The 55857-nt window shown below is 75.2% G+C and carries 53 protein-coding genes and 1 pseudogene (2 of these 54 only partly in view); 32 read left to right on the forward strand and 22 right to left on the reverse strand.

The window, feature by feature from the left end:
* A protein-coding gene (locus ACZ7KX_RS17095; protein ID WP_470327106.1) for a glycosyltransferase crosses the window boundary here: on the forward strand, nt 1-78 show its 3' portion. Its footprint begins 1161 nt before the window's first position; the window shows 78 of its 1239 coding nt (coding positions 1162-1239); its start codon lies beyond the left edge, outside the window; its stop codon occupies nt 76-78.
* Nucleotides 79-294: 216 nt separating this feature from the next.
* Nucleotides 295-1014, forward strand: a complete 720-nt coding sequence (locus ACZ7KX_RS17100; protein WP_470327107.1) for a DUF6461 domain-containing protein — start codon at nt 295-297, stop codon at nt 1012-1014.
* A 122-nt stretch (nt 1015-1136) separates the two neighbouring features.
* Here ACZ7KX_RS17100 and ACZ7KX_RS17105 read toward each other — a convergent pair whose 3' ends face one another.
* Nucleotides 1137-1961, reverse strand: coding sequence for a MazG-like family protein (locus ACZ7KX_RS17105; RefSeq protein ID WP_470327108.1), 825 nt, complete (start codon nt 1959-1961; stop codon nt 1137-1139).
* A gap of 403 nt (nt 1962-2364) precedes the next feature.
* Here ACZ7KX_RS17105 and ACZ7KX_RS17110 point away from each other — a divergent pair, with 403 nt between their 5' ends.
* From ACZ7KX_RS17110 to ftsH, 3 genes are all read left to right on the forward strand, one after another.
* Entirely contained in the window at nt 2365-3939 is a 1575-nt protein-coding gene (locus ACZ7KX_RS17110) for an alpha/beta hydrolase (protein ID WP_470327109.1), read from the forward strand.
* A gap of 188 nt (nt 3940-4127) precedes the next feature.
* Nucleotides 4128-4751, forward strand: coding sequence for a mycothiol-dependent nitroreductase Rv2466c family protein (locus ACZ7KX_RS17115; protein WP_350520340.1), 624 nt, complete (start codon nt 4128-4130; stop codon nt 4749-4751).
* Nucleotides 4752-4942: 191 nt separating this feature from the next.
* Nucleotides 4943-7051, forward strand: coding sequence for an ATP-dependent zinc metalloprotease FtsH (ftsH, locus tag ACZ7KX_RS17120; protein ID WP_470327110.1), 2109 nt, complete (start codon nt 4943-4945; stop codon nt 7049-7051).
* Here ftsH and ACZ7KX_RS17125 read toward each other — a convergent pair.
* Nucleotides 6997-7515: an Lrp/AsnC family transcriptional regulator gene (locus ACZ7KX_RS17125; RefSeq protein ID WP_470327111.1), complete on the reverse strand. Its 519-nt coding sequence runs from the start codon at nt 7513-7515 to the stop codon at nt 6997-6999. The genes ftsH and ACZ7KX_RS17125 overlap by 55 nt on opposite strands.
* Nucleotides 7516-7591: 76 nt before the next feature.
* On the opposite strand from ACZ7KX_RS17125, the gene ACZ7KX_RS17130 reads away from it, so the two are divergent.
* The 3 genes from ACZ7KX_RS17130 to ACZ7KX_RS17140 are packed head-to-tail and all read left to right on the forward strand — an operon-like array spanning nt 7592 to nt 10375.
* Nucleotides 7592-8542, forward strand: coding sequence for an SMP-30/gluconolactonase/LRE family protein (locus ACZ7KX_RS17130; protein ID WP_470327112.1), 951 nt, complete (start codon nt 7592-7594; stop codon nt 8540-8542).
* A gap of 13 nt (nt 8543-8555) precedes the next feature.
* Nucleotides 8556-9395, forward strand: coding sequence for an ammonia-dependent NAD(+) synthetase (nadE, locus tag ACZ7KX_RS17135; RefSeq protein ID WP_470327113.1), 840 nt, complete (start codon nt 8556-8558; stop codon nt 9393-9395).
* On the forward strand, nt 9392-10375 hold the full coding sequence (locus ACZ7KX_RS17140; protein WP_470327114.1) for an ADP-ribosylglycohydrolase family protein: 984 nt from the start codon (nt 9392-9394) through the stop codon (nt 10373-10375). The genes nadE and ACZ7KX_RS17140 overlap by 4 nt, the downstream gene beginning before the upstream one ends.
* Here the strand turns inward: ACZ7KX_RS17140 and ACZ7KX_RS17145 are convergent, their stop codons facing one another.
* The gene (locus ACZ7KX_RS17145) at nt 10376-10903 is read right to left on the reverse strand and encodes an STM3941 family protein (protein WP_470327115.1); all 528 of its coding nucleotides are present in this window, start codon (nt 10901-10903) and stop codon (nt 10376-10378) included.
* 96 nt (nt 10904-10999) lie between these two features.
* Nucleotides 11000-11245: a hypothetical protein gene (locus ACZ7KX_RS17150; RefSeq protein ID WP_470327116.1), complete on the reverse strand. Its 246-nt coding sequence runs from the start codon at nt 11243-11245 to the stop codon at nt 11000-11002.
* A 222-nt stretch (nt 11246-11467) separates the two neighbouring features.
* Between ACZ7KX_RS17150 and ACZ7KX_RS17155 the strand changes: the two genes are divergently transcribed.
* Nucleotides 11468-12235 (forward strand): SDR family NAD(P)-dependent oxidoreductase, encoded by a 768-nt coding sequence (locus ACZ7KX_RS17155; RefSeq protein WP_470327117.1) that lies wholly within the window; start codon nt 11468-11470, stop codon nt 12233-12235.
* Between the two features lie 171 nt (nt 12236-12406).
* Entirely contained in the window at nt 12407-13618 is a 1212-nt protein-coding gene (locus ACZ7KX_RS17160) for a glycosyltransferase (RefSeq protein WP_470327118.1), read from the forward strand.
* A 138-nt stretch (nt 13619-13756) separates the two neighbouring features.
* On the opposite strand, the gene ACZ7KX_RS17165 is transcribed toward ACZ7KX_RS17160, so the two are convergent.
* The 4 genes from ACZ7KX_RS17165 to ACZ7KX_RS17180 all read right to left on the reverse strand — a co-directional run bounded on the left by ACZ7KX_RS17165 (nt 13757) and on the right by ACZ7KX_RS17180 (nt 18160).
* On the reverse strand, nt 13757-14476 hold the full coding sequence (locus ACZ7KX_RS17165; protein ID WP_350520113.1) for a hypothetical protein: 720 nt from the start codon (nt 14474-14476) through the stop codon (nt 13757-13759).
* A gap of 236 nt (nt 14477-14712) precedes the next feature.
* A complete protein-coding gene (locus ACZ7KX_RS17170) occupies nt 14713-16389 on the reverse strand; it encodes a DUF885 domain-containing protein (RefSeq protein ID WP_470327119.1) in 1677 nt (558 codons plus the stop codon).
* A 233-nt stretch (nt 16390-16622) separates the two neighbouring features.
* The gene (locus ACZ7KX_RS17175; protein ID WP_470327120.1) at nt 16623-17537 is read right to left on the reverse strand and encodes an SDR family oxidoreductase; all 915 of its coding nucleotides are present in this window, start codon (nt 17535-17537) and stop codon (nt 16623-16625) included.
* A gap of 194 nt (nt 17538-17731) precedes the next feature.
* Nucleotides 17732-18160 carry a DUF5997 family protein gene (locus ACZ7KX_RS17180; protein ID WP_470327121.1) on the reverse strand — a complete coding sequence of 143 codons (429 nt, stop codon included), beginning with the start codon at nt 18158-18160 and terminating at the stop codon, nt 17732-17734.
* 58 nt (nt 18161-18218) lie between these two features.
* Here ACZ7KX_RS17180 and ACZ7KX_RS17185 point away from each other — a divergent pair, with 58 nt between their 5' ends.
* Together ACZ7KX_RS17185 and ACZ7KX_RS17190 are read left to right on the forward strand one after the other, a co-directional pair.
* On the forward strand, nt 18219-19052 hold the full coding sequence (locus tag ACZ7KX_RS17185; RefSeq protein WP_470327122.1) for a LysR family substrate-binding domain-containing protein: 834 nt from the start codon (nt 18219-18221) through the stop codon (nt 19050-19052).
* Nucleotides 19053-19110: 58 nt separating this feature from the next.
* The gene (locus ACZ7KX_RS17190) at nt 19111-19692 is read left to right on the forward strand and encodes a DUF421 domain-containing protein (protein ID WP_470327123.1); all 582 of its coding nucleotides are present in this window, start codon (nt 19111-19113) and stop codon (nt 19690-19692) included.
* A gap of 63 nt (nt 19693-19755) precedes the next feature.
* On the opposite strand, the gene ACZ7KX_RS17195 is transcribed toward ACZ7KX_RS17190, so the two are convergent.
* Entirely contained in the window at nt 19756-20484 is a 729-nt protein-coding gene (locus ACZ7KX_RS17195; RefSeq protein WP_470327124.1) for a rhomboid-like protein, read from the reverse strand.
* Nucleotides 20485-20667: 183 nt separating this feature from the next.
* A complete protein-coding gene (locus ACZ7KX_RS17200) occupies nt 20668-22011 on the reverse strand; it encodes a cytochrome P450 (RefSeq protein WP_470327125.1) in 1344 nt (447 codons plus the stop codon).
* Nucleotides 22012-22317: 306 nt separating this feature from the next.
* On the opposite strand from ACZ7KX_RS17200, the gene ACZ7KX_RS17205 reads away from it, so the two are divergent.
* The gene (locus ACZ7KX_RS17205; RefSeq protein WP_470327126.1) at nt 22318-23721 is read left to right on the forward strand and encodes an amidase; all 1404 of its coding nucleotides are present in this window, start codon (nt 22318-22320) and stop codon (nt 23719-23721) included.
* Nucleotides 23722-23770: 49 nt separating this feature from the next.
* Here ACZ7KX_RS17205 and ACZ7KX_RS17210 read toward each other — a convergent pair whose 3' ends face one another.
* On the reverse strand, nt 23771-25723 hold the full coding sequence (locus ACZ7KX_RS17210) for an FUSC family protein (RefSeq protein WP_470327127.1): 1953 nt from the start codon (nt 25721-25723) through the stop codon (nt 23771-23773).
* Between the two features lie 590 nt (nt 25724-26313).
* Between ACZ7KX_RS17210 and ACZ7KX_RS17215 the strand changes: the two genes are divergently transcribed.
* The 5 genes from ACZ7KX_RS17215 (at nt 26314) to ACZ7KX_RS17235 (ending at nt 31842) form a co-directional block, all read left to right on the forward strand.
* Nucleotides 26314-27396 (forward strand): phytanoyl-CoA dioxygenase family protein, encoded by a 1083-nt coding sequence (locus ACZ7KX_RS17215; protein WP_470327128.1) that lies wholly within the window; start codon nt 26314-26316, stop codon nt 27394-27396.
* Nucleotides 27378-28691, forward strand: coding sequence for a DUF6271 family protein (locus ACZ7KX_RS17220; protein WP_470327129.1), 1314 nt, complete (start codon nt 27378-27380; stop codon nt 28689-28691). The genes ACZ7KX_RS17215 and ACZ7KX_RS17220 overlap by 19 nt, the downstream gene beginning before the upstream one ends.
* Before the next feature lie 138 nt (nt 28692-28829).
* Nucleotides 28830-30023, forward strand: a complete 1194-nt coding sequence (locus tag ACZ7KX_RS17225; protein ID WP_470327266.1) for a type III PLP-dependent enzyme — start codon at nt 28830-28832, stop codon at nt 30021-30023.
* Complete coding sequence (locus ACZ7KX_RS17230; protein WP_470327130.1) at nt 30020-30637, forward strand: GNAT family N-acetyltransferase; 618 nt, start codon at nt 30020-30022, stop codon at nt 30635-30637. The genes ACZ7KX_RS17225 and ACZ7KX_RS17230 overlap by 4 nt, the downstream gene beginning before the upstream one ends.
* Nucleotides 30638-30642: 5 nt before the next feature.
* Nucleotides 30643-31842 carry an MFS transporter gene (locus ACZ7KX_RS17235; protein WP_470327131.1) on the forward strand — a complete coding sequence of 400 codons (1200 nt, stop codon included), beginning with the start codon at nt 30643-30645 and terminating at the stop codon, nt 31840-31842.
* Between the two features lie 114 nt (nt 31843-31956).
* Here ACZ7KX_RS17235 and ACZ7KX_RS17240 read toward each other — a convergent pair whose 3' ends face one another.
* A complete protein-coding gene (locus ACZ7KX_RS17240; protein ID WP_470327132.1) occupies nt 31957-32199 on the reverse strand; it encodes a hypothetical protein in 243 nt (80 codons plus the stop codon).
* Between the two features lie 186 nt (nt 32200-32385).
* Between ACZ7KX_RS17240 and ACZ7KX_RS17245 the strand changes: the two genes are divergently transcribed.
* A complete protein-coding gene (locus ACZ7KX_RS17245) occupies nt 32386-33126 on the forward strand; it encodes a PIG-L deacetylase family protein (RefSeq protein WP_470327133.1) in 741 nt (246 codons plus the stop codon).
* Here the strand turns inward: ACZ7KX_RS17245 and ACZ7KX_RS17250 are convergent.
* The 3 genes from ACZ7KX_RS17250 to ACZ7KX_RS17260 form a co-directional block, all read right to left on the reverse strand.
* Nucleotides 33123-33947: a DedA family protein gene (locus tag ACZ7KX_RS17250; RefSeq protein WP_470327134.1), complete on the reverse strand. Its 825-nt coding sequence runs from the start codon at nt 33945-33947 to the stop codon at nt 33123-33125. The two genes, ACZ7KX_RS17245 and ACZ7KX_RS17250, sit on opposite strands and share 4 nt — an antisense overlap.
* A 50-nt stretch (nt 33948-33997) precedes the next feature.
* Complete coding sequence (locus tag ACZ7KX_RS17255; protein ID WP_350525782.1) at nt 33998-34192, reverse strand: DUF1918 domain-containing protein; 195 nt, start codon at nt 34190-34192, stop codon at nt 33998-34000.
* 121 nt (nt 34193-34313) lie between these two features.
* Nucleotides 34314-35066: a TetR family transcriptional regulator gene (locus tag ACZ7KX_RS17260; protein ID WP_470327135.1), complete on the reverse strand. Its 753-nt coding sequence runs from the start codon at nt 35064-35066 to the stop codon at nt 34314-34316.
* Between the two features lie 387 nt (nt 35067-35453).
* On the opposite strand from ACZ7KX_RS17260, the gene ACZ7KX_RS17265 reads away from it, so the two are divergent.
* From ACZ7KX_RS17265 to ACZ7KX_RS17295, 7 genes are read left to right on the forward strand one after another with little or no spacing between them, the layout of a single operon-like run.
* The gene (locus ACZ7KX_RS17265) at nt 35454-36251 is read left to right on the forward strand and encodes a phytanoyl-CoA dioxygenase family protein (protein WP_470327136.1); all 798 of its coding nucleotides are present in this window, start codon (nt 35454-35456) and stop codon (nt 36249-36251) included.
* Nucleotides 36252-36262: 11 nt separating this feature from the next.
* Nucleotides 36263-36847 (forward strand): DUF6309 family protein, encoded by a 585-nt coding sequence (locus tag ACZ7KX_RS17270; protein ID WP_470327137.1) that lies wholly within the window; start codon nt 36263-36265, stop codon nt 36845-36847.
* The gene (locus ACZ7KX_RS17275) at nt 36844-41313 is read left to right on the forward strand and encodes an AMP-binding protein (RefSeq protein WP_470327138.1); all 4470 of its coding nucleotides are present in this window, start codon (nt 36844-36846) and stop codon (nt 41311-41313) included. The genes ACZ7KX_RS17270 and ACZ7KX_RS17275 overlap by 4 nt, the downstream gene beginning before the upstream one ends.
* A gap of 11 nt (nt 41314-41324) precedes the next feature.
* Nucleotides 41325-42605, forward strand: coding sequence for an aspartate aminotransferase family protein (locus ACZ7KX_RS17280; RefSeq protein WP_470327267.1), 1281 nt, complete (start codon nt 41325-41327; stop codon nt 42603-42605).
* The gene (locus ACZ7KX_RS17285) at nt 42593-43456 is read left to right on the forward strand and encodes a TauD/TfdA family dioxygenase (protein ID WP_470327139.1); all 864 of its coding nucleotides are present in this window, start codon (nt 42593-42595) and stop codon (nt 43454-43456) included. Before ACZ7KX_RS17280 ends, ACZ7KX_RS17285 begins: the two co-directional genes overlap by 13 nt.
* Nucleotides 43444-44211 carry an SDR family oxidoreductase gene (locus tag ACZ7KX_RS17290; RefSeq protein WP_470327140.1) on the forward strand — a complete coding sequence of 256 codons (768 nt, stop codon included), beginning with the start codon at nt 43444-43446 and terminating at the stop codon, nt 44209-44211. The genes ACZ7KX_RS17285 and ACZ7KX_RS17290 overlap by 13 nt, the downstream gene beginning before the upstream one ends.
* Nucleotides 44212-44214: 3 nt before the next feature.
* On the forward strand, nt 44215-44964 hold the full coding sequence (locus ACZ7KX_RS17295) for a class I SAM-dependent methyltransferase (RefSeq protein ID WP_470327141.1): 750 nt from the start codon (nt 44215-44217) through the stop codon (nt 44962-44964).
* Between the two features lie 107 nt (nt 44965-45071).
* On the opposite strand, the pseudogene ACZ7KX_RS17300 reads toward ACZ7KX_RS17295, so the two are convergent.
* A pseudogene (locus tag ACZ7KX_RS17300) lies at nt 45072-45269 on the reverse strand (CbtA family protein); the annotation flags it as partial.
* A 162-nt stretch (nt 45270-45431) separates the two neighbouring features.
* Nucleotides 45432-46130 (reverse strand): Tat pathway signal sequence domain protein, encoded by a 699-nt coding sequence (locus tag ACZ7KX_RS17305; RefSeq protein WP_470327142.1) that lies wholly within the window; start codon nt 46128-46130, stop codon nt 45432-45434.
* Nucleotides 46131-46352: 222 nt separating this feature from the next.
* On the opposite strand from ACZ7KX_RS17305, the gene ACZ7KX_RS17310 reads away from it, so the two are divergent.
* The 4 genes from ACZ7KX_RS17310 (at nt 46353) to ACZ7KX_RS17325 (ending at nt 50155) form a co-directional block, all read left to right on the forward strand.
* Complete coding sequence (locus tag ACZ7KX_RS17310) at nt 46353-47162, forward strand: methyltransferase domain-containing protein (RefSeq protein ID WP_396546003.1); 810 nt, start codon at nt 46353-46355, stop codon at nt 47160-47162.
* Between the two features lie 108 nt (nt 47163-47270).
* Nucleotides 47271-48017, forward strand: coding sequence for a maleylpyruvate isomerase family mycothiol-dependent enzyme (locus tag ACZ7KX_RS17315; RefSeq protein ID WP_470327143.1), 747 nt, complete (start codon nt 47271-47273; stop codon nt 48015-48017).
* A gap of 505 nt (nt 48018-48522) precedes the next feature.
* Nucleotides 48523-49218, forward strand: coding sequence for a P-loop nucleotide/nucleoside kinase family protein (locus ACZ7KX_RS17320; protein WP_470327144.1), 696 nt, complete (start codon nt 48523-48525; stop codon nt 49216-49218).
* Between the two features lie 43 nt (nt 49219-49261).
* Nucleotides 49262-50155, forward strand: coding sequence for an NAD-dependent protein deacetylase (locus tag ACZ7KX_RS17325; protein ID WP_470327145.1), 894 nt, complete (start codon nt 49262-49264; stop codon nt 50153-50155).
* Between the two features lie 97 nt (nt 50156-50252).
* Here the strand turns inward: ACZ7KX_RS17325 and ACZ7KX_RS17330 are convergent, their stop codons facing one another.
* The gene (locus ACZ7KX_RS17330; RefSeq protein ID WP_470327146.1) at nt 50253-50990 is read right to left on the reverse strand and encodes a hypothetical protein; all 738 of its coding nucleotides are present in this window, start codon (nt 50988-50990) and stop codon (nt 50253-50255) included.
* Between the two features lie 255 nt (nt 50991-51245).
* Between ACZ7KX_RS17330 and ACZ7KX_RS17335 the strand changes: the two genes are divergently transcribed.
* A complete protein-coding gene (locus ACZ7KX_RS17335) occupies nt 51246-52229 on the forward strand; it encodes an SMP-30/gluconolactonase/LRE family protein (RefSeq protein ID WP_470327147.1) in 984 nt (327 codons plus the stop codon).
* Nucleotides 52230-52309: 80 nt separating this feature from the next.
* Here the strand turns inward: ACZ7KX_RS17335 and ACZ7KX_RS17340 are convergent, their stop codons facing one another.
* Complete coding sequence (locus tag ACZ7KX_RS17340) at nt 52310-52516, reverse strand: hypothetical protein (protein WP_470327148.1); 207 nt, start codon at nt 52514-52516, stop codon at nt 52310-52312.
* Nucleotides 52517-52715: 199 nt separating this feature from the next.
* Here ACZ7KX_RS17340 and ACZ7KX_RS17345 point away from each other — a divergent pair, with 199 nt between their 5' ends.
* Nucleotides 52716-53561, forward strand: a complete 846-nt coding sequence (locus tag ACZ7KX_RS17345) for a hypothetical protein (RefSeq protein WP_470327149.1) — start codon at nt 52716-52718, stop codon at nt 53559-53561.
* A gap of 194 nt (nt 53562-53755) precedes the next feature.
* Here ACZ7KX_RS17345 and ACZ7KX_RS17350 read toward each other — a convergent pair whose 3' ends face one another.
* From ACZ7KX_RS17350 to ACZ7KX_RS17360, 3 genes are all read right to left on the reverse strand, one after another.
* A complete protein-coding gene (locus tag ACZ7KX_RS17350) occupies nt 53756-53953 on the reverse strand; it encodes a hypothetical protein (RefSeq protein WP_350525802.1) in 198 nt (65 codons plus the stop codon).
* Entirely contained in the window at nt 53950-54408 is a 459-nt protein-coding gene (locus tag ACZ7KX_RS17355) for a hypothetical protein (protein ID WP_470327150.1), read from the reverse strand. Before ACZ7KX_RS17355 ends, ACZ7KX_RS17350 begins: the two co-directional genes overlap by 4 nt.
* A 135-nt stretch (nt 54409-54543) precedes the next feature.
* Nucleotides 54544-55857, reverse strand: the 3' portion of a protein-coding gene (locus ACZ7KX_RS17360; RefSeq protein ID WP_470327151.1) for a sensor histidine kinase. The gene runs 183 nt beyond the window's last position; 1314 of the gene's 1497 nt are visible here — the last part of the coding sequence; its start codon lies off the right edge, out of view; its stop codon occupies nt 54544-54546.

Genomic DNA, 55857 nt, shown 5'->3' on the forward strand with positions numbered 1-55857 from the left:
GCCGACGGGGCGACGGTGGCCGCGAAGCTGCTGTTCGAGGCCGCGGCCGCCCAGGAGGAGCCGTACGGCGCCGGGTGAACCGGACGGCGCCCGCGTCGGGACGAACCGGCTTGCCGGACCGGTGAGTTCCGCGATCGGACCACTGCCCCGACGTCCGGTCGGCGTCGGGTGCCGGCCCACGCCGGGCCCTGATCCGGCACCGTTCCGGCGACCGGGCTCCGGCCGTCGGCGGTGTCGGTTAGGGTGCCCACCGGCGCGCCCGGTCACCGCAGGCCGGCGCGAGGGGAGGGCGGCATGACCGACGGAACGCGCGAGGGAGCCGGGAGGGACGGCGACGGCATCCAGTGGCTCGCGGACGTCGCTCGGCTGGACGTCGGTCGGCCGGGCACCGGACTGCCGGGAGCGGGCGTGCCCGATGCGGACGGCGAGGTCGGCGGTGTCGTGTTCGCCCGCGGGATCCCGCCGGAGGAACTCGCCCGCCGGATGGGCGCCGACCCGACCGCCGGGACCGTGCCGATCAGCGGCGCCGAGATCCGGGCCCTGGACATCGACGTCTACCGCCCGGGCGACGACGGCGACGGCGTGGTCCGCGTCGGCGAGTGCGGCGGCTGGTCGTTCGCGATCGAGTACGGCGACTCCACCGGCGGCGAGCTGCTCACCGAGATAGCGCGCGACGGCGTCGAGGTCGTCCACTTCCGCCCGATGCCGGAACAGCCGCCCGCGCTGCTCGACTACGCCCGGGACGGCGCCGTGCTGTGCGGCTTCGGCCTCGGCGAGGAGCGCTGGCGCTGGGGCCAGGAGCCCGACCTGCTGGTGCCGGACCTGGTCGCCGCGAGCGTCCTGGAGGCGGACGGCGTCACCCCCTGCAGCCCCGAGGGCGAAGGCCCGGCCGCCCGTCGCGCCCTCGCCGCCGTCGAGCGGCGCTTCGGTCTGAGCCTGCCCCGGACCGCCTTCGACGGGCTGCGCCTGCGTGCGTACGCCGTCCGCGGCACGCCTGGGATGGAACCGGGGTGAGCCGCGGGTGCGAGCCGCGCGAGCACCGGGGGTGACGGCTGTGATCGGGGCCACGGCGAACGCGACGCCGGCAGCGCTCAGCGCGGCGATCGCGAACACCGGGAACAGGATGGACATCGCGGTCATGGCCGCCTCCTCTCCGGGCCCCGACGGCGGGCCCCGACGACCGTCATCGTTGCGCGCTTCCGGCCCTCCGCACATGTGCCGATCGGGAGGTTCCTGGGCCGGGATTCCCGGTGTGCCCCTGCCGATCGGCAGGGGCAGTAGGACCGGGAAAGGCGGGGAGAGCGGGTGGGGCCAGGCGGGCCGGTCGGCGGGGCCGGGCCGCCTGAGGCCCCGGGACAGGGCGTGAGCCGGGGCCGACGCCGCGGCCGGTGACCCTCGCCTGGACCCGGGGGCACAGCCGGGAACACCTCGTCCGCACCCGGCGGCCGGGAACACCTCGTCCGCACCGGGCAGTCGGTACCCGACCCGGCTGCCCCCTCCTGCCCGGTCGGCGGCTCGCCCGGCTGCCGCGGGCGCCAGGCGGCGAGGTGGGCGGTGACGACGGTGGCCGGGTCGGGGGCGGTGTCGCGGAGGGCGACCACCGCCGCAGTGATCACGTCGCGGAGTTCGCCCTGCAGGTCGGCCAGGGTGTCGCTGACGCCCTTGCGGCGATTGGCGCCGAGGACGCCGAGCAGGGCCTCGGCGACCTCCCCGGCCTCCTCTTGGACCTTGACCAACTGGAGCGTCAGCAGCGGCTGACCGATGCCGGCCCGGTGTTCGGAGAGGTGGCGGTGGACGGCGTCGATCACGGCCCAGTCCCCGGCGCGGGAGGCGGGCCGGGGGTCGGTGTCCCACTCGTCTCGCAGGCGGGGCTGGACCTCCCGGCGGGTGTCGGTGACGAAGACGTCCACGCCGTCGGAGTCGGTGCGGCCGTCCTCGTCCGGTGCGGTGGTCTCGCTCAACTCGCCCTCCGTGGCACGGTTCCGTCGCCCGGTGCGGCCGGACGGCGGTAAGGGCGCCACCGGGTGGGGCGGTTGAACCCTCACCCGGGCGGCCGGTGGCAGGACGGGCGGCGCGCGCCCCCCGTCCGGAGGCTTCGGGCGGGTTGTGCCGGGTCGCGGCGCCTAGGGTCTGTGGTGCGTGGACCGGGGGCCGCGCGCCGGGCGTGCGCCGCACCGCCGTACGCAACCCAGCCGTCCCGCCGCAGACCGTCCCGCCGCCCGCCGCAGACCGTCCCGCCGCCCGTCGCAAACCGTCCCGCCGTAAGCCGCCCGGCCGTGAACCGCACCGCCGTGAACCGCCGAGCCGTACGCCGCCCCGCCGCGCGCCGGGGTGACAGGCCGACCCGAGAGGTGGACCCACCCCATGCACACCGCCGTCCGCGGCGCCGGAGCGCTCGGCCTGACCGCGCTGCTGCTCGCCGCCGCCACCGGATGCCAGGGCGAGGGGTCGTCCGCCGCCGAGCCCGTGCCCACCTCCCCGGCCACCGGCGCCTCGGCGACCGCCACCGGGCTCGCCGCCCAGCGACTGGACTGGCACGCCTGCGCCGCCCCGAGCGCCGCCCAGGGCGGCGGCACCGCACCCGCCGCGGACTGGCAGTGCGCCACCCTCAAGGCCCCGCTCGACCACGGCCGGACGGACGGACCGACGATCGACCTCGCGCTGATCCGCAGCAAGGCCAAGGACGAGCAGCACCGGATCGGCTCGCTGCTCTTCAACTTCGGCGGCCCCGGCGCCTCCGGCGTGGCGACCCTGCCCGCCCTCGCCCCGAGCTACGCCTCCCTCAACAGCCGCTACGACCTGGTGAGTTTCGACCCGCGCGGGGTCGGCGCCAGCGCCGGGGTGACCTGCCTGGACGACCGGGCGCTGGACGCCTCCGCGACCGTCGACAGCACCCCCGGCCACCCGGCCGCCGTGAAGGCCCTCGACGACAGCAACGCCCGGTTCGTCGCCGCCTGCGAGCACAACTCGGGCGCGGTGCTGCCGTACGTGGACACCGAGAGCGCCGCCCGGGACATGGACCTGATGCGGCAGGTGCTGGGCGACCGGCAGCTCTCCTACTTCGGCATCAGCTACGGCACCCAGCTCGGCGGCGTGTACGCGCACCTGTTCCCGCAGCAGGTCGGTCGGATGGTGCTGGACTCCGTGGTCGACCCGACCAAGGACCCGCAGCAGTCCGCGCTCGGCCAGGCCCAGGGCTTCCAACTCGCCCTCGACGACTTCATGAAGGCCTGCGCGGCCCGGCTCGGCGCCTGCCCGACCGGCGCGGGCGGTGCCGAGGGGACGGCGAAGGTCACCGCGTTGGTGCAGCGGCTGGAGCGGTCGCCGCTCCCCACCGCGGACGGGCGGCAGCTGACCGAGACCCTGGGCGTCACCGGCATCGCCGGCGCCCTGTACAGCCAGGAGACCTGGCCGGTGCTGGCGGCCGGACTCACCGAGGCGATGGAGCAGGGCACCGGCACCACGCTGCTCCAGCTCGCCGACGGCCTGAACGGGCGTGACGCGCAGGGGCACTACAGCAACCTGAACGCCGCGAACCGGGCGGTCGGCTGCGTGGACTCGCGGCAGCGCTACTCCGACCAGGACGTCCAGCAGCAGCTGCCGCAGTTCCAGGCCGCGTCCCCGGTGTTCGGCGCGTTCGCCGCCTGGGGCCTGACCGGCTGCACCGGTTGGCCGGTGCCCGGCAAGGGCGACCACCCGGAGGTCGCCGCCGCGGGCGCGGCCCCGATCCTGGTGGTCGGCACCACCGGCGACCCGGCCACCCCGGTCGAGGGCGCCCACGCGATGGCGCAGCAGCTCGGCCCGGGCGTCGGCGTCACCGTCACCCTGCACGGCGAGGGCCACGGCGGCTACAACACCGGCAACCCCTGCCTGAAGCAGACCGTGGACGCCTACCTGCTGGACGGTACGGTGCCGGCGGACGGGACGACCTGCAGCTGAGAACGGGTGGTCGGAAGAAGTGGCCCAATGGAATCGGTGGTGATTGGCTCTGTTGAGTGGTCCACTTCGCCGTTAGGCTCGTCGACGTGACGAACAACGCGACCCACGTGACCGACGCTTCCAACGCTTCCGGCGTTTCCGACCCCTCCCTTGCTTCCGGTGTTTCCGAGGTTTCCGAGGTTTCCGAACTGACCGACGGCCGGCCGGGGACCACCAAGGTCGACTTCTACTTCGACCCCGTCTGCCCCTTCGCCTGGATCACTTCCCGGTGGATCCTGGAGGTCGACCGCCACCGCGAGCTCGACCTCACCTTCCGGGTGATGAGCCTGTCCGTCCTCAACGAGGGCCGCACCGACCTTCCCGAGCGCTACCAGCGGCTGATGACCACCGGCTGGGGCCCCGTGCGGGTCTGCATCGCGGCCGCCGAGAAGCACGGCCAGCACGTGCTGCGCGACCTCTACACCGAGCTCGGCACCCGCCTGCACGACCAGGACCGGCCCGCCGACGACGCCGTCATCCGGGAGGCCCTGGTCGCGGCCGGGCTGCCCGAGGAGCTGGCGGACGCGGCGAACAGCACCCAGTACGACATCGCCCTGCGCAAGAGCCACCACGAGGGCATGGACCCGGTCGGCGAGGAGGTCGGCACGCCGACCATCCACGTGGACGGCGTCGCCTTCTTCGGGCCGGTGCTGACCGCGATACCCCGCGGGGAGGACGCCGTGCGGGTCTTCGAGGGCGTCCGGCTGCTGTCCGGCTACCCGAAGTTCTTCGAGCTCAAGCGGACCCGGACGGGCTCGCTCGACTTCTCCTGACCCCCGCCGGGGCCGCAGCCGACCCCGCCGGGGCCGCGGCCGGCTCGGCCGGGGACCGTGGACCCGGTGCCCGACGGGGGTGGGCGCCGGGTCCGGGGTTTCGGGACAGTCCCTCTTCGGGCTCCCGTCCTGGCGCGGAGCGTCCCACCATGGAGACGGAGGCCCCGTGGCCCGAGAGGCGGTGAGCGTGGATGATCGTACGAATCCGGCTGCGCGTCGGCCGGAACCCCGCGACACCGCCGGACTCCGATCCCCGACCCGAACCGGGGCCCGGTCCGACGGGCAAGCGAGGCCCCGGCCAGGGCCCCGGCTGGAATCCCGGCCCGGGGCGGAACCCAGGCCCGGGCCCCGGGGGTGGCCCGCCCAAGCCGCCGCCGCCCTCGTGGCGCCGCTGGCTGCTGCCCGTCGCCGTCCTGGTGACGCTGCTCCTCCTGGTGCTGTTCTCCAAGCCCGGCACGCCCGGCAACCGCTACGCCTACACCGACTTCGTCAACCGTGTCGACACAGGCCAGGTGCAGACGGTGAACGTCAGCGACACCGGAGCGGTGAGCGGCACGCTCAAGGACGGCACCCGCTTCACCAGCCAGATCCCGACCGCCCTGGACACCTCCCACCTCAGCCAGGCGCTCGGCGACCAGCACGTCACCGTCACCGGCACCCGTTCCGGCGGCAGCTCGATCTGGTCCACGCTCTTGCTGTTCCTGCCGCTGCTGCTCTTCGGCGGGCTCTTCCTCTGGTCGGGTCGGATGGCCGCCCGGTCGCTGGGCGGCGGGCTGAGCGCCATCGGCCGCTCCCGGGCGAAGATCATCGAAGCCGAGCGGCCGGCCACCGGGTTCGCCGACGTCGCCGGGTACGAGGGGGTGAAGCAGGAGGTCAGCGAGGTGGTCGACTTCCTGCGCAGCCCGGAGCGGTACGCCGCCGCCGGGGCCAAGGGGCCGCGCGGGGTGATCATGGTGGGGCCGCCGGGCACCGGTAAGACCCTCCTGGCCCGGGCCGTCGCGGGGGAGGCCGAGGTGCCGTTCCTGTCCGTGACCGGCTCCGGGTTCGTCGAGATGTTCGTCGGCGTCGGCGCCTCCCGGGTCCGCGACCTCTTCGAGGAGGCCCGCAAGCGCGCGCCGTCGATCGTCTTCATCGACGAGATCGACGCCGTCGGCGCCCGCCGGGCGGGCGGCACCCGGATCGGCGGCAACGACGAGCGGGAGCAGACCCTGAACCAGCTGCTCGCCGAGATGGACGGCTTCGACCAGAGCACCGGCATCGTCGTGATCGCCGCCACCAACCGGCCCGACGCCCTCGACCCGGCGCTGCTGCGCCCGGGCCGCTTCGACCGGCAGGTCACCGTGCCGCTGCCCAACCAGGCCGAGCGGGCGGCCATCCTCACCGTGCACACCCGGGGCAAGACCCTCGCCCCGGACGCCGACCTGGACCGGATCGCCCGCGGCACCCCCGGCTTCTCCGGCGCCGACCTCGCCAACCTGGTCAACGAGGCCGCCATCAACGCCGTCCGCGCCGACCGCGCCACCCTCACCGCCGACGACCTCGACGCCGCCCGCGACCGGGTGCTGCTCGGCCGCCGGGAGTCCTCCAACGCGCTGCTGCCCGAGGAGCGGCACGCCGTCGCCGTGCACGAGTCCGGGCACGCGCTGATGGCCGCGCTGTGCGAGCACGCCGATCCGGTCGCCAAGGTGACCATCCTCCCGGCCGGGGTCGCCCTCGGTGCCACCGAGCAGCTGCCGGAGGCTGAGCGGCACCTCTACAGCGAGGGCTACCTCACCGACCTGCTCACCGTCCAACTCGGTGGCAGAGCAGCCGAGTTGGTGGTCTTCGGCGAGGGCTCCACGGGTGCCGCCAACGACCTCGCCAACGCCACCACGGTGGCCACCCGGATGGTCCGCGAGTTCGGCCTCTCCCCGGAGCTCGGCCCGGTCGGCTATTCCAGCGGCAGTCCGCACTACCTCGGTGACAGTCCCGAGGACCTGCTGCGCCGCCCGTACTCCGAGCAGACCCAGCGCGCCGTGGACGAGGCCGTCGCGGGCCTGCTGCGACAGGCCGAGCGCCGGGCCGTCGGCCTGCTGACCGAACACCGGCACCACCTGGACGAGCTGGCGAGCCTGCTGGTCGCCCAGGAGACCGTGGACGGCCGCCTGGTCCTGGAGATCCTGAAGCACCCGGGGAAGCGCCCGACGGAGCCGGTACACCCGGCCGGGCCGGCGCACCCGGTGTCACTGACCAAGGTGGCGGAGCCTCAGGCGGACGGGGACCGAGGCGCGGACGGGGACCGGGGGGCGGACGGGGCCTGAGACGCGGGCAGGGACCGGGGCGCGGGCGGCCGCTCGAAGAAGGTCTCCAGCACGACGGTCGCCTGCGTCCCACTCACGCCCTCGATCGCGTAGAGCCTGCGCAGCACGTCCTGGAGCTGCTCGGTGGTCGCCGTCCGGACCTTGACCAGCACCGAGGCGCTGCCCGCGATGACGTGCGCCTCCACGATCTCGGGGATCGCGGCGAAGGCCTGGGCGGAGTCCCCCATCCAGGCCGAGGAGTCCACCATCACGAAGGAGAGCACCCCCAGCCCGAGGCCCTTCGGGTCCACCTCCACGGTGGTGCGGCGGACCACGCCGCGCTCGCGCAGCTTGCGCACCCGCTCGTGCGCCGCCGCCGCGGAGAGCCCCACGGCCCGGCCCAGGGCCGCGTAGGACTGCCCGGCGTCCTGCTGCAACAGGGTGAGCAACGCGCGGTCGGTGTCGTCGAGATGATCGGTGGTCATGGTGGGACCATACCCTGTTCTGGCATACTCCGGATCGCCAGAACAACATTCGGCGAATCATGACATGAGGTGAACGATGTCTGGCTCCATCGAGTTCGGGCTGTACGAGGTACTGGACGAGAGGTTCCGTCGCTGTGCCAACGGTGACGTCCGACTGGAGAAGCTGTACGGCGACTGCCGCTGGGCCGAGGGCCCGGTCTACCTGCCCGCCTGGCGCCAGGTCGTCTGGAGTGACATCCCCAACGACCGCCTGCTGCGCTGGGACGACGCCTCCGGAACGGTCGGCGTCTTCCGCTCCCCGGCCGGCCACCCCAACGGCAACACCCTCGACCGCGAGGGCCGGCTGATCAGCTGCGAGCAGGGCAACCGCCGGGTCACCCGCACCGAGCACGACGGCCGGATCACCGTCCTCGCCGACCGCTACCAGGGCAAGCGGCTCAACTCGCCCAACGACGCGGTGGTCCGCTCGGACGGCGCGATCTGGTTCTCCGACCCGGACTTCGGCATCACCAGCGACTACGAGGGCCACCGCGCCGAATCCGAGATCGGTGCCCGCAACGTCTACCGGATCGACCCGCACAGCGGTGAGGTCCGGCTCGCCGCCGACGGCTTCGACGGGCCCAACGGGCTGGTCCTCTCGCTCGACGAGCGGCAGCTCTACGTCAACGACAGCCGGGCCGGGCACATCAGGGTCTTCGACATCGGTGAGGACGGCGACCTCGGCGGCGACCGGATCTTCGTCAAGGGCGAGGGCTGCCGGTTCGACAACATCCGCTTCGACCTCGACGGGCGACTCTGGGCGGCCGCCTTCGGCGACGGCGTCCACTGCTACGCCCCCGACGCCACCCTCATCGGCCGTATCCTCGTCCCCGAACCCGTCTCGAACATCACCTTCGGCGGCCCGAAGAACAACCGCCTGTTCATCACCGCCACCACCTCGCTGTACTCGCTGGTGACGTCGATGACGGGCACCCACCGCGTCGCCTTCCGCGCGGGGCGCGCCGCCCGGCCCGAGGAGACGCCGTGACCGAGGAGTCGCCATGACCGAGCCCCTGACCGCCGACCTCCAGCGGGAGATCGCCCGCGCGCTCGGGGTCGCGCCCGTCCCCGACCCGCTGCGGGAGGCCGAGCGCCGGGCGGCGTTCCTCGCCGAGCAGCTCCGGGCCGCGGGCGCCCGCACCCTGGTGCTCGGGATCAGCGGCGGGGTGGACTCCACCATCGCCGGGCGGCTCTGCCGGCTCGCCGTGGACCGGCTGCGCGCCGAGGGGTACGAGGCGGCCTTCTGCGCGATGCGGCTGCCGTACGGGGTGCAGGCGGACGAGGAGGACGCCCGGCGGGCGGTCGCCTTCATCGAGCCGGACGAGTTGCTCACCGTCGACGTCAAGCCCGCGACCGACGCCGCCCTGGACGCCCTGCTCGCCGCCGGGCTGACCTTCACCGACCACGCCCACGAGGACTTCGTCCGCGGCAACGTCAAGGCCCGCCAGCGGATGGTGGTCCAGTACGCGGCGGCGGGTGCCAACGGCGGACTGGTCGTCGGCACCGACCACGCGGCCGAGGCCGCCGTCGGCTTCTTCACCAAGTACGGTGACGGCGCGGCCGACGTGATGCCGCTGTCCGGCCTGACGAAGCGGCAGGTGCGGTCGATGGCGGAGGCGCTGGGGGCGCCGGCCGAGCTGGTCAAGAAGACCCCGACCGCCGATCTGGAGAACCTGGCCCCCGGCCGCCCCGACGAGGAGGCCCTCGGCGTCACCTACGACGCCCTGGACGACTTCCTGGAGGGCCGCCCGGTCGACGAGGAGGCCGCTGCCACCGTCCTCGGCCACTACCGCCGCACCGCGCACAAGCGCGCCCTGCCGACCGTTCCGGATCCGGCGTGACGTCGGAGCACCGCGGGCCGGCGGCCCGGACCGACCGCGCGGCGCAGGCCCGGACCGACCGCGCGGCCGGAGCCGTCCTCGGCGCGGCCGTCGGCGACGCCCTCGGCGCCCCGTACGAGTTCGGCCCGGCCGGCGCCTTCTCCGCCCGCTTCCCGGACACCCCCGGCGAGTTGGTCGCGGGTGGCGGCTGGGAGCGCGGCGAGGCCACCGACGACACCCAGATGGCCGTCCTGGTCGCCGAATCCCTACTGGAGTGCGGCGAGTTGGACCTCCCGGACGTCTTCGACCGGTTCTGCCGCTGGGCCGCCGCCGACCCCAAGGACATCGGCATCCAGACCGAGACCGTCCTCACCAGCGGGATGCCGTGGGACCTCGCGGCCGCCGTCCACTTCAACACCACCGTGCGGGCCGCCGGCAACGGTGCCCTGATGCGCGCCTCGACGTCCGCCGTCGCCTTCGCCCCGGCCGGGCGACGGGCCACCATGGACGCCGGCCGCCGCATCGCCGCCCTCACCCACGGCGACCGGGCGGCCTGGGAGGGCACGGCGATCTTCCACGAGCTGGTCCGCCTCGCACTCACCGGTGCCGACCCGCTCGACGCGATCCCCGACGTCCTGGCCCACGTCGACCCCGACAGCCGTGAGCGCTACGCCGCCGTCCTCGCACCCGACTGGCACCCCGACCGCGCCACCGAGCCCAACGGCGCCGTCTGGCCCTGCCTGGGCTCCGCGGTCTGGGCGCTGCGCAGCACCGACGGGTTCGAACCCGCCCTCCGGGCCGCGATCGACCTCGGCGGCGACACCGACACCGTCGCCGCCGTCACGGGCGGCCTGGCGGGGGCGCGCTACGGCCGGGCGGCCGTCCCGGAGCGCTGGACCGGACCGCTGCACCTGACCCTGCCAGGGTTCGGCGGCCCGGTTCGGCGGGCGCCGGAACTCCTGGATCTGGCCGCCCGGTTGGCGGTCTGGCGGGCTCCGTAGTCAGCCCGTGACGACCAGTGCCGGGTGGTGCCGCCGCATGGCGGTGACGACCGCTTCGGGGCCGACGGGGAGGGTGGTCGTGGAGATGTTCGCCGGGCCGAAGCCCATCCGGCGGTTGGCCGCGGCGGTCGTCCGGACGGTTCGCGGGGCCCGGGCCAGGTACCGGGCGGGGTCGGTCAGGACCAGCTCGATCATGCGCCGGGTGGCGCCCCTGACGGTGATCACCCGGACGCCGACGGCGGCGATCTCGTGCCAGGCGATCCGCCCGAGCTGCACGTGGTCCAGCCCGACCGCGTCCAGCACCAGCTCGGGCCGGCCCCGGACGAGCCGGTTGGCGCACATCAGGGCGCACAGGCCGAAGAACAGCACGCCGGCCCCGCCGACGAGCCGGTTCTTCACCGACCCGTCCCCGGTCGCGAGGTCCGCGCCGAGCGCCACGAAGGCCACCGCGCCGATCAGGACGAGGACCATCCGGAGCGGGGAGGAGCGGTACACGGTCGGCGGCACGGCCGCGGTCTGATCGGTCACGCCGGACAAGCTACCGGGCGCTCTCCGGACCCCGCCGCCGGGGCTCCGCCCGCGGGGCCGGGCCCGGGTGGCCCCGGCGGCAGCGCCCGGAGGGGCCTACCAGGGGATGGTCGGCGGGTGGATGATCAGCACGACGACCACGATCGCCGGCAGCGCCAGGTGGCTGAGGAGGGAGCCGAGCATCGCGCAGCGCCAGCGGCGCTGCGGGGTCGACTTCCGACCTGCGGCGAGCGACCCCAGCAGGGCCGCGAAGAGGACCGGGGTGACCAGGACGAGTGAGGAGTTCACCGCGTCGCGCTGCCTGTTCGCGGCCTGCGCGCCGTTCCGGAAGGACGACAGCAACCACCCGTCGATCGTCGCCGTCAGGCCGCCCAGTACGGCGCGAGGACCGCGTCGGACGTCTCCCGCCCCCGGCCCTTGATACCCGTCCCCGTCACGGTGTCCCGTCCCCCCGGTGTCGACCCGCTCGCGTGCCTCGCTACGGTACAGGGGAGCGGTTCGGAACCGAAGGGCCAGTGAGGCCCCGGATCGAACCGCGCCGACAGACGTACGAGAGGGGACGAAGTGACGGGGGAACAGCTCGCGGTGGTGTCCGGCGGGGGCACCGGGATCGGCCGGGCGATCGCGGCCCGACTGGCCGGGGACGGATACCGGGTGGTGATCCTCGGGCGCCGGGCCGACGTGCTGGAGCGGGCCCGCGAGGAGATCGAGTGGACGGCGGGGCCCGACCGGATCGTCCCGCTGACGGTCGACCTGACCGACCCGGAGGCGGTCGAGGAGGTGGCCCGCCGGATCGGCGAACTCGGGCCGGTGGACGCGCTGGTGAACAACGCGGGCGCCTCCGTACCGGTGCCCGAGGACGGCAGCCTGGCGGCCCTGGCGCGCTCCTGGCGGCACGGCCTGGACTCCAACCTGCTCACCGCCGTCCTGCTGACCACCGCCCTGCAGAGCCGGTTGCGCCGGCCCGGCGGGCGGCTGGTCGTGATCAGCTCGACGGCGGCCCAGCGCGGCGGCGCGGGCCCGTACTCGGCCGGCACGTACGCCGCCGCGAAGGCCGCACTGCACGGCTGGGCCTTCGGCCTGGCACGGGAGTTGGGTTCGGAGGGGATCACGGTCAACGTGCTCGCGCCCGGCTACATCGAGGAGACCGAGATCTTCGGCTCCTGGTGGAGCGAGGAGTTCCACGCCCGGAAGATCGCCGACACCCTGGTCGGTCGGGCGGGCACCCCCGCTGACGTGGCCGACGCCGTCGGCTACCTGGTCTCCCCGGCGGCCGGGTACGTCACCGGGCAGGTCATCGGTGTCAACGGTGGAGCGGTGCTCGGGCGCTGACGCGTTCATCGATCGTCAACCGGGCGTTCCTACGGTGGGTCCGACCACGAACCGCAGCACCCACCACAGGAGCCTCCGCTGTCCAGGATCATCACCACCGCCCTGCCCGCCCACGGCCACACCGGCCCGCTGCTGGCCGTCTCCGCCGACCTCGCCGCCCGCGGGCACGAGGTGGTGTTCCTCGGCGGCTCGCGGTTCGCCGGGGCGGCGGAGCGGGCGGGGGCGCGGTTCGTCGCGCTGCCCGCCGGGGCGGACTTCGACGACCGCGACCTCGACGCGAGCTTCCCGGGACGGTCGAGCCTGCCGCCCGGCCCGGAGCGGCTCGCCTTCGACGCCCGGCACGTGTTCATCGCGCCGATCCCCGTCCAGTACCGGGCGCTGCTCGCGCTGCTGGCGGACTTCCCGGCCGACGCCGTGATCGCGGACGCCTTCCTGCAGGGCGTGCTGCCGCTGGCGCTGAGCCGCCCCCGGTCGCAGCGTCCGTTGCTGATCGGCGTCGGCGTCACCCCGGCCATGCTGCCGAGCGTGGACACCGCGCCCTTCGGGTCCGGCCTGCCGCCCTTGCCGGGGGAGGAGGGCCGGGCCCGTAACCGGGCGCTCGGGGAGGAGGCGGCCCGGCGCGGCGAACCGCTGCGCCGGTACGCCGAGGAGGTGCACGCGGAGCTGGGCGTCCGGCTGCCGGAGGGCCCGCGCGGGCTGGCCGCGGTCACGGTGCCGGACCACTTCCTGCAGCTGACCGTGCCGGGCTTCGAGTACCCGCGCAGCGACGCCCCGGCCGGCTTCCGGCTGATCGGCGCGCTGCCCGGACCGGCCGGGGGCGAGCAGCCGCTGCCGTCGTGGTGGGGGGAGGTCACCGGTGGGCGGCCGGTCGTCGTGGTGACCCAGGGGACGCTGGCCAACCGCGACCTCGGGGAACTCGTCGCGCCGGCCGTCAGCGCCCTGGCGGAGCGCGACGTGCTGGTCGTGGCCGCCACCGGCCGCCCGGACGGGCCGCAGGCGCTCGCCGCGCTGCTCGGCGGCGCCCTGCCGGGGAACGTGCGCGCCGCCGACTACGTCCCGTTCGAGCGGCTGCTGCCGCACACCGACGTGCTGGTGAGCAACGGCGGCTACGGCGGGGTGCAGACGGCGCTGCGGCACGGGGTGCCGTTGGTGGTGGCCGGGGCGACCGAGGACAAGCCGGAGGTGGCGGCCCGGGTGCAGTGGTCGGGGGTGGGGCTGGACCTGCGGACGGGCCGGCCGGCGGCGGAGGAGGTCGGGCGGGCGGTCGACCGAGTGCTCGGCGAGGGCCGGTTCCGGGAGCGGGCCCGTGCGCTGGGGGCGGAGTTCGCGCGGTACCGGCCGTTCGACACCATCGCCGAGCTGGTGGAGACGGACGGGCGCTGAGCCGCCCCGCCGGCGGGCCGGGAGGACCCGCCGGCGGAACGATTCGTCAGCGTTCGTCGGCGCCCCGTCGGGGTCGGCAGCCAGTCCCCGTCGGGGTCGGCAGCCCGTCAGTCCCCGTCGGAGTCGGTCGCGCAGCCGTCAGTCCCCGTCGGCGTCGGCCTCGGCGGTCGGCGTGCCGCCGGACCTGATGCCGAGCTTGACCTCGGCCGTCGTCCAGTCGGTGGCGATCGCCTGCTGGGCGGCGGCGAGGGTGACCTGGCCCTTGCAGATCGCGGTGTGCAGGTGCGTCTCCACCGAGTCCTTGGGGTTGTTCGGGCCCTTGCCCGGGACGTGGCCGGGGGAGGGCGGCTGGATCCACAGGTTGCGCGCGTCGTTGGGGTCGCCGCCGAGCTGCAGGCTGATCAGGTGGTCGTACTCGGCGTCGCCCATCGGGCCGGTGTAGCCGTAGGACTTGGCGTTGTCGGCCTTCTCCTTGCCCGTCAGGTTCGACGGCGGGCGGATGGTCGAGGTGTACCCGCCCGGCTTGCAGATGGTGTCCTTGAGGTTGTCCTGGGTGACCGCAGGGCTGATCGCGCCGGGGGTGCAGTTCGGGTCGGGCAGCGGCTGCTTGTCCGCCGTGTAGCGGAAGTGGCAGCTGCCGGGCGCGGGCTGCGGCTGGGCGTCGTAGGAGCTCTTGGGGCCGGGCCCGGTCACGATCGCGGCCGGTGCGGGCTGGGCGGCGTCACCGCCCGCGGCCGGGGCGGAACTCCGGCCGCTGCTCCCCTTGGCGGTGTGGCCGCCGCCGGGCGAGCAGCCTGCGGCGGTGGCGAGCAGGACGGCCGCGGCCACGGCCAGGACGCGGCGGGCGGGAGCCGACACGGGGTTCCTCCATCTGGGTGTGCGTGAGCTGCGGTCACCCGGATGGCGGGGGCCGCGCCAGCGGACACTACCGTGTCGACAGGGCCGAAGGGGTGATGCCACGTCCGGGCGGGGGAAGCCTCTGCCGGGCGCGAGGAATCGTTTCCGCACCCATGACCGTCCGCCCGCCCCGGGAGCGAGCCGGGCGCCACCCCGGGGCGAGCCGCCCGCCCCGGGGTGGCGCCCGGGCCCGTCGGCTACTGCGCCGCCGCGATCCAGTCCGAGACCAGCTCGTCCAGCACCCCCAGCGGCAGGCTGCCGTGCCCGATCAGCTGGTGGTGGAACTCCCGGACGTCGAACCGGGCACCGAGCGCCGCCTGCGCCCGCTGACGGTGCCGGACCAGCTCCCGACGGCCGATCAGGTAGGCGGTCGCCTGGCCCGGCCAGGCGAGGTAGCGGTCGATCTCGTTGCGGACGTTGGCCTCCTGGGTGGCCGTGTTGTCCCGCATGAAGGCCATCGCCCGCTCCCGGGACCAGCCGAAGTGGTGCATCCCGGTGTCCACCACCAGGCGCACCGCCCGCAGCGCGTCCATCGAGAGCATGCCGAAGCGGGCGAGGTCCGAGCTGTACAGCCCCATCTCGTCCGCGAGCCGCTCGGTGTACAGGCCCCAGCCCTCGACGTGGGCGGTCAGCTGGCCGCTCGGCTTCTGCCGGAACCGCGGCAGGTGGTGCAGGGTCTGCGCGACGGCGATCTGCAGGTGGTGGCCGGGCACGCTCTCGTGGAAGGCGATCGCCTCGTACTCGTACCTGAACCGGGTCCGCGGGTGCAGCGTGTTGATCCAGTGGGTGCCGGGCACCCCGCCCGGGCCCGGCGGCTGGTAGTAGGCCAGCGGGGCGCCCTCCGCCTCGATCGGGTCGATCTCCTTGGTCACGCAGTCGGCGATCGGGTACGGGCGGAACCAGTCCGGCCCGGCGCGGCGGGCCCGCTCCAGGGCGCCGTCCACCAGGGCGATGATCTCGTCGGCACTGTCGAAGCGGAGCGAGCGGTCCTCGCGCAGCGCGGTCAGCACGCTCGCGGCGTCGGTGATGCCGAGCACCTTGCCGCCCAGCTCGGCGAACTCCTCGCGCAGTGCCGCGACCGTGTCCAGCCCGATCCGGTGGATCTCCTCCGGGGTGAGGCCGGGCCGGGTGAAGCGGGCGACGGCGTCGGCGTAGCCCTCGGCGCCGCCCGGCACGTGGCAGACGCCGGCCCGGTCGTCGGGGCGGGCGTCCGGCGCCAACTGCCGGGCCAGCCCGTCCCGGTAGCGGGCCACCGCGGGGTGGACGGCGTCGCGCACGATCTCCCGGGCACGCTCGTACTCCGGCCGGCCCCGCAGCGGGCGCAGCAGCGTGGACTCCTCCGGGGCGGCGGTGAGGTGGCCCGCCAGCTGGGTGACCGCGGCGTCCACCCCGCTGCGCAGCGGTCGGCGGCCCTCGGCGGCGGCGTCCAGGGCCCGGCGCAGGGCGGCGTCGAGGTAGGCGGGCAGGCCGGCGAGCCGCTCCAGGTAGGCGTCGGCGCCCTCGTGGTCGACGGGGGTCATCGCGAGAGCGCCGAAGGCCTCGTTGTGCGCGGCGACGATGGTCGCCGAGATGCTGAACTCCTCCAGCCCGTGGGCGAGTCGGCCGATGCCGTTGTCGATCAGCCGGGCCAGGACCCGGTGGGTGGTCCGGTCCTCGCCGGCCAGCCCGTCGAGCGGGATCGCGTCGAGCCGGCTGCCGAAGCCCCGCAGGGCCTCGCGGTGCCGCAGCGCGGTGGCCCGGGAGGGGTCGGGCAGCAGGTGCGCGTAGCCCTCGACGCCGCTGAGGGTCGCGTCGAACGGGTTGTGGGTGTTCTCGGCGTCGAAGTACTCGTCGGCCAGTGCGGCGAGTTCGCTGTGCGGTGGCTGCTCGATCACGGGTCCCCCTGGTCCGGTGCGGTGCGGTTCGGTGCGCTTCGGTGAGTGCTCGGTGCGATCAGGAGCGCGTCGGCAGGCCCTGATCCCCGGCCCGCGTTCCCCCGATCCCGCCCGATTATTCGGAGCGGCCGGCGGCATGGTCAATACGCGGCGGAGGAAGGGGAGTTCGACCCGCCGCCGGGTGTCGGCCACGCCGCCGGGTGTCGGCCACGCCGCCGGTGGGGTCCGGAGGGTCAGCGGTACGCCTCCGGGGCGGCCGGCTTCCCGGCGTCCTGCACCTCGACCAGGTAGCGCCAGCAGTCCGGGCGGCTGCCGTCCCGGTCGGTGAAGCCGTACTCCCTGGCGAGGTGCCCGCTGGACGTCGAGCGGCCGTTCCACCGGGCGACCCCGGGGTCGGCGGCCAGGGCCGCGACTGCCCGGCCGACGAAGTACGGGGACTCGGAGATGCCGAAGTGCGGCTCCTGGGCCAGGGCGTCGCGCCAGGTCTCTTCGGTGACGCCGAAGTGCTCCAGCATGATCTCGGAACGCATCCAGCCCGGGGTGACCGCGAGGGCGGTGGCACCGCGCGGGCCCAGCTCGTGGCCGAGCGAGAAGGCCATCCGCAGCATCGAGGACTTGGCCAGGTCGTAGAAGAAGGAGTTGCGGTAGGTGTCGCGGTTGTACTCGGCGGTCCCGTCCGTCATCTCCACGACCAGGCCGCCCGGGTGCTTCAGCAGCAGCGGGAGGACGTGGTGGCTGGTGACGGCGTGCGTCTCGACCGCCAGGCGCAGCAGCCGCAGGCCGTCGTCCAGGTCGTGCTCCCAGACCGGGACGTTCCAGCCGAACAGCTTCTCGGCGCCCCAGATGTCGTTGACCAGGACGTCCAGTCGGCCCTGCTCGGCGTCGATCCGCTCCACCAGGGCGGCCACCTGGGCCGGGACGAGGTGGTCGGTCGGCACGGCGATGCCCCGGCCGCCCGCCGCGGTGACCAGTTCGGCGGTGTCCTCGATCGTCTCGGGCCGGTCGTACTCCGAGCGGTGCTCCCGGGTGCTGCGGCCGGTGACGTACACCGTCGCGCCGGCCGCGCCGAGCTCGATGGCGACGCCGCGCCCGGCGCCCCGTGTCCCGCCCGCGACCAGCGCGATCCGCCCCTCCAACGCTCCTGCCATCCGTACGCCTCCCTGCTCGCCGGCTCCCGGCACGACTGTGCCGACGCCCGTGGGAACGGACGTCGGCACCATCGTTGCGCAGGGGTCCGACAATCGGCGCCGACGTGCGGGCGCCGGAGTGCCGGAGCGGTGGGCCGCCGGGTCGCAGGAGCGGCGGCGACGCGGACCGGGGGCAGCGGGGCCCGGGCCGGGGGTCAGCGGGCCTGGGCGGCCTTCGCCTCCTTGGCGGCCTTGGCGGCGGCCTCCTTCTCCTGCTTCTCCTTGATCCGCACGGCCTCCTTGCGGACGTCGACCTGGTTGGCGCGCTCGTGCTGCAGCCAGAGCGGGTTCTCGGCCTTGATCGCCTCGATCTCCTCGGTGGTGAGCGCGTCGGTCACGCCGCCGCGGGCCAGGCCGGAGATCGAGATGCCGAGCTTGGCGGCGACCACCGGGCGCGGGTGCGGGCCGTCCTTGCGCAGCTCCTGGAGCCACTGCGGCGGCTCGGCCTGCAGCGCGTTGAGCTCCTCGCGGGAGACCACGCCCTCCTGGAAGTCGGTCGGCGCCGCGGCGAGGTAGATCCCCAGCTTCTTGGCCGCCGTGGCCGGCTTCATGGTCTGGCTGGTCTTCTGCTTGAGCGATGTCATGGAGACAAGGGTAAGGGAGTGCGCGGCCTCCTCCGGTCACGGTCGGTAGCCTTGCCCTGTGACAGACATGCAGGTGAACCCCTCCTTCCGGCTCGTGTACGTCCCCGGCGTGACCCCCGGCAAATGGGCCCGGGTCTGGGGCGAGCGGCTCCCGGACGTGCCGCTCGACCTCCTCGCGGTCCCGTTCGGCGACGGTGAGCGGACCCTGCGGGAGGGCGGTGCGGACGCCGGGCTGGTCCGGCTGCCGGTCGACAAGGACGTGCTGAGCGCGATCCCGCTGTACACCGAGACCACCGTCGTGGTCTTCCCCAAGGACCACTGGCTCGCCGCCGCCGAGGAGGTCACCCTCGACGACCTCGCCGAGGAGGTGGTGTTCCACCCGCTCGACGACACCCTCGGCTTCACCGCCGAGACCCTGCCCGGGCAGCCCGCGATCGCCCGCCCGGACTCCACGGCCGACGCGATCGAGCTGGTGGCGGCGAACGTCGGCGTGCTGCTGGTGCCGCAGTCCCTCGCCCGGCTGCACCACCGCCGGGACCTCACCTTCCGGCCGATGACGGAGGCGCCGCAGTCGCAGGTGGCGCTGTCCTGGCCGCAGGAGCGGACGACCGACCTGGTGGAGGAGTTCATCGGGATCGTCCGGGGCCGTACGGTCAACAGCTCGCGCGGCCGCGGGGCCGCGCCGGTGGCGGCCGAGGCGGCGCCGAAGAAGGCGGCGGCCGGGCAGCGCAAGCCGCAGCAGCAGAAGCCGGGCGGGGCCAGGGCGGGAGCGGCGAAGGCCGGCGGCCAGAAGGCCGGTGCGCCGAGGGCGGGCGGGCAGAAGCCGAAGCCGTCGGCCGGCGGACGGGGCGCGGCGGCGGCCCGGCGCGGCAAGCCGAAGCGCCGGTCGTAGCCTCCCGTGGCGTAGCGTCGGCCCCGTTCCGTCGCGTCGTGGTGGGAGGAGCGGGGCCGTGTGGCAGCACCTGGCGGTCATCCAGATCTCGATCGCCGAGAAGATCATCCGCACGGTCGCGGTCTACGCGCTGATCCTGATCCTGTTCCGGATCGCCGGGAAGCGCGGGCTGGCGCAGCTGAACACCTTCGACATGGTGGTCGTGTTCCTGCTCTCCAACGTGGTGCAGAACGCCATCATCGGCAACGACAACAGCCTCTTCGGCGGCGTGATCGGGGCGGTCACGCTGGTCGCCGTGAACTCGGCCGTCACCCGCTGGCTCGCCCGGGACCCGCGGGCGGCCCGGCTCCTGGAGGGCACGCCCACCACCGTCGTCCAGGACGGCAAGCTGGTGCCCGGCGCGCTGCACGGCCTGGCACTGCGGGCGTCCGAGCTGGAGCACGCCATCCGGATCCAGAACGGCGACAACGTGACCGACGTCGCCCGGGCCCGGCTGGAGCCGGACGGCCAGCTGCTGGTCACCCTCAGGCCGAGCGAGCAGAACGCGACCCGGGGTGACGTCGAGGACCTGCAGCGGCGGTTGGAGAGGATCGAGCGGCTGCTCGCCGACCTCGCGGACGGGGGGCGGCCGCCGCGCTGACGGGGTGGCGCCCCCGTCGTCGGCCGCTGACGGGGTGGCGGTCCCGTCGTCGGCCGCGGAGGGTCACGGGTGGGCGTCCGCCGGGGCCAGGGCGTCGGCCCTTCGGCGGCGGGAGGCCAGTGCGGCCGCGGCGCCGGCCAGGGCGAAGCCGAGCGCGGCCGAGAGCAGGTGGCCGACGGTGGTGAAGTCCGGTAGCGGGCCGGGCCATTCGCCGTCGCCGGACAGCGGCCAGGCGAGCACGAAGGCGGCCCAGGGGAGGCGGGCCCAGCGCGGCAGGGCGGGGGTGGCGAACGCGAGGCAGGTCTGGGCGCCGTAGCTGATGCCGTAGTCGGAGTCCTGGCGCACGCTCTCCGGGTACCAGCCGTGCCGCAGGGCGACCAGGATGACGACGGCGGTGACCAGGGTGGCGCCGATGTGCCCGCCGAGGAGGACGGCGGAGGCGCGCAGCTTGCCGTAGCGGTGCTCCGCCCAGGCGAGGCAGCAGCAGATGCCGAGGCCGAGGGTGATCAGGGTGCCGACGAAGCCGGTGGAGGCGATGTCGGTGAGCGTGCCGTCGTAGAGCAGCGCACTGCCGAACAGCGCGGTGAGCGGGTGGTCGTGCAGGTTGTCCAGGTTGGTGCTGATGTAGGCGCGCAGGGCGTCCGCCCGGTCCGCGGAGAGGAAGCCGTCGACCCAGACGTGGCCCAGGACGAGCAGGCCGACGTAGCAGAGCGTCAGCGGCGAGCGGCGCGGGTACCAGCGCACGGCGCGCAGCAGCCGGGCCGGGAGCCCCCGTGGTGATCGAGCGTTCATGTGTCCGGTGCTGTCCCCGTCGAGCCGATAGTCCGACCGGCGCAACCCCGCCGGCCCCCGCCGCGACAGTACCGTCCCTGCCGGACGGGTGCTCACGGCCGTGTGCCCGTGCCCGCGTTCATGCCCGTGTTCGTGCTTGCGTTCGCGGGCGGGGGCCGTCGGGAAGGCGCCGCCCCGCGGCGGCTACCGGCGGGTCAGGGTCGCCGTGAAGGGGCGAGGGGAGAGCGAGAGACCGCGGACGGGGCGGACGGGCCGGCCGGGCGCGGGGGTGATGGTCCAGCGGGCGGCGATGGTGGCGATGGCGAGGACGGCTTCGGTGGTGCCGAAGGTGTCGCCGAGGCAGCTCCGGGCGCCGAGGCCGAAGGGGGCGTAGGTGCCGGCGGCGGGCCGGGCGGTGGTGAGCCAGCGGTCGGGGTCGAACCGGCCGGGGCAGGGGAAGACGTCGGCCCGGCGGTGCAGCAGGTACGGGCTGACCAGGACGGTGGCGCCCGCCGGGACGCGGTGGCCGCCGAGCCGGGTGTCGGCGGTGAGGGTGCGGCTGAGGAGCCAGACCGGCGGGTAGAGCCGCAGGGTCTCGCTGACGATCCGGGCGGTGAGCGGGAGGGCGGGCAGGTCCTCGTGGCGGGCGGGGCGGCCGTCGAGGACGGTGTCGAGCTCGGCGTGCAGGCGCTCGCGGACGGCGGGGTTGGCGGCGAGCAGGGTCCAGGCCCAGGAGAGGGTGGCGGCGGTGGTCTCCGTGCCGGCCAGCAGGAAGGTGACCACCTGGTCGTGGATCTCGGTGTCGGAGAGGCCCTGCCCGTCCTCGTCCACCGCGCCGAGCAGCACGGAGAGCAGGTCGTGGTGGTCGGTGCCGTCGGCGCGGTAGTCGGCGATCAGCCGTCCGGTGACCTCCCGGAGGTCCTGCCGGGCGCGCCGGTAGCGGCGGTTGCCGGGCGTGGGGAGGCGGCCGGCGCCGGGCAGCGGCATCATGACGCGGCGGCCGGCCCCGCGGACGATGGCGTCCATGCTCGCGTGCCCCGGCAGCGCGCCGGCCCGGTCGTGCGCGGCGAACAGGCAGCGGGCGGTGACGGCGGTGGTGAGGCGGTACATCGCGGCGGGGACGTCGATCACGTCGCCGTCGCGCCAGGGGGCGGTGGTTCCGGCGATCTCCTCGGCCGTCATCGCGGCGTAGCCGGGCAGCCGGTCGCGGTGGAACGCGGGCTGCAGCATGCGTTGTCGGCGCCGGTGGGCGGTGGCGGGGCAGGCGGCGAGGCCGTCGCCGGGGGCCTCGCGGGCGCTGTCGGGGACGGGCCCGCCCCCGTCGTGCGCGTGGTCCTCGTCGAGCAGCCGGCGGACCAGTTCGGGGTGGCAGGCGACGTAGGCGTCGAGCGGGCCGAGCCGCAGCCGGACGAGGTCGCCGTGGGCGGCCAGCCCGGCCACGAAGTCGAACGGGCGCCGCAGGAGGGCGGGGGCGTGGCCGAGCAGCGGGAGACCGCCGGGGGCGGTGGCCGCGGTGAACCGGGTGGTCGGGAAGGAGTGGATCGGCACGGGCGTCACCTTGGGTCGGGCGGGAAGGACCGGAACGGTTCGTGCCCGGTGGTCTTTCCCGGCGGCCGCGCGTGAAACGATCGTGGACCGGCGGGTGGGGTGGGCGCGGGGGCGCGCGCCGAATATCCGTGCGCCCTCGAAGATTTGACGGATCGTTTACCAACCGGGCGTACGAGTGACTGGTGCTGCGCCGATCGGCGCATAGACTCGGGGTCTTGCGAGATTACCGGTCAGTAGGCCGGGCGGCACCACCGGTCGGCGTGACGACCGGACGGCAGGAAGCCCGGCGGGGAGTGGGGAGTTCGGATGACCGACGAGCGGGTGCACGCCTTCACCGACGACGCCCTCGGCACGCACGACGCGGTGGCGCTGGCCGCCCTGGTGCGGGCCGGCGCGGTCAACCCCCGGGAGCTGGTCGCCGCGGCCGTCGCGCGCGCCGAGCGGGTCGACGGCCGACTGCTGCCGGTCGCCCACGCCTCGTACGACAAGCCGCAGATCAGCCGGGAGGGCATCGGCGGGCCGCTGTGGGGCGTGCCGACCTACCTCAAGGACAACGTCGACCTGCGCGGCCTGCCGACCGCGATGGGCAGCGAGGCCTTCCGCGCCCAACCGGCCCGCCGCAACGCGCGCTTCACCGACCAGTTCCTCTCCACCGGCCTGGCCGTCCTCGGCAAGACCCGGCTGCCCGAGTTCGGCCTCAACGCCTCCACCGAGTTCGCCCACGCCCAGCCGGTGCGCAACCCCTGGAAGCCCTCGCACTCGGCCGGCGCCTCCTCCGGCGGCGCGGCGGCCCTGGTGGCCTCCGGCGTCGTGCCGATCGCGCACGCCAACGACGGCGGCGGCTCGATCCGCATCCCGGCGGCCTGCTGCGGCCTGGTCGGACTCAAGCCCACCCGGGGCCGGCTGGTGGCCAACTCGCAGGGCGCCAAACTGCCGATCGACCTGGTCACCGACGGCGTCCTGACCCGCTCGGTGCGCGACACCGCCGCCTTCTTCGCGGCTGCCGAGCGCCACCGCCGCAACCCCAAGCTGCCCCCGCTCGGCCTGGTCGAGGGCCCGGGGGAGCAGCGGCTGCGGATCGGGCTGGTGGTCGACTCGCCGATCGCCAAGACCGACGAGCCGACCCGCAGGGTGGTCGAGGAGACCGCCGCGCGACTGGAGGCCATGGGCCACCGGGTCGAACCGACCGCCCTGCCGTTCGGCGAGGAGTTCTCCCGGGACTTCGTCTCCTACTGGGGCTACATCGCCTGGGCGATCGCCTTCACCGGCCGGGTGCTGATCGATCCGAGCTTCCGCGCCGACAAGCTGGACGGGCTGACCACCGGGCTGCGCCGGCAGTTCCAGGCGGAGTTCCCGCACACCCCGGGCGTGCTGCGGCGGCTGCGCCGGGCCGAGGGGGTGTACCACCGGGTCTTCCGCCACCACGACGTGATCCTCTCCCCGGTGCTGGCCCACACCGCCCCGCCGATCGGGCACCTCAGCCCGAACGTCGACTTCGAGGAGCTGATGGACCGGCTGATGCGCTACGTGGCGTTCACCCCGGTCAACAACGTGACCGGCGGCCCGGGCCTCGCCCTGCCGGCCGGTACGGCGCCCGGCGGGCTGCCCGTCGGCGTGCACCTGTCGGCGGCGCACGGGCAGGAGCGGGTGCTGTTGGAGCTGGCCTTCGCGCTGGAGGCGGACCGGCCCTGGCGGCGGATCGAGGACTGACCGGGGGCTCTCCGTCAGCGGCCCGGGGGCCGGCCGGTGGCGGTGGCACTCACGGCGCCGGCGCGGCCACCGACCGGGCCGCGTGCACTTCGTGGTGCAGCCGGGCCAGCGCGCAGTCCGGTGCCAGCGCGGCCGGCACCGCCTCCGGCAGCGGCCGGCCGGTGCGCAGCGACTCGGCGAGGTCGGTCAGCTCGCGGGTCACGGTCCCGACCTCGGCCGGGGTCGGGACGGGCGCGCCGTGTTCGATCCGCACCCGGGTGGCGGTCGTGGCGTCCACGATCCGCTCGACCGCGATCACCACCGGCCACAGGGCCTCCGCCCTGGTCCCGACCGGCGGCGGTTCGGTGAGCGCCCGCTGGAACTCGCTGCGGACCGCCGAGAGGTCCCGGTAGAGCCGCCGCCGGTACCGGGCCCGGGCCGGCTCGTCCCGCCCCGGCGCGGTGGTGAACGCCAGCGACACGTACGAGGCGGTGTCCTGGACGGCTTCGGCGAGGCGGTCGCCGACCCGGGTGTGCCAGGACTCCGGCCACAGCAGGTAGCCGGCCAGCAGGGAGATGGCGCAGCCGATCAGCGAGTCGTAGAGCCGGGGCAGCACCAGGTCGAACCCCCGGTGGTTGAGCAGGTCCGACAGCAGCAGGATCACCGGGGTGATCGCCGCGGTCTGGAAGGCGTAGCCCTTGGCCGACAGGGCGGGGATCAGCGCCGCCAGCACCGCCATCACCGGTACGTCCCACCAGCCGCGCGGCACCTCGGCGAACACGGGGACGGCGATCAGCAGCCCGGCCGCGGTGCCGAGCGCGCGCAGCACGGCGCGCGAGAACACCGAGCCGAAGTCCGGTTTCATCACGAAGGTCACGGTCAGCGCCACCCAGTACGAGCGGGGCACCGCGATCACCGAGACCAGCACCTGCGCGAGGCCGATGCACAGGGCCAGCCGCAGCCCGTACCGCCAGGACGGGCCGGACAGCAGCAGGGCGCGGGTCGCCCGCCGGGCCCGGACCCCCAGGCCCGCGGGCCGGCCGAGCCGGTCGTCGACGGCGTACGGGTCCGGCGCGGGCTCGGACACGACGGCGGCGGCGTGCCCGATGGCCTCGACGAGCGCCCGGGTGGACGGCCCGGCGGGGACGGGCAGGTCGGGCGACGGGGCGGGACCGGTGCGGCCCTGCTCGACGGCGTCGGCCAGGTCGCGGACGGCGGCCGGGTAGGCCGCGGGCAGCGGGCCGTACCCGGGCGGGCGCAGGTGTGCCGCCGCGGCCCCCTCGACCACCGGGATCACCGCGTTGAGCTGGGCCAGCAGCCGTACCAGGGTGGGGGAGCGGCCGTGCCGCCGGGCCCGCCGGGCGAGCAGCAGGTCATAGGAGTGGTTGAGCGACTGGGTGAGCTCGCGGCGCCGGGCGTCGTACTCCGGGGTGCCGGCGGCCGCCAGCACCTCGGCGGCCGAGCGGTAGGTGCCGGCGACCACCGCGCGTTCGGGGACGCCGAGGCGCAGCGGCCAGGCGAGCAGGGTCAGGGCGAGCACCTCCAGGCCGCCGAGCAGCAGCAGTCCGGGCGGCAGCCACCACGGGGAGGGCATCGGCAGGCCCGCGCCGACCACGGCGTTGAGCAGCAGGAGCAGGCCGGAGACGGAGGCGACCGCGCCGATCGAGGAGATCATGCCGGAGACCAGTGCGATGACGGTCAGCACCAGGACGGCCCACCATCCCGTACCGAACACCAGGGTGCCGAGCAGGACGCCGAGGGCGCCGAACAGCTGCGGGACGGCGATGTTGAAGATCCGCATCCGGTAGGCGTCGGCGGTGTCCCCGATCACCCCGGACAGCGCGCCCATCGACACCAGTGCCCCGTAGGCGGGCCGCCCGGTGGCGGTGCCCACCGCGAGCGGGGCGGAGAGTGCGACCGAGGCGCGGGCCACCGCGGCCCGGGGAACCGGCGCGGCCAGGGGCCGCAGGCTCGCGGTCAGCCAGCTGGGCGGGGCGAGCCGGGCGGCTCCTCGGCGTGGCACGCTCCCAACCTACGGCGGCCGGGCTCCGCCGGCCCGGCGTAACACGCGGCGTGGCGAACGGCGCGGTGCACGGCGGCCCGGCGTCACGCCGTGGCCGGCCGTGGTGTCCGGACGCGACGGTGCCCCTTTCCGCGTCCCCGGCGGCCCGCCGCAGTGCGGGCCTCAACGGTTCGCGGGGTTGTCGGGGTTCAATCCGACGGTTATGTCGATTCCCGAAACATACCCCGGCTTATGTCCGCCTGCGAAACATAAAGCGAACCGCGAGAGGCGTCATGAGCTGCGCCGAATTCCCAATCGGCAACCCGCAGGAAAGGGTTGACACCATTAGTTGGTCTAGTCCAATGTGTGGGGGGCGTGGTTCGGCAGAGCCTGAGGCGGGGTGAGAGGCCTTGTCGAGCAGGCGAGTTGGCCCCCTGGCGCGGCGCCGGCGCGCACTCGGGGGCCGAGCCGCGAAGGAGTGTGTGCGGACCGCCGCCGACCCGCAGGGGGAATTCCCGATCCGGCCCGGCGGCCGGTCGAGTGGCCCGCCGCGCCCGTGCCGCCCGCCGAATCAAGCGCTGCGTCGACTACGAACCGTGGAGTGACTGCCCATGCCGAGCCCAGACGGACAGGCCGAGGAGTATCTGTACCGCGCCGCCTCGCAGCGCCCCTACTTCAGCGCGGACACCGAGAGCTACCTGGCCCGCACGGCGCTGTGCGAGATCCGCAAGCAGCACCCGCTGCGCGTGCTCTCCGAGGAGGACTACGCGTTCTGGCAGACCTACGGCTACGTCGTCGTCAAGCAGGCCGTCCCCGCCGAGGCCGCGCGGCGCCTGCTCGACTTCACCTGGGAGTTCCAGGGCCTGTCGCCCGACCGCCCCGAGGACTGGTACCGCCGGCGCGAGTACCGTGACGAACTCGACCAGCACCTCCACATCTACGGCTTCGTCGAGGCCTACCACCACCAGCTCCTGTGGGACAGCCGCCAGTCGCAGCGCGTCTACGACGCCTTCGTGGACGTCTGGGACTGCGAGGAGCTGTGGGTCACCCTCGACCGGCTCAACCTCAACCCGCCGAACGTCCGCAACCGCGACCGCGCGCTGATCGAGCCCACCGACCGCGGTTTCGACATCGAGCTGCACTGGGACGTCGACACCACCCGGGGCGTGCTGCCGCAGCGCGTCCAGGGCATCATCGCGCTCAACGACACCGCCCCCGACCTCGGCGGCTTCCAGTGCAACCCGGAGCTGTTCCGCCGCTTCAACGAGTGGCAGGCCGCCCAGCCGGCCGACCGGGACCCGATCCGCCCGGCCGTCGACCGGGACGAGTTCCCCGTCGTACGGCCCGAGTTGGCGGCCGGCGACCTCCTGATCTGGAACGGCCTGCTCGCCCACGGCGTCGAGCGCAACACCTCCGAGCGTGGCGTGCGCGCGGTGCAGTACCTGTCGATGATGCCCGCGCTGGAGGAAGCCGAGAAGCTGCGCCGCTCCCGGGTGGAGTCCTGGCGCACGCTCGCCACCCCGGACTGGAACCGCACCCTCGTCGGCGACGCCGACCGGCCCGAGTCCCAGCGCTACGGGACGGCCGAACTCACCGAACTCGGGGAGAAGTTGCTCGGACTGCGGTCCTGGAGCGGCAAGCGCCTCGACGAGCCGAACGCCACCGGGGAGCGGGCATGCGCGACGTCTGCCTGACCCTGCCCACCAACCGCGAGTGCGCCGACACCATCACCGCGGTCGGCGCCGAAGCGGTCCACGCCGTACGGCGGTTCGGCGTCCGGGTGCACCTGCTGGTGCTGGACTCCGCCGACCCCGCCGCACGCGGCCGGCACGCCGCCGCGGCCGCCGCCCTGCCCGTCGTCGACGGCCTGACCGTCCACCACCTGGACGAGGACGCCCAACGCGCCTTCCTGCGCGAGGTGATCGACCGCTCGGGCGTCGCCGGCCCCGACAAGCTGCTCGACCTGATGCTGCCCGACACCGTCTCCTACGGCGCCTGCACCAACCGGGCGTTCCTGCTCGCCGCCGCCCTCGGCTGCGCCTCGGTGCACCGCCGCGACTCCGACAGCCGCTACCAGTGGCTCGACGGCGAACCGGTGTTCCCCGTCGAGCACGAACTGGCCACCCTCGGCATCAAGGCCGCCGCCGCGGCCGCCGCCGTCACCGGGAACACCCTCGACCCGGCGCACGCGGACAAGCCCGTCGCCCTGGTCGGAGCCTCCTTCGTCGGCGAACTCTCCGTCGACCTCGGCGAGATCCTCGCCCTCGACCCCGAGGTCTACCACGACGTCGTCGCACTCTGGGCACCCACCGGAGCGAGCGAGCAGGAGCGGCGCGAGCTCGTCGCCGAATCGTTCACCGGCGGCGGCACCGAACCCTTCACCGCCGACCATGCCGTCCTCGGCCGGCCCGACATCTGGCGCATCGACATGTGCAACATCGCCCTCGACGCCGAGGTGTACGAACGCGTGCCGCTGCCGCCCGCCACCGACACCATCGGCAGCGACTACTTCCTGCACCACGTCGTGCACGACGCCACCCTGCCCGGCGTCACCCACAACCGGCACATCGTCAACTACTACACCCCCGAGCGGCGCACCGGCCCCGGCTTCACCGCCTACCAGCTGCGCTACGCCAAGTTCCTGCTCTCCATGCTCTACCTCCACCCGGTCTACGCCGAGATGGCGGCCGCCGGCGGGGCCCTGCTGGACGAGCACCACCACCTGCGCCCCCGGCCGATCGCCGACGCCGCCCGCCGCAGCGCCGCGACCGACCGGGCGGAGAACCACCGCAGACTCGCCGAACTCGACCGCTGCTACCGGCGACTGGGCGGCAAGTACGCCGAGTTCGCCGACCACCTGGCGCCCCGACGGGCGCGCCTGCTCGACCGAGCGCAGTCGGACATCGAGGACTTCGCCCTGCTGATCGACGCGTGGGGCCCGCTGGTGCGGGCGAGCAGGACCACCCCCGCCGACCGGCTGCCGCGCTAGCCGGAGGACCGGGAGCTCTACGTGACACGCCAGACAAGCAGCCAGCCGGCACACCGGGCACGGAACCCGGTGCCCGCCCACCGCGCCCCGACCGTCACCACGGTCCACACCGGCGCACCCCGCCCCGACCGGTACGACCTGCACGACCAGACCGCGCTGCGGGCCGCGCTCGCGGCCGCGACCGATGACCGGATCATCTACGACCTGGACGGCATCGGCCGTCAGTACGCCGCGCTGTGTGCCGAACTGCCGGGTGTCGCGGTGCGGTTCGCGATGAAGGCCTGTCCGGTGGACGAGGTGCTCGGCCACCTCGCCGCACTCGGCTCCGGCTTCGACGCGGCGAGCCCGCAGGAGATCGCCCAGGCACTGCACACCGGCGTGGCGCCCGAACTGATCCACTACGGCAACACCGTCAAGTCCGACCGCCACATCGCCGAGGCCTACCGGCTGGGCGTGCGCGACTTCGCCACCGACAGTCCCCAGGACCTCGCCGCCATCGCCGAACACGCCCCCGGCTCCCGGGTGTTCTGCCGGATCGCGACCAGCGGCGAAGGTGCCCTGTGGGGCCTGAACCACAAGTTCGGCTGCTCACCCGAAGACGCCCTGCGCCTGCTCGACCAGGCCCGCACCGCAGGACTCGTCCCCTCCGGCCTGTCCGTCCACGTCGGCTCCCAGCAGATGACCGCCGAAGCCTGGAGCGCCGCCCTGGACTCGCTCGCCGCCGTCCTGGAAGCCCTCAACTGGCGCGGCATCACCCCCCAGCGCATCAACCTCGGCGGCGGACTGCCCGCCCTCGGCGTCCTCGACCGCCACGGCAACCCCCTCGACCCCCCACTCGACAAGATGTTCACCGTCATCCGCGAAGGCACCGACCGGCTGCGCGCCGTCAACGCCGGACCACTGGAGTTCCTGGTCGAACCCGGACGCCACCTGGTCGCCGACCACGGCGCGATCCGCGCCCACGTCGCCCGCCTCACCTCACGCCACCGCCTCGACGGCACCCGCGAGGACTGGCTCTACCTCAGCTGCGGCAAGTTCAACGGCCTCTACGAGATGGACCAGCTCCAGTACCGCCTGGAGTTCCCCGGCCACCCCGGAGGCCAGTTCGTCAACGCCGTCGTCGCCGGTCCCACCTGCGACAGCGACGACGCCTACACCCGCGACGGCGCCCCCGTCCGCGTCCCGCACGCCGTCGTCTCCGGCGACCCCGTCTGGATCCACTCCTGCGGCGCCTACGCCACCGCCTACACCACCCAGGGCTTCAACGGCTTCACCCCCCTGCCCCACACCTGCATCGGCGGCGCCCAGGCCCCGAACGGAGATACCGCATGACCGACCCCCGAATCCGACTCCTGCGCGCCGACGACTGGGACACCGTCGTCGCACTCGAAGAACGCGCCTACGCCACCAGCGGCCTGTCCGAAGGCCGCGACGCGCTCCAGTCCCGACACCGCGCCTCACCCTCCACCTGCTTCGTCCTGGAACACGCGGGCCACGTCGCCGGCTACCTCCTCGCCCTGCCCTACCCCCTCCACCACTGTCCTGACCTCCACCACACCGAGAACAGCACCGGACACAAGTCGCCCACCACCAACATGCACGCCCACGACCTCGTCATCGCCGAGGAGTTGCGCGGCCGTGGCCTCGCCTCGCGGATGCTGCGCCACCTGGAGGCCACCGCCAGGGCGGCCGGCTACCGGAGCCTCTCGCTGGTCGCCGTCCGCGGCTCGCACGTGCTGTGGACCCCACTGGGCTACCGCGCCCGGCCCGAGACCGAGCTGCCCGCGAGCTACGGCGACGAGGCCGTCTACATGGCAATGAGTCTGACAGGGCGTCAGGATCATCTTCGGGAAACGGATTCCCGCCCGGTCCCGGACCGGGCGCTGCCGCTGCCGCACTCCACCGACCCGATCCCCGGGCCCCGACCCAGAGCCGAAGTGGGCTGATACGCATGTCCCCCGTTCGCGACGACTACCGCCGCTCCCAACTGGCCATCGGCGCGCTGTTCTTCGTCCTTGGATTCCAGTACGCGACCTGGGTCTCCCGGGTGCCCGCGCTCAAGGCCGAGCTCGGCCTGGGCGAGGCCCGGATCGGCCTGCTGCTGATGACCTGCGGGATCGGTGCGGCGGTGTCCTTCCCGCTGGTGGCGGTGCTGATGCGGCGGCTCGGCTCCCGCCTGCTCTCGGTGCTGTCGGCGCTCGCCCTCGGCGTGATCCTGCTAGCCCTGTCGGTGGTGCCCGACTACCCCGTCACCCTGCTGGTGCTGTTCTGCGACGGTGTCGCGGTCGGCTGCCTGAACGTCGCCATGAACGCCCAGGGCGCCGCCCTGGAGGCCCGGTTCGATCGGGCCACCATGTCCCGGCTGCACGCCACGTTCAGTGCCGGCTCCCTCCTCGCCGCGCTGCTGGCCTCCGCCGTCAACGCCTTCACCGGCACCCTGGCCGTGCACTTCGGGCTGGCCGCCGCACTGCTCGCGGCCGTGGTCGCCGCCGCCCGGCCGGGCCTGCTGGCCGACGAGCCGCAGCAGACCGCCGCCGAGGAGGAGAAGAAGGACCGCCGCGGCTTCGTCCTGCCCACCGTAGCGACGCTCTGGATGGGCCTCGCGATGGTGTTCGGCACCGTCACCGAGGGCGCCATGAACGACTGGTCGGCGCTCTACCTCAAGGACGTCGTGCACGCGGGCGCCGGCCTCGCCCCGTTGGGCATCGCCGTCGTCTCGGTGATGATGGTGTGCGCCCGGATCTTCGCCGACGGCTGGCGCACCCGCTTCGGCGACGGCCGCATCGTCCGCACCGGCAGCCTGCTGGCCGGCCTCGGCCTCGCCCTCGCCCTGCTGGTCGGCGGCGTGCTGCCGACCCTCCTCGGCTTCGCCTGCGTCGGTCTCGGCGTCGCGGCGGTCACCCCCTGCGTCTACGTCGCCGCCGCCCGCCGCGGCGCCGACGCGCTCTCCCTGGTCGCCGCCATGGGCACCACCGGCCTGCTCGCCGGCCCCGCCGTGATCGGCTTCGTCGCCGGCGCCACCAGCCTCGTCTGGGGCATGGCCGCCGTCGCCACCTCCGCCGCCCTCGTCTCCCTCTGCGCCACCCGCATCACCTGGCCGTCCACCGGCGCCCGGGACACCCCCACCCGGGAAGCACCCGCCACCACCTGACCCACCCCACCCCCACCCCCCAGTCCTCGCCCGGCACCTCGCGCCCTCCCCCGCGCAAGGTGCCGGGCGAGCCCGACCCGCGCTCCGCCCCCGTCCGCCCGAGAGCCCGCCCGCTCAGGCGGACGGGATGTCCGCGCCGCTGGTGGCGATGTGGTGGGCGAGCTTGGTGCGGAGGTCGGTGAGGCGGGCGATCTCTGCGTCGAGGGTGGCCAGGCGGGCGCGGGGCGCCGGGGGCGAGGTCTCCGGGCCCCCGGCCCGGGCTCCGGCAGCGGCTCCCCGGCCCCGGTGAGTCCTCGGGGCGGGCAACACGTGCGGCCGGGTGGTCAGTCGGACGACTCGGGTGGTGGGCAGGGGCACGGCAGCGCTCCTCGTGAGAAGGGGAAGCCCGTCACGGGGCGCCCGGACGCCACCCCCTGACGGCTGCTTCAGGGGCAAGCGCACCGCTCGATCAGGTGTCTGACGCTGTGTGAGGGGCGGAAGTCTTCTAGAGTCACCGGCGGTACGACCGTACGACCGTGAGCCGGACCGAGAGGGAAGAGCAGCATGACCGAGCAGGCCCCCGCGCCCTTCGAGCACGTGGACGAGGACTGGCAGACGGCGCTGGCGATCGTCGCCCACCCCGACGACATGGAGTACGGCGGCGCCGCGGCCGTCGCCCGCTGGACCTCGCAGGGCAAGAAGGTCGTCTACGTGATGGTCACCAGCGGCGAGGCGGGCATCGACTCGCTGGACCCCGCCGAGTGCGGGCCGCTGCGGGAGGCCGAGCAGCTCGCCTCGGCGCGCGTGGTCGGCGTGGACACCGTCGAGTTCCTCGGCCACCGGGACGGCGTGGTGGAGTACGGGTTGCCGCTGCGCCGGGACATCGCCCGCGCGGTGCGCCGGCACCGCCCGGACATCGTGATCACCAGCAACTTCCGGGAGACCTACGGCGGGGTGTTCCTCAACCAGGCCGACCACATCGCGGTCGGCCGGGCGACCCTGGACGGCGTCCGGGACGCCGGGAACCGCTGGGTGTTCCGCGAGCTGGTGGCGGAGGGCCACGAGCCGTGGAACGGCGTGCGGCAGATCTGGGCGGCGTCCTCGCCGGAGGCGAAGCACGCGGTGGACACCACCGAGACCTTCGACCTGGGCGTGGCCTCGTTGGAGGAGCACAAGGCGTACCTGGCCGGGCTCGGCGGGCAGATGGCGGACGCCCGGGAGTTCCTGGAGGGCTTCGGCCGGGGCGCGGGCAGCCGGCTGGGGACGCGCTTCGCGGTGCCGTTCGAGGTGTTCCCGCTGAGCTAGTCGGACGGTTCGTCGGACTCGGGTCGGGGGTCGGCCGCGGAGTCGGTCCCGGAGTCGGTCGCGGTACCGGAGTCCGCTGCGGTTCCGGCGTCGGCCGTGGCCTCCGTGCCGTCCGGCGTCCCCGTGCCGGCCGTGGCATCCGTGCCGGCCGGTGTCCCCGTGTCGGCCGCGCCCTCGGCGTCGGCGCCCTCGCGGCGCCGGCGCCGGTAGCGCAGCACCTGCCGCAGCAGGAGGGCGGCGACCAGCAACCCGAGGCCGATCGCGAACCAGAGCTGGTAGCGGATCGCCGTCCGGTACACCGCGCCGATGTTGGCGCCGGCCAGGTAGCCGAAGGTGCCCCAGGCGGTCGTCCACAGCACCGCGCCGAGGATGTTGAACGGCAGGAACCGGCGCCAGGGCATCCCGGTGGTTCCGGCGATGATGCCGTTGGTCTGGCGCAGCACGTCCACGAAGCGGGCGACCGTGACGACCTTGCCGCCGTTGCGTTCGAAGAAGCCGTCCGCGCGCTCCATCCGGGCCGGAGTGAGCAGGACGTAGCGGCCCCAGCGGTGGACGAAGGCGCGGCCACCGGTGCGGCCGATCAGGTAACCGAGGCTGTTGCCGAGGGTGGCGGCGACCGCTGCGATCACCAGGACGGCGGCGAAGTCCAGGTGCCCGGCGCCGGCGTACACCGAGGCGAGGACCAGGATGGTCTGCCCGGGCACCGGGATGCCGCAGTTGTCGAGCAGCACGAGCAGCGCCACCGCGAGGTACCCGTAGTGGTCCAGCAGTGGCGCGAGCCCGGCGAGTGCCCCGGGCAGCGGGGTGGTGGGGGCGGACACCGCTCCTCACCACCTCGCGCGGTCGAGGCGCGGGGTGGCAGGGGCGTCGGTCAGCGTCCCGCCTGACGCGTTTCGATGTTGCAGTCGGGGCCGGGGTAGATCAGACCCTCGTGGCCGTCCTCGAAGCGGACCATGTACGGCGGCTGGCCGTCGGCTCCGCGCACCTCGATGATCTCGCCCTTCTGGTCCACCATGCCCACCGACCTGCTGTGGATGTGGAGCTGGTCACCTACCGCTGCGTGCATGGTCTGCTCCTCGGGTCGTGGTGGCCGCCTCCGCGGCCGTTCCGCTATCCACTGTGCTGCGGGGGCGGCGGGCTCGCAACGCCTCGGGCGGACGGGACGCGGGGGAACCCCGGGCCGGGCGTCAGCGGGCGGGCAGCTGTTGCACGAGGTAGCCGCGGACCAACCGCTTGCACTCGGCGATCAGTGTGGGATCACCGTCCGGGTCCCCGCGGAAGGCCAGTTTGAGCACCGCGTCGGCCGCCTCCAGGGCGACCCGCAGGGTCAGTGTGGTGGCCGCCGGGTCGCCGGCCCGGAAGAGTTCGCCGCCGAGTGCCTGAAGGCGCAGGGCGACGGCGGTGTTGTTGTCCACGCCCGTGTCCAGCAGGTGACGGTCGTCGCGGACCCCGGCGGGGACGACGGGCCCGGCCAGGCCGAAGTCGACCTGGCCGAAGCCGGGCACCGTGCGCTTCATCGCCACGAACTCCTCCACCGCGAGGTCGGTGAAGACCGCCGGGTCGACCGGGGCCGCGGCGGTCAGCCGGGCGTCGAGACGCTGGAGGTAGCGGTCGAGGTTGCGGCCGGCGAGCGCGGCCAGCAGGTCCTCCTTGCCGGCGAAGAACTGGTAGAGGGTGCCGATCGGCACCTGCGCGCGGTGGGCGACCTCCTTGGTGGTGAGCGCGGTCGCCCCGACCTCGTCCAGCAGCCCGGCGCAGGCGTCCAGGATGCGGCCGTACCGCTCCTGGCTGCGCTGCTGGACCGGGCGCCGCCTGGCCGACGGGGCCGTCCGTCCCGTCGGCTCGTGACGCCGGGTGCGCACGAACGCACCCGCCTCGCTGCCCTCGGCGGCCGCGTCGCGCAACGCGCACCGTTCGATTGGCTCGCTCCGCTCGCTCATGGGCTCACTCTGCCGCATTCGCCGTGGTGGCGGCGAATCACCGGGGCCGGAGGGGCCCGGAGTGCTCCGTGGGGGAGGAATCGACTGGTGGCCGGAGCTGAACGGCACGGTGGCGGGAAGGTGTCCACGAGTTGGCTTTGGTCTTGTCGTGGACGCGAAGACCGGTTCATACTCCTGGGGCGGACTACCTTGTGTGATCGGCCCGTGTCTCTTCGTGGTGATCGCGATTCGGTCGTGGCCGCCGTGACGACCGTGACGGCCAGGACGACTGTGGCGGCCGTGACGGGCGTTCCGCCGGCGCCGCAGGTCCGGATCACCCCGTGTGCCGCCTGACTCGTGCCACGTCCCGTTGCTCGTCCCGTCGAACGGAAGGAGGGGGTCGGCCCGGTGACGCTGTCCCAGGGAGGGCGTGAGGCCCTCGACACCGCGAACCGCCGGCAGTTCCTGGAGTCCGGGTACCTGGTCCTGCCCGGCCTGCTGCCGGAAGCACTGCGCGAACGACTCGTCCCCGAGGTGGACCGGTGGGTGGACGACGGGCTGCGGGCCCGTTCCATCGCGGCCTGCGCGGACCCCGCCCGGAACGGCCCGCCCCCGCTGCTGGAACTGGAGTTGCCGGCGCACGGCGAACTCCTCACCCACCCGCCGCTGTTGGGCACCCTGACCCGCCTGCTCGGGCCGTCCTTCGTGTTCCACCACCTGCACAGCGACCGCCAGGCCCCGGACATCCCCGGCAAGCCCTGGCACCACGACTGCGAGCCCAACGACCGCGCCGACCCGTCGCTGCTGATGGTCCACGCGCTGCACTACCTCGGCGGACTGGACGAGAAGGTCGGCAGCCTGGCCGTGCTGCCCGGCTCGCACCGCGGCACCGCCGACAGGTCCGCCTTCGCCCACCGCGGCACCGCGGAACTGCCCGGCGAGGTGGTCATCGACCGGCTGCCGCCCGGCTCGACCGTCCTGCTCAACTCGGCGCTGTTCCACACCCGCAGGCCGGCGCCCGACGGGCCGGGCCGGAACCGGTACTTCATCGACGCCTCCTACTGCCAGGTGGGCGCGCGCTGGCGCCCGGTGAAGCCGTACTGGCGGCAGATGCTCGCCCGCGCCCGAGAACTGGACCTGGCCGACGGCCAGTGGCCCGAGCTGTTCGCGGAACGGCACTTCACCGAGTACACCGGAACCGTCTGAGGAGCCCTGCCGTGGAGATCGTCACCGCCGTCGCCTACTCCGAGGTCCACGACGCCTACCTGCGGGACCACCCGGTGGAGCGGGCCCACGAGGCGAACAGCAACGTGTACGGGGAGGAGAACCTCGAACGCGCCGACCGCATGCCCGGCGGCTGGTGGCGCGTCAGGCTGTCACGGGCGGACGTCCTGGGCGTCGTCCTGCCCTGGCACCTCAGTGAGGGCGGGGAGCTCGAACTGGTACCGCGCACCGGGCTGACGGTGGGGGAGGCGGCCGCCCGGGTCCGCTCCGGCGGGGCCGCCTGGACGGCCGCCAACCCGGTCTGCGCGGCCAAGCTGAAGCTACTGCGGCGGGCCCCGTTCACGCCGCTGTTCCTCAGCAGCGCACCGGTCGACCACTCCGACTACGGGGAGCTGTCCGCCCGGGCCGGGCTGATCCACCTCGACGGCCTGCACCGCATGCTGGCCTGGGAGTTGGCCGGTCGGCTGCCCGCCCGGGCGGCGCTGGACGGGTACCTGGTGGGCGACGCAGGGCTGCCGGGCGGCCGGCTGCCGGCCCGGGGGGCCCGGACGGGCCGGGCGGGGGACGAGTCGGCGTGAGCCCCGCGACGCAGCACGCCCGCTCCGCACCGTCCGCCTGCGCCGCCCGCTCCTTGCCCGCGCTGCTCGCCCGCCTCGCGCGGGCCCACCCCGACCGGCCCGCGCTGAGCGACGGCGTGCGCGGCGTCGACTACCGCACGCTGGACGCCGCAGCCGGCCGGATCGCCGCCCGGCTGGCCGCCGCCGGCACCGGGCGCGGGGACAGGGTCGCCCTGGTCGGGCCCCGGGACGCCCGGATGCTGGTGCTGCTGCACGGGGTGCTGCGCTCGGGCGCGGCGGCCGTGCTGGCCGACCCGGACTGGTCGCCGGCCGACCTCGCCCGGCGGCTCGCCGCCGTACGGGTGGCCCGGGTCCTCGCCACGGAGAGCGGGCTCGGCGGGGAGGTGCTGGACGTCGAGGCGCTGCCCGAGCGGCCGGTACCCCGGCCCCGGGAGGGGCGGGAGGACCGGGGGGACCGGGCGGGCCGGGACGGCCGGGCGGACGGGGAGAGCAGGGAGGAGGTGCTGCCCGAGGACGTCGCGTACCTCTCCTTCACCTCCGGGTCGAGCGGCGAGCCCAAGGCCGTCGCCGTCACCCACGCCAACGCCGTGCACTACGCGCAGGCGCTGGCCGGACGGCTCGCCCTCACCGAGGCCGACGCGCCGTGCACCGCGCACGTCACCACGCTGGCCGCGGACCTCGGCCACACCGCCTGGCTGCTCGCCCTCGCCACCGGCGGCTCGGTGCACGTCGTCCCGGACCGCGAGGTGCGCGACCCGGACGCCTTCTGGGCCTCGCTGCGGCGCGCCGGGGTGACCGTGCTGAAGACCACCCCCTCGCACCTGACCGCCCTGCTGGAGGGCCGCCCGGCGGACGCGCCGCCGCTGCACACCGTGCTGCTCGGCGGCGAGCCGCTGCCCCGGCCGCTCGCCGCCGCCCTGCTCGACGGCGGCACCACCGCCCGGCTGGCCAACCACTACGGGCCGACCGAGACCACCGTCGGCGCCACCTGCCTGCTCGCCGCCGACGCCCGCCAACTCCCCGCGGAGGAGGCGACCGTACCGATCGGCACGCCGATCGGCGAGGTGCTGCTCACCGTGGTGGACGGCGCCGGGCGGGCGGTGCCCCACGGCACGGCGGGGGAACTGCTGATCGGCGGGCGCGGCGTCACCGCCGGGTACTTCGGGCGCCCGGTCGAGACGGCCCGCGGCTTCGTCCACCGCGACGGCCGGGTGATGTACCGCACCGGCGACCTGTGCCGGCGGCGGGCGGACGGGAACCTGGTCTTCCTGGGCCGGGTGGACCGCCAGGTGAAGGTGCGCGGCTACCGGGTGGACCTCGCCGAGGTCGAGCGCGCCATGGACGGCTACCCGGGCGTCGTCCGCTCGGCGGCGCTGCTCCGGGAGACCGCCGTCGGCAGTCAACTGCTCGGCGCGGTACGGCTGTCGGGTGGCATCGCAGCGGTCGACGGCCTCGACGCGTACCTGCGGGACCGTCTGCCGGGCTACTCGGTGCCCCAGCCGGTCCTGGTGCTTCCGGACTTCCCGGTGGGGCCGAACGGCAAGCTCGACCGCCGACGGCTGGGCGAGCTGGTGGCCGCACTGGTCGAGGCCCGGGCGCAGTCCCCGGGTGCCGAAGGGGCCGGCCGGCACGGCCTGGCCGGGGAGATCGCCCGGTTCTGGGCCGGCGCGCTCGGACTGCCCGCAGTCGGTCCGCGGGCCGACGTACTGGGCCTCGGCGGGGACTCCATCCTCGCCATGCGCACCGTCGCGTTCCTGCGGCGCTCGGGCCTGCGGGTCGCCTACGAGGACTACTACCGGCACCCGACGGCGGAGGGCCTGGCAGCCGCCGCCGTCCCGGCCGCACCGTCCCTCCCGGCTCCGCTCGCCGGTGCTGACGCCGGCAGCGGTAGCGGCATCGGCACCGACGCCGATGTCGTTCGACTCGCCCCGGCGCAGCGCTGGTTGTACCGGCAGCGGACCCTGCAGGACGTGCGGCACTGGAACCAGTCCGTGCTGCTGCGCTGTCGCACCGCCGTGGACCCGGCGGCGCTCACGGCGGCCGTCGCGGCCGTCCTGGAACGCCACCCGGCGCTGCGCCGGCCGGTCTCCCCGGGCGGTTGCGGCGCACCCCGGCCGGTGCCCGAGCTCGACCCGGTCTCCTACTCCCGGATCCCGCGCGAGGCCGCCCCGATCGCCGACACGATCGCCGGGGTCTGCACCGAACTCCACCGCAGCCTCGACCCGTTGGCCGGCCGGCTGCTGCGCGTCCACCTGTTCTCGGGCCCGCCCGGGACGGACGACCGGCTCGCGCTGATCGCGCACCACCTGGTGGTCGACGGGCTGTCCTGGCGGATCCTGCTCGACGACCTGGCGCACGCGTACCGGGCGGTGCTGGACCAGAAGCCGGCCGAGCTGCCGCCCACGGCGGACTTCTACGCCTGGGCGGCAGCCGCCGCGGCGGCGCCTGCCGGGTCCGGGGCTGGGCCTGCGGGAGCTCGGGTCGCGCCCGTCACGGCCGCCGCGCCCGCCGTCGGGGCTCCTGCACCGCCCGTGGCCCGGCCCGGCGCGCTCAGTTGGGCGCTCGACGCGGACGCCACCGCCCGGCTGGTCGGCCGGTACGGCGGCGGGGCCGGGCTGGAGGCCGTGCTGCTCGCCGCCTTCGCCGGAGCCGTCACCGGCTGGAGCGGCCGCCCCCGGTTCGCCGTCGAGGTCGAGACCCACGGCCGGGACGCCGCCGGCGATCCGGGTGAGTTCCTGGACACCGTCGGCTGGTTCACCGCCGTCAAGCACGTCGAACTGCCGGCCGGGGCCGATCCGCAGACGGTGGCGCGGCGGCTGCGCGAGGCGCCCGTCCGGCCGATGGACGTACCGGGGGACACGCCCGGGGACGCGCGGGTGGACGCGCCGGGCGCCGTGCCGGGGGAGCGGCCCGCCGCCGGGTTCAACTTCCTCGGGACCTTCCGGCTGCCCGAGGAGCCCGCGCTGGACTGGACGGTCGCCGAGGAGCAGGCCGGTACGGCCCGCTGCGCCGGGGGCGACCCGCTGTACGAACTGCGGCTCACCGCACGGATCGTGGAGCAGCGGCTGGTCGCCGACCTGGTGTACGGGTGGCCGGCGCTGGCGCACCACGCCGCCGAGCGGATCACCGGCGCGTTCGCCGAGGCCGTGGCCACCGAGGCGGGGGTCGGGACGACGCGGGCCGGGACGGTGCGAGCGCGGCCCGTCCGCGCCCCGCTCTCCACCTCCGGCCAACTGCTGCACCCGGGTGTCCCGCCGACCGCCCGGGCGACGGTGCGCGAACCCGCCCGGGTGCTGCTCACCGGCGCCACCGGCTACCTCGGGCAGCACCTGCTGGACGCCTTCCTCCGCCGCGGCGCCGACGTCACCTGCCTGGTGCGGGCCGCCGACGACGCCGGGGCCCTGGACCGGCTGGGCCACGGCGCGTCCCGTGCGGTCCACGCCGTCGCCGGGGACGTCGACCGGGAGGGCCTCGGCCTCTCCCCGGCCGGGCTGGAGCAGGCCCGGGGCGCACGGATCGTCGTGCACGCGGCGGCCGACGTCCGGCTGGTGGCCTCGCCGGACGAGCTGGAGCGCACCAACCACACGGCGGTGCGCCGCCTGCTCGACTGGGTCGGGGAGCACGCCCCGGTCGCCGGTGTCCACCACGTCTCCACGCTCGCCGTCTCCGGCGGCGTGGACGGCCCGCCACGTCGCTTCAGTGAGGCGGACCTCGGGATCGGGCAGCACTTCCGCACCCCGTACGAGCGGACCAAGTACCGTGCGGAGCAGGCCGTCCGGGCCTGGGCCGCCGGGGGGCACGCCGCCTACCTGCACCGCAGCGGCCACATCGCGGCGCACAGCCGGACCGGCGCGTTCCAGGCCAACATCGGCGACAACCGGGTCTACCAGCTGATCCGCGGCTACCTGCTGGCGGGCGCCGCCCCCAGCCGGCCGGACACCGCGTTCGCGTTCTCGCACGTGGACACGGTGGCCGCCGGGATCGCCGCGATCGCCGTCGACCCGTACGCCGCGCCGGGCGCCTACCACGTCGAATCGCCGTACGAGGTCCCGCACGACGAACTGGTCGGCTGGCTCGCCGGGCAGGGCCGCCGGGTGCGGCTCACCGACGAGGAGACCTTCGCGGCCGCGATCGCCGAGGCCGAGCGGCGGCACCCGACGGCCGCCCGGCTGGCCGCGGCCTGGGCGCAGCAGGAGGACCGCAACGTCCGGGTGGACAGCGGGTACACCGCGGCCGTGCTGGACCGGCTGGGCGTGCGCTTCACCGCCCCGACCCCGCAGTGGTGGGCGGCCGCGCTGGCCTGGGCCGCCGAGGCCGGTTTCCTGCCGCCCGCCGACCCGTCCCCGCCCGCCGACCCGTCCCCGCCCGCTCCCGAAGGGCCCCGAAGCCCGCGAAGTCCCCGAGAAACCCGAGATCCCCGAAGCCCCCGAGGTCCCGAAGCTTCCGAAGGCAGGACTCACCCGTGAAGGCAGGCCCCGTGTCCCAGCTCTCCCCGGTGCTCAAGCAGGCCACCCCGGTCGTCGCCGTGCGCGGCGAGGGCCTCCACCTCTACGACGCCGAGGGCCGCCGGTACCTCGACTTCACCTCCGGCGTGGGGGTGACCAGCACCGGCCACTGCCACCCGAGGGTGGTGGAGGCCGTCCGCGAGCAGGCCGGCCGGCTGATCCACGGCCAGTACACCACCGTGCTGCACGACCGGCTGCTGACCCTCACCGAGCGGCTCGGCGAGGTGCTGCCGCCCGGCCTGGACTCGCTGTTCTACGCCACGGCCGGCACCGAGGCGGTGGAGGCGGCGCTGCGGCTCGCCCGGCACGCCACCGGGCGGCAGAACGTCATCGTGTTCGAGGGGTCCTTCCACGGCCGCACGATGGGCGCGGCCTCGCTCACCACGGCCGGCACCCGGTTCCGGGCTGGCATCGGCCCGCTGGTGCCCGGGGTCGCGGTGGCGCCCTTCCCGGCGGCCTTCCGCCTCGGCCTGTCCGAGGAGGAGGCGGTGCGGTACGCGCTGCGCGGACTGGACGAGGTGTTGGCCACCGTGTCCGCGCCCGCCGAGACGGCGGCGATGTTCGTCGAGCCGGTGCTCGGCGAGGGCGGCTACGTCCCCGCCCCGCCCGGCTTCCTCGCGGGGCTGCGCGAGCGCGCCGACCGGCACGGCATCCTGCTGGTGGTGGACGAGGTGCAGACCGGCTTCGGCCGCACCGGCCGGTTCTGGGCCCACGGGTACGAGGAGGGCGTCCGCCCCGATGTGCTGGTCACCGCCAAGGGCCTGGCCAGCGGCTTCCCGCTGTCCGCGATCGCCGCGCCCGCCGGGCTGATGGGCCGTGCGTGGCCGGGCTCGCAGGGCGGCACGTACGGCGGGAACCCGGTGGCCTGCGCGGCCGCCCTGGCGACCCTGGACGTGCTGCGCGAGGAGCGGCTGGTCGAGAACGCGGCCGCGCAGGGCGCGCGACTGCTGGCCGGGCTGCGGAGGGTCGCCGCCGAGGCGCCCGGGATCGCCGACGTCCGGGGGCTCGGGCTGATGGCCGCGAGCGAGTTCTGCCACCCGGACGGCGCGCCGGACCCGGAGGCCGCCCGGCGCGCCCAACAGGCCGCCGCCGAGCACGGGTTGCTGCTGTTGCTCTGCGGGATCCACCTCAACGTGGTCCGGATGATCCCCGCGCTGGTGGTCACCGCCGGGCAGATCGACGAGGCGCTGGAGCTCTGGGCGAAGGCCGTCGCGGCCGGACGCCGACAGGAAGGGGAACCATGGACGCGGTGACGGAAATCGGCTGGAGCAGCCTGGAGTTGGAGGCCCGGCGGGAGCTCTGGTCGCTCCCGCTGGGGGAGGAGGAGCGGCGGCTGCTGTGGGCCGACGCGCGGGCCGGGCGGTGGGGTGCGGCGGAGCCGGTGCGCGCCCGGCTGCGGGACTTCGTCCGGGACGCCGTCGACTCCGTCGGCGTGACCCACGTCAGCGGCCTGGTGGACCCGGCGCGCCCGGAGGAGGAGATCACCGGGGTGCTCTCCTTCCTGCTGCGGGACTACGGCCGGATCGTCCCGCAGAACGGGCGCGGCGACCTCACCTCGGTGCTGCGTGACCAGGACGGCGACGGCAACACCGAACTCGGCTTCCACTGCGACACCTGTGACCTCCTCGTCCTGCTCTGCCTGCGTCCCGCCTTCGACGGCGGCGGGTTGACCAAGCTGGCGAGCGCACGGCACGTCCACGACCTGATCGAGCGGGAGCGCCCGGACGCGCTGGCCACGCTCTGCGAGGACTGGACCTTCGACCGGACCGGCCGGGCGGGCCCGCAGCTGGTGGTCACCCCGATCCTCTACCACCGGAAGGAGGGGACGGTCGGCTGCTACTACCAGACCCGCACCGTCCGTTCCTCCCCGGACCGCGGCGGACCCGAGTTGACGGACCGTCAGTGGGAGGCGCTGGGCGTACTGGACGAGGTGCTGTACCGGCCGGAGATCGCCTTCGGCCTGCCGATGGCCGCCGGTGACCTGCTGATCATCCGCAACAGCCGGGTGCTGCACGGGCGTTCGCCGTTCGTCGACGAACCCGGCCGGTACGCCCGGCGGATGCTGCGGATCTGGGTGAACGAGGGGGAGGAATGGGCGCGTTGACCGCACCGCACGGCCGGGTGGCGATCGTCACCGGCGGGGGCAGCGGGCTCGGCCGGGCCTCGGTGCTGGCCCTGCTGGAGGCCGGCTGGACCGTCGCCGTGGCCGGGCGGCGCAAGGAAGCCCTGGAGGACACCGCCGCCCTGGCCGGCGAGGCCGCCGCGCGGGTGCTGCCCGTCCCGACCGACATCCGCAGCCCCGCGGAGGTCGCCCGGCTCTTCGACACCGTCCGGGACCGGTACGGCCGCGTGGATCTGCTGTTCAACAACGCGGGCGCCGCCGCCCCGCGCCGGCCGATCACCGAGACCCCGTTCGAGGACTGGAACCGGGTGCTGGACACCATCGTCACCGGCGGTTTCCTCTGTGCGCGCGAGGCCTTCCGGGTGATGAGCACCCAGTCCCCGCAGGGCGGGCGGATCATCAACAACGGCGCGCCCTCGGCCCACGTGCCGCGCCCCAACTCCATCGCGTACACGGCCGCCAAGCACGCCGTCCTCGGCCTCACCAAGGTGCTCGCCCTGGACGGCCGCCCGTACGGCATCTCCTGCGGACAGATCGACGTCGGCAACGTCAGCCCCGTCGACGGCGGGCCGCAGCCGGCCGCGCTGCAGGCCGACGGGACGATGGCCGTCGAGGCGACCATCCCGGTGGACCGCTTCACCGAGGCGCTGGTCCTGATGGCCTCCCAGCCGCCGGACACCACCATCCAGTCCCTGGTCGTGCTGCCGGCCACCATGCCGTTCGTCGGGAGGGGGTGAGCCGTGCTGGTCAGCGCGCGGTCCTTCGACGAGTACCGGGCGATGTTCGCGCTCACCGACCGCGACCTGGAGCAGCGCATCCTGGACTGCCCGGCCGGCGCGGCGAGCTTCGTCGCCGGGGCCGGCCGGCGGGGCGTCGACGCCGTCGCGGTGGACCGCCAGTACGCCCACCACCGCGAGGAGTTGGGCCTGCTGGTGGAGAGGGAGACCGGCTTCAAGCGCGACCTGCTGGCCGAGGAGACCGCCGGCTGCGTGTGGTCGTGGTACGCCGACGTGGACGACCTGGTCGCCCAGTGGATCGCCAACGCCCGGGAGTTCCGGGCCGACATCGGCGCCCGCCCGGACCGCTACGTCGCCGGCTCGCTGCCCGAACTCCCCTTCGGTGACGGCGCGTTCGACCTGGTACTCAGCTCGCACCTGCTGTTCGCGTACGGCAACCGGCTGGACGAGGACTTCCACCGGGCGGCCCTGCTGGAACTCGCACGGGTGGCGCGCCGGGAGGTCCGGCTGTTCCCGTTGGTGGTGTACGACACCGGAGTGCGCTACCCGCGGTTGGCGGCGCTGCGGCGGGAGCTGGCGGCCCTCGGGGTGCCGAGCCGGGTGGAGCGGGTGGCGTACGAGTTCCGGCCGGGGAACGACGAGATGCTGGTGCTCTCCTCCGACGGCTACCGGGCTCCGGCACGACCGCCGAGGTCGGTCACCGCCGAGGACCGGGTGCGCTGGCGCCACCGGGAGGGACCGGCCGGGCCCTGAACGCCGGAGGCCGGTCGGGGCGACGTGGTGTCGCTCCGACCGGCCTGCGGTGGTGTGGCGGTGGGACGGTGCGTGCCTCAGTGTGCGGAGGCGGCGGTCTCCGGGGTGCTCTCCGGGTCGCCCACCGAGGGTGGGCTGGCCGGGTACTTGAGGAACGGCACGAGGTAGACCGCGACGAGTGCGGCGCCGGACAGCAGGGCCGCCGTGGCGCGCGGGGAGAAGCGGCCGGTGCGGCCGAGGGCGAAGCAGTAGGCGAGCGCGGCGATGCCGCCTAGGGCGATGCCGTAGAGGAGGATGCCGTGCGCGTGATGCTCGGCGCCCCGGCGATCGGGGACGGGGCGCGCGCCCGGTGGAATCCTCGCTGCGAACGGGATCTGACGCCCCCGAACGTCGGCGTCTGCCCCCGGGGCGTCCGTGCGGCGCCCGCGGCCACCGGCCCTCGGGCGCCGCACGGCCCTGCCGGGAGGTCAGTTGACGTACACCGCAGGGCCGCCCGCCTGGGTGGTGTCGGTGACCGGACCGTACGTCGCGGAGAAGTACCCGTCGGCGGGGCAGAGCGCCGAGCCGCCGCTCTTGGCGAAGTGCTCGCTGCGGAACGCCAGGCTGTGCGCGGAGTTGTCGGCGTTGCCCGAGAAGGCGCCGCTGAGCTGGTAGGTGCACGTGATGGTGCCGAACCAGCTGTTGAGCACGGCGGTGGCCTGGATCGCCCCGGCCGAGCCGCCGAGGGTGACCGGGAGCCCCGGGCCGTCCGAGACGGTGATGCCGTACGGGAGGTTGCCGACGGTCAGGCTGCGCACCGAGGTGACGCCGGTGACGTTGCTGGTGCACGAGCCGAAGGTCAGCCCGGTCAGCGATCCGGTGGCCGAGCCGGGAGCCGTCGGGTTGGTCAGCACCTTCCCGGCCAGCTGCGAGACGGCACAGGTGACACCGGTGGTGCTGGTGGCGGTCGAGTAGAAGGTGGCGACGGTGCCCCCGGCGAGCGGCGCGGCGAGCGCGTCGCCGGGTGCGACGGCGGAGCCGCCCGCGCTGCCGGCGGTGAGCACCGGGACGGCGGCGGCGGGCGCGGGTGCCGCGGACGCGGGTGCGACGACCACGGCGAGCGCGGTGGTGGCGGCGAGGGCCGCGACGGCGGCGGCGGGGACGGCAAGGCGACGGCTGAAACGCATGGGCGGAGCCTCTTCCTCGGTGAGGGGCGGGAAGGCGACCTTTCGCGGCTCCCGGGCGGTGGGGGACCGGGGCTCACGACGTTCTACGACTGGTTCTAGGGCCGTGACCGTGCGCCGTCAAGGCGATGGACGGAACTTGCTGACTATTCGTCAACAAGGGCTCGGCTCCCGGCCGGCTTCCGCTTCGCTCTCGGCCCGCTCCCGGCCTGCGACAATGCGGGCATGGCTGAGCACGACCACGACGGCGACCGGGGATACCTGCTGGACAACCGGCAGTCACAGGCGGGCGTCCGCTTCGGCGCGCTCGCCGAAATCTTCGACCCGGTGACCTTCCGGCACGTCGACGCGATCGGGATCGGCCCCGGCATGCGCTGCTGGGAGGTCGGGGCCGGCGGCCCCTCCGTCCCGCTCGGACTCGCCGAACGCGTCGGCCCGACCGGCGCGGTGGTCGCGACCGACATCGACGTCTCCTGGACCGCCCCCGCGGCGGGCGGCGTCATCGAGGTGCTGACCCACGACGTCGCCGCCGACCCGCCACCGCCCGGCGGGTTCGACCTCGTGCACGCCCGGCTGGTCCTGGTGCACGTGGCCGACCGCGCCGAAGCCCTGCGCCGGATGGTCCAGGCCCTGCGCCCCGGCGGCCGGCTGCTCCTGGAGGACGCCGACCCCGCCCTGCAGCCACTGCTCTGCCCCGACGAGTCGGGCCCCGACGAGCGCCTGGCCAACCGGCTCCGATCCGGCTTCCGCACCCTGATGGCCGGCCGGGGCGCCGACCTCGCGTACGGGCGGACGCTGCCCCGGGTGCTGCGCGAGGCCGGCCTGGTCGACGTGCAGGCCGACGCGTACTTCCCGATCACCTCACCGGCCTGCGCCGTCCTGGAGGACGCGACGGTCCGGCAGATCCGCCGGCTGCTGGTGGGGGAGGGCCTCGCCACGGACGAGGAGATCGACCGCCACCTGGCCAACGTCGCCTCCGGCCGGCTCGACCTGGCCACCGCTCCGATGATCTCCGCCTGGGCGCGCCGCCCGTAGAGCCGTGACCGCCGCCGTGACCGCCGGTGCGGCCGGCTCGGTGCGGTGCGGCTCGGTGCGGCTCGGTGCGCTGCGGCGGGGATGGTGCCCGCCCGTAGAGTACGGGCCGTGCCCCTCACCGCCGACCCCTCCCGCGCCGAACTCGCGGCCCTGTTCGCCGATGTCCGCGGCTCCGCCGAGCGGCTCGTCGCCGGCCTGGACGGTCTGACCGACCGGCAGGCACGCGAACCGTCCGCGCTGGCCGGCTGGAGCCGGGCCCACGTCATCACCCATCTCGCGCGCAGCGCCGACGCGTACCGCCGGCTGCTGGCGACGGCCCGGACCGGCGTCGAACCCGGGCCGCGGGCGGACGCGGCCGCGCTGGACCGCGCACTGCGTGCGGGGGCCGAGCGCGGTGCGGCCGAGCTCCTCGCGGACCTCCGGTGCAGTCTGGACGGGCTGTTCGACGAGGCGGCGGCCGTTCCCGTCGACCGCTGGACCGCGCTGGTGTCGGCCCTCGCGGGGTGGCGGCACCCCGCCTGGTTCACCCTCCACCGCGCCCGGCGCGAACTCGAAACCCACCACGTCGACCTCGACCTCGGCCGGACCACGGCCGACTGGCCCGCCGGTTACGTCGCCTGGGCGCTCGACGCGACCGCCGCCACCCTGGCCGCGCGGGACTTCCCGGTCGCCCGGCTGGAGGCCACCGACCTCGGCCGGGCCTGGACCCTCGCCGCCACCGGCGCCACCGTCCGGGGCCCTGGGCACCGCCTCCTCGCCTGGCTCGCCGGTCGCGGGCCGGCTCCGCAGCCGCACGGCGGCCGGCTGCCGGCGCCGCCGTCGTGGCCGCTGCCGCCGGTGCCGGGCTGGGGGTGAGCGCCGGAGCCGACCTCGGGCACGTCCGGCTCGCCCGGCACCTCCTCCCCGCCCGGCTCGCCGGTCGCGGCCGGGCCCGGAGTTCCACCGGGTCCCGGGGTTCCACCGGGTCCCGGAACTCCACCGGGCCCTGGACGGCCGTCGGGCCTCGGAACTCCACCGGGCCGTGGAAGTCCACCCCGCCCCGGAGCTCCACCCGGACCGTCCGCCGCCCTGAAGGCCCGCGCCGGTCCGGGCACCGGCACTCGACCGTCGGCCAGTTGCACAACGGCAACACGGTTTCGTCCGGCGGCGGCCCCTCCCCGTACACCTCGACGTCGGGTGGCCACACCTGGGAGACGGTCAACTGGACCGGCGGCACCTCCCGGGTGGACGGCGAACACCCGCCCTTCGCGGCTGCACCGCGCTCCGGCCCACCCACCGCGGGGCGACCGCCACCGACAGCCGTCCGCCACCGACAGGGGTGGTGGCGGACGGCCGGTGGGCCGGGGGAGAATCCCGTGGCATGACGTCAGGTGGCACCACCTCCGGTGGCCCGGCGCCCGCCGGGGCGACCCGCCGTGGCCCGGCACCCGGTGGTCCGGCCCGACGCCCGACGCTGGTCGTCGTCAGCGGACCGCCCGGGGCGGGCAAGACCACGTTGGCGCACGCCCTGGCCGATGAACTCGGGTGGCCGGCGGTCTGCCGGGACGAGCTCAAGGAGCGGATGCTCGCCGACGGCGCCGATCCGGGTGCGGACCCGGGCACGGGCCCCGACCCGCTCCCGGACCCGGCCCCGGACCTGGACCTGGACCGCAGGACGCTGGACCTGGACCTGGACCGCAGGACGCTGGACGCGTTCTTCCGCACGATCGGCGGACTGCTCGCGACGGGGACGAGCCTGGTGGCGGAGGCCGCCTACCAGGACCGCCTGTGGCGTCCGGGCCTGGAACCGCTCGCGGACCTGGCCGCCATCCGCGTCGTCCGCTGCGCCGTCGACCCCGGGCTCGCCCGTCGCCGCATCGAGCGTCGGGCCGCCGAGCTGCCCTCGCGGGCCGCGCACGCGGACGCCGCGTTCCTGCGCCGCATCGAGGCGGGGGAGCGGCCGATCGAGTCCTGGGTGCCGATCGCTCTCGACGTCCCCCGGCTGGTGGTGGACAGCACGGAGGGCTGGCAACCGCCGCTGGCCCGGATCGTCGCCTTCGCCTCGGCGGACGCCTAGCCGACCGTCGGCGACGGCCCCCGCCGGAGTTACCCTCGGCGGTATGGACGCGTCGGAAGCCACCGCGCGGGAGGCGCCGGAGAACCCGGCGGGCCTCGCACGCCCCGCAGATCCCGCCGACCTCGCGGGCCTCGTCCGGTTGCTGGACCGGCGCGGCGCGGTGGTGCTCAGCGGCGCCGGCCTGTCCACCGAGTCCGGCATCCCCGACTACCGCGGCGCCACCGGCCGCCGCCGCAGCGGCACCCCGATGACCTACCAGGAGTTCACCGGCAGCGAGGCCGCCCGGCGCCGCTACTGGGCCCGCAGCCACACCGGCTGGCCGGCGTTCGCCCGGGCCCGGCCGAACGCCGGCCACCACGCGGTGGAACGGCTCCGCCGCTCGGGGCACGTCGCGGCGGTCATCACCCAGAACGTCGACGGACTCCACCACGCGGCCGGCACCCGTGAGGCCGTGGAACTGCACGGCGGGCTCGACCGGGTGGTCTGCCTCGACTGCCGACGCACCAGCTCCCGGGCCGACCTCGACCGCCGCCTCGACGAGCTGAACCGGGGCTTCCGCCGCCCCGGTGCGGTGCTGCGCCCGGACGGCGACGCGCAGCTGTCTCCGGAGCTGGTGGCGGGCTTCCGTGTCGCGCCCTGTGCGGACTGCGGCGGCGTGCTCAAACCGGATGTGGTCTTCTTCGGCGAGAACGTGCCCGCCGCCCGGGTCGACCACTGCTACGAACTGGTCGACACCGCGCGCTCGTTGGTGGTCCTCGGCTCCTCGCTGGCGGTCCTGTCGGGCCTGCGCTTCGTCCGCCGTGCCGCCCGGGCGCACCTGCCCGTCGCCATCGTCAACCAGGGCCCCACCCGCGGCGACGACCTGGCCGCGTTCCGCCTCGACCTCCCCCTGGGGCCGGCCATGACCGAGGCCGCCCGCCTCCTGGGCTCCGGCTGAGGCCCGGGCGCCGACCGCTTCGGGCCGGTGCCCCGGCCGCAGGCGGAGCCGACGCCCGACACCCGACGCCGGCCCGCCGCACCGCCGGCCGCCCGCGTCAGCCCGCCGGCTGCCAGGGCCGCCCGGGCACCCACAGTGGGACGGGCCCGCCGCGCGGCATGGCGCGCGCCGCGTCCTGCTCCAGCCACCCGCACACCCGCCCCGGATCGCCCTCGCACAGCTCGACCAGCGCGGCCGCGGCGATCCGGGTGCAGCCCAGTACCAGCGCGAGGGTGTCCTGGCGCCGGTGCCGCTCCCGTACGTACGCCTCGATCCGCTCCTCGATCCGCCGCTGCCCGACGCGTTGCTCGACGGGCTCCTCGACGTGCTCCTCGAAGTGCCGGCCATGGGGCGTTCCGTCCGGTCCGTCCGGCCTGTCCGGCCCGTCCCCGGCGGCCAGGGCCTGGACGCCGTGCCACACCAGGGTCAGCGCGCAGGGCTCGGCCGGGTGCGCCACGTCGTCCCGCTGTGCCTGTTCGCGGGCCTCCGCCGACCGCTGCCCCAGCCACTCCAGGGCCGCCGACTCGTCCCCCGCGCAGGACTCGACGACCAGCTTCGCCGCCCGTCCGGCGAGCGCCCGCAGCACCGCCGCCGCCGGGACCCGCAGCCCGGGCGCCGCCGGGTCGCCGAACGCCAGCCAGGCGTCCGCGAACGAGGCCGCCCGCAGACCGCCCACCCAGGCCGGCGCCCCGCCCGCCGAGCCCAGCCACTCCTGCGCGCCCAGCCGGACCAGTCCGACGGCGACCAGGTTGGCCGCGTCCCCGTCGAGTCCCGACGGCCGTCCGTTGCGCCTCACACACACCACCCCCACCAGCGGTCATCACCCCGTGAGCGCACATCCCATCACACCGGGACGGGAACGAACTAGACAGGGCCACGTCACATTTCGGGGCGGGCTCCGGACGCCGGGGCGCGCCAGGCCGCGCTGGCGGGACGACCGACCGGGGGATGTTGCCGCGGGTGCGGCGGCCGGTCACGCGTGAGGCGCAGTCAGGAGTGTTCTGCTGGCGGGCAGGCGACCGTCGCCGACCCCGTCGATCAAGGAGAGAGCATGCCCCACCTGTTCGGACCGGCCCGGCGCACACCCCGTACGGGCCGGGCCGCCGGCCTCGTCTCCGCAGCCTGTGCGGCCCTCGCGCTGCTGGCCGTGACCCCGGCCGTCGCCGTCGCGCCCCCGCTGTCCGACCCCCGGATCATCGCCCACTTCGACCTCGCCCAGGGGCAGCAGCCCGAGAACATCGCCCTCGAACCGGACGGCTCCGCCGACCTCACCCTGTCGTTCGCCCGGCAGATCGGCCGGGTCGACACCGGCGGCCACCTCACCGTCCTCGCCACCCTGCCCGCCCCCGCGAACCCGGCCACCCCGATCATCGGCGCCGCGATCGTCACCGGCATCGCCCGGGCCCACGACGGCACCCTCTACTTCGGCTACGCCACCGGCACCGACGACCTCCAGGGGATCTGGCGGCTCTGCCCCGGCGGCACCCCCGAGCGGATCGCCGCGCTGCCCGCGACCGGCTTCCCCAACGGCCTCGCCCTCGATGCGCACGAGCGCCGCCTCTTCACCGCCGACTCGGTGCTCGGCGTCGTCTACGCCGTCCCGGCGGACGGCGGCACCGCCACGACCTGGTCCGACGACGCCCTGCTCAAGCCGGTGACCGCGTTCGGCGCCAACGGTCTCAAGGTGCACCGCGGCGCCGTCTGGGTCGGCAACACGGACTCCGGTGACGTGCTGCGCATCCCCATCGGCGACGAGGGCGCGGCCCGGCCGGCCGAGGTCCGCGCGAGCGGGCTCGCGGGCATCGACGACTTCGCCTTCACCGGGCGCGGCGACGCCCTGATCGCGGCCATGAACGCGGCCAACGAGGCGGTGTACGTCGCGGCGGACGGCAGCCACCACGCCGTCCTCACCGCCGGCGACGGCCTGTCCAACCCGACCTCGGTGGCGGTGCGCGGCGGCACGGTCTACGTCCCCAGTGCGGCCTACTTCACCCGCACCGACCCCAACCTGCTGCTCGCCGACCTGCGGCGCTGACCGGCCCCGTTCGGTCCCGTTCGGTCCCGCCCGGCTCCGTGCTTCGGTGCGGTGGCCGGGCGTGGTCCGTTCCGGGGTGGTCAGGCCGTCCGGCCGGCAGCCTCGGACCGGTCGTCGGCGCCCGCCCGGTCGACTAGGACGCCGAACCGGCCCCCGCACCCGGTGCCGCCGAGGTCGACGCCCTCATCGACGAACTCGGCTGGGAGGTCTCCCAACACGCCCCCTTCCGCGCGGCCCTCGGCGAGACCCTCGAAGCCCTCCGTTCCCTCGGTGAGGAGATCTCCCACGACGCCCTCCTCGCCCTGCGCCGGCCGGCCCAGGAACACGAGTCGGCCCGCCGCACCACCTGAGCCGGGGGCCGGGGGTGGTCCGGCTCGCGGGTGCGGTCCGGCGGGGCGGGGCGGCGGGGTGGGTGTCCGGGCGTCGGGCGGGGGGCGACGGCGTGCCAGGCGGAGGTGCGGGCGGTCGGGGTCGTACCGTCGGGCCATGCTCATCGGCCTGCTCTCCGCCCTCGTGGCCGCGCTGCTCACCGGCTCGGCCACCGTGCTGCAGGCGGTCGGCGCCCGGCGCGCCGGCGGGGCGGATTCGGGGGCGGGTGAGGCTGCGGCACTGGCCGGGGCGCTGCGGCAGTGGCCGTTCCTGGTGGGCGTGGGGATGGACATGTGCGGCTTCGCCGCCGAGCTCGTCGCCCTGGAGCGGCTTCCGCTCTACGTGGTCGAGGCGGCGCTGGCCTCCGCGCTCGCGGTGACGGCCGTCGGGGCGGCCCGCGTGCTGCGGGTACGGCTGCGACGCAGCGAGTGGGCCGGGGTGGCGGCGGTCTGTACGGGGCTGTTGCTGCTGGCGCTCACCGCCGGGCGGGACGGCCACGGCACCGGCGACGACGCGCTGCGGCTGGGGGTGCTGCTGGTCTCGGTGGCCCTGGTCGGCGCGGGCTGGGTGGTGGTGCGGTACGGCGGTGCCCGTCGTGCCCCGCTGCTGGGGCTGGTGGCGGGCCTTCAGTTCGGGGTGGTCGGGGTGGCGGTGCGGGTGCTGCCGGAGCCGCGGCTGCCGCAGTTGCTGGTCGAACCCTCGGCGTACGCGGTCGCGGTGGCGGGGATCGGCGGGTTCGCCGCGCTGACCTGGGCGATGCAGCACGGGTCGGTGACGGCCGCGACGGCGGCGATGGTGCTGGGGGAGACGGTGGGCCCGGCGGTGGTGGGGGTGCTCGTCCTCGGCGACCACACCCGGCACGACCTGGCTCCGGTCGCCGTCCTGGGTTTCCTGGCCGCGGTCGCCGGTGCACTGACCCTGGCCCGCTTCGGCGACGCCGAACAGCCCGCCGTGACGGCCTGAGGCCGGGCGGGGCGCCGTTCGGCGCGGTCGAGCCGGGCGGGCTCCGGCGGGCAGCCGGACACCGCTCGCCGAACGGGTCGGCGAGCGGTGTCCGGTGCGGCGGGTGTCGTCAGGCGCCAACGGTGCCGCCGGCCGTCAGGCACCGTCGGTCGCCAGGTGCCGTCGGCCGTCAGGCTGGTCAGGCCCGCCGGGCGTCAGTTGTCGTCGGTGGCCGAGTCGTTGTCGGCCTGGGCGGCCGCGCTCTCGGCGGCGTCGAGCTTGTGCTGCATGTCCTGGACCTGGGCGCTGTCGGCGGCGCCGGGGGCCGGATGCCCGGACGGGCCGCAGGCCGTGAGCAGGGCGACCCCGGCGAGGGCGAGGGCAGCGAGGAGGGCGGACGGGCGGCGGGTCACTTGGACGCGCCCTGGTCGTGCGCGCCGCACCAGGTGGCGACGGCGGTGAGGTCCTTCTGCCGGGTCTGCAGGGTGGTGACCAGGCCCTTGCGAGCGGTGAGGCGGTCGTTGAGGAGGGTCTGGATCTCGGTGTGCCCGGCGGCCTTGGCGTTGTCGGCCCGCTGCTGCAGGCGGGCGACCGAACCGGGCACGGTGGCGTCGCCGTTCAGCCGGGTGAGCGCCTTGGTGACGTGCTGCTCGGTCTTCGGCAGCCGCTTGCAGATGGCCTTCGCGCCGTCACCGGTGGGCGTGGAGGCGGCGGACGCGGCGGCGGTGGGCGAGCCGCCCGCCCCGTCCGCCTGGGCGGGTGCGGTGGCGAGCAGCGAGCCGGCGAGGGCGAGCGCGCCGAGGGCGGCGGCCCGGCGGCCGGTGACCCTGCGGCGGACGGGCATGACGGACGTACGGATGGCGGACATGGGCGTCCCTTTCTGCCGTGGACGGTCTCGGAGACCGGGCCGGTGGGTGCGGGCCCGGTCCGGCCCGGTCGCCGGGAGCGTAGGACGGCTTCTTGTGGATTCCCTGTGGAACGGGGGCCGGGGCGGCGGAGGGCCTCAGCGCTCCTCGCCCGCGATCCAGTCCCGCCGTACCGGGAGCCGCAGGGTCGGCGTGTCGGTGTCCGGCATGGGCAGGCGGACCTCCATCCGGCACCCCGTCCCGCCGGGCGGCTCGCCGATCCGCACGGTGCCCCGGTGCAGCGCGGCCTGCTGGGCGACCAGGGTGAGCCCGAGCCCCGAACCCGGACTGTCCCGCCGGCGGTGGAAGCGGTGGAAGACCGCCTCGCGCTCGGCCGGCGGGATGCCGGGCCCGGTGTCGTCGACGGTGAGCAGGGCGACCCTGCCGGCCGGGACCAGCCGGACCGTCACCCGGGCCGGCTCGGTCCGCTGCGGCCCGCCGCGACCGTGCACGGCGGCGTTGACCAGCAGATTGACGAGCATGATCCGCAGGCCGGGTTCCCATCCGAACACCCTGAGCTCCGAGGGGAGTTCGACGGTGATGTCGGCTTCCGGACGCCGTCGCCGGGCGTCGGCGGCGGCCGCGTCGGTGAGGTCGGCGAGGTCGACCGGGCCGAAGGAGTCGACCTCGACGAGGTCGCCGCGTGCGAGCGTGCCGAGCGCGGTGAGCAGGTCCAGCAGTCGGGCGTGGTCGTCGCGCAACTCGGCGACGATCTCCGCCCGTTCGCCGGTCGGGAGGTCCTGGTGGGCGGCCAGGACGTCCAGGTTGGTGCCCAGGCTCATCAGCGGGGTCCGCAGCTCGTGCGAGGCGGCGGCCGAGAAGGAGCGCGCGGTCTCCAGCGCCTGGGCGGTGCGCAGGGCCTGTTCGTCGTAGCGGGCGAGCAACAGGGCGAGGGCGGCGGCGAGTTCGTCCACCTCGGCGGTGCCGCTGCGCTCCGCGGTGAAGGGGGCACCGCCCGTGCCGTCCTCGGTGCCGAGCGTCCGGGGCGCCGCCGGGTCGAGCTCCGTCGCGCGGCGGCTGAGCCGGCGCAGCGGTGCGGTGGCGCGCTCGGCGAGGGCGAAGCCGATCAGGGCGGAGAGCGGCGCGGCGACCGCCGCCACGAGCAGGACCCGTCGGCGGACCGTCGCCGTCTGGTTGCCGGCCAGGCTGCCGGGTTCGCTGACCCAGAGGGTGCCGCTGCCGCCGTTCGCCCCGCCGCCGGAGACGTGGACGGTCAGCACCCGCCACGCCGCGCCGTGGTCGTGGACGGTGGCCGGCCCGCCCGGTGTGCCGGGGAAGGCCCGGTCGTCGGCGGGCTGCGGGCCGACCGACAGCAGCACGGTGCCGTCCTGCGCGGTGACCCGCACGCCCGAGTCCAGGGCGGCGTCCACGACCTTGCGCTGCTGGTTCTGTTCGACCTTGGGCCGGCCGCG

It is taken from the genome of Kitasatospora sp. NPDC038210 (genome assembly GCF_055600605.1).

Bases quoted from the DNA above. Each gene is read 5' to 3' on its own strand.
- ACZ7KX_RS17355 (WP_470327150.1), bottom strand. From the start codon at position 54,408: ATGTCCGCCATCCGTACGTCCGTCATGCCCGTCCGCCGCAGGGTCACC.
- ACZ7KX_RS17255 (WP_350525782.1), bottom strand. From the start codon at position 34,192: ATGCACGCAGCGGTAGGTGACCAGCTCCACATCCACAGCAGGTCGGTG.
- ACZ7KX_RS17305 (WP_470327142.1), bottom strand. From the start codon at position 46,130: ATGCGTTTCAGCCGTCGCCTTGCCGTCCCCGCCGCCGCCGTCGCGGCC.
- ACZ7KX_RS17245 (WP_470327133.1), top strand. From the start codon at position 32,386: ATGACCGAGCAGGCCCCCGCGCCCTTCGAGCACGTGGACGAGGACTGG.
- ACZ7KX_RS17110 (WP_470327109.1), top strand. From the start codon at position 2,365: ATGCACACCGCCGTCCGCGGCGCCGGAGCGCTCGGCCTGACCGCGCTG.
- ACZ7KX_RS17175 (WP_470327120.1), bottom strand. From the start codon at position 17,537: ATGGCAGGAGCGTTGGAGGGGCGGATCGCGCTGGTCGCGGGCGGGACA.
- ACZ7KX_RS17285 (WP_470327139.1), top strand. From the start codon at position 42,593: ATGGACGCGGTGACGGAAATCGGCTGGAGCAGCCTGGAGTTGGAGGCC.
- ACZ7KX_RS17230 (WP_470327130.1), top strand. From the start codon at position 30,020: ATGACCGACCCCCGAATCCGACTCCTGCGCGCCGACGACTGGGACACC.
- ACZ7KX_RS17325 (WP_470327145.1), top strand. From the start codon at position 49,262: ATGGACGCGTCGGAAGCCACCGCGCGGGAGGCGCCGGAGAACCCGGCG.
- ACZ7KX_RS17125 (WP_470327111.1), bottom strand. From the start codon at position 7,515: ATGACCACCGATCATCTCGACGACACCGACCGCGCGTTGCTCACCCTG.
- ACZ7KX_RS17345 (WP_470327149.1), top strand. From the start codon at position 52,716: ATGCTCATCGGCCTGCTCTCCGCCCTCGTGGCCGCGCTGCTCACCGGC.
- ACZ7KX_RS17335 (WP_470327147.1), top strand. From the start codon at position 51,246: ATGCCCCACCTGTTCGGACCGGCCCGGCGCACACCCCGTACGGGCCGG.
- ftsH (WP_470327110.1), top strand. From the start codon at position 4,943: ATGATCGTACGAATCCGGCTGCGCGTCGGCCGGAACCCCGCGACACCG.
- ACZ7KX_RS17195 (WP_470327124.1), bottom strand. From the start codon at position 20,484: ATGAACGCTCGATCACCACGGGGGCTCCCGGCCCGGCTGCTGCGCGCC.
- ACZ7KX_RS17260 (WP_470327135.1), bottom strand. From the start codon at position 35,066: ATGAGCGAGCGGAGCGAGCCAATCGAACGGTGCGCGTTGCGCGACGCG.
- ACZ7KX_RS17290 (WP_470327140.1), top strand. From the start codon at position 43,444: ATGGGCGCGTTGACCGCACCGCACGGCCGGGTGGCGATCGTCACCGGC.
- ACZ7KX_RS17310 (WP_396546003.1), top strand. From the start codon at position 46,353: ATGGCTGAGCACGACCACGACGGCGACCGGGGATACCTGCTGGACAAC.
- ACZ7KX_RS17215 (WP_470327128.1), top strand. From the start codon at position 26,314: ATGCCGAGCCCAGACGGACAGGCCGAGGAGTATCTGTACCGCGCCGCC.
- nadE (WP_470327113.1), top strand. From the start codon at position 8,556: ATGACCGAGCCCCTGACCGCCGACCTCCAGCGGGAGATCGCCCGCGCG.
- ACZ7KX_RS17180 (WP_470327121.1), bottom strand. From the start codon at position 18,160: ATGACATCGCTCAAGCAGAAGACCAGCCAGACCATGAAGCCGGCCACG.
- ACZ7KX_RS17100 (WP_470327107.1), top strand. From the start codon at position 295: ATGACCGACGGAACGCGCGAGGGAGCCGGGAGGGACGGCGACGGCATC.
- ACZ7KX_RS17205 (WP_470327126.1), top strand. From the start codon at position 22,318: ATGACCGACGAGCGGGTGCACGCCTTCACCGACGACGCCCTCGGCACG.
- ACZ7KX_RS17220 (WP_470327129.1), top strand. From the start codon at position 27,378: ATGCGCGACGTCTGCCTGACCCTGCCCACCAACCGCGAGTGCGCCGAC.
- ACZ7KX_RS17130 (WP_470327112.1), top strand. From the start codon at position 7,592: ATGTCTGGCTCCATCGAGTTCGGGCTGTACGAGGTACTGGACGAGAGG.
- ACZ7KX_RS17235 (WP_470327131.1), top strand. From the start codon at position 30,643: ATGTCCCCCGTTCGCGACGACTACCGCCGCTCCCAACTGGCCATCGGC.
- ACZ7KX_RS17320 (WP_470327144.1), top strand. From the start codon at position 48,523: ATGACGTCAGGTGGCACCACCTCCGGTGGCCCGGCGCCCGCCGGGGCG.